The 57,671-nt window shown below is 40.1% G+C and carries 46 protein-coding genes, 6 tRNA genes and 1 pseudogene (1 of these 53 running past the window's edge); 25 read left to right on the top strand and 28 right to left on the bottom strand.

Translation table 11 applies throughout. The features are described from left to right. The 3 genes from FTU02_RS13555 to FTU02_RS13565 all read right to left on the bottom strand — a co-directional run. A partial coding sequence (locus FTU02_RS13555; RefSeq protein ID WP_180157596.1) for a phage late control D family protein occupies positions 1–1,297 on the bottom strand: 1,297 nt, incomplete at its 3' end. Positions 1,298–1,986: 689 nt separating this feature from the next. Beyond that, a complete protein-coding gene (locus tag FTU02_RS13560; RefSeq protein ID WP_180157598.1) occupies positions 1,987–2,550 on the bottom strand; it encodes a TetR/AcrR family transcriptional regulator in 564 nt (187 codons plus the stop codon). 301 nt (positions 2,551–2,851) lie between these two features. Then, positions 2,852–3,487 carry a cation transporter gene (locus tag FTU02_RS13565; protein ID WP_180157600.1) on the bottom strand — a complete coding sequence of 212 codons (636 nt, stop codon included), beginning with the start codon at positions 3,485–3,487 and terminating at the stop codon, positions 2,852–2,854. Positions 3,488–3,563: 76 nt separating this feature from the next. On the opposite strand from FTU02_RS13565, the gene FTU02_RS13570 reads away from it, so the two are divergent. The 3 genes from FTU02_RS13570 to FTU02_RS13580 all read left to right on the top strand — a co-directional run bounded on the left by FTU02_RS13570 (position 3,564) and on the right by FTU02_RS13580 (position 5,719). After that, the gene (locus FTU02_RS13570) at positions 3,564–3,980 is read left to right on the top strand and encodes a Cd(II)/Pb(II)-responsive transcriptional regulator (RefSeq protein WP_180157602.1); all 417 of its coding nucleotides are present in this window, start codon (positions 3,564–3,566) and stop codon (positions 3,978–3,980) included. A gap of 80 nt (positions 3,981–4,060) precedes the next feature. Continuing rightward, complete coding sequence (yegQ, locus tag FTU02_RS13575; RefSeq protein ID WP_180157604.1) at positions 4,061–5,455, top strand: tRNA 5-hydroxyuridine modification protein YegQ; 1,395 nt, start codon at positions 4,061–4,063, stop codon at positions 5,453–5,455. 9 nt (positions 5,456–5,464) lie between these two features. Next, a complete protein-coding gene (locus FTU02_RS13580; RefSeq protein WP_180157606.1) occupies positions 5,465–5,719 on the top strand; it encodes a YfhL family 4Fe-4S dicluster ferredoxin in 255 nt (84 codons plus the stop codon). Between the two features lie 286 nt (positions 5,720–6,005). Here FTU02_RS13580 and ahpF read toward each other — a convergent pair whose 3' ends face one another. Further along, positions 6,006–7,571 carry an alkyl hydroperoxide reductase subunit F gene (ahpF, locus tag FTU02_RS13585; protein ID WP_180147566.1) on the bottom strand — a complete coding sequence of 522 codons (1,566 nt, stop codon included), beginning with the start codon at positions 7,569–7,571 and terminating at the stop codon, positions 6,006–6,008. A 433-nt stretch (positions 7,572–8,004) separates the two neighbouring features. Between ahpF and FTU02_RS13590 the strand changes: the two genes are divergently transcribed. Further along, complete coding sequence (locus FTU02_RS13590) at positions 8,005–8,613, top strand: DsbA family protein (RefSeq protein WP_180157607.1); 609 nt, start codon at positions 8,005–8,007, stop codon at positions 8,611–8,613. 85 nt (positions 8,614–8,698) lie between these two features. On the opposite strand, the gene FTU02_RS13595 is transcribed toward FTU02_RS13590, so the two are convergent. From FTU02_RS13595 to FTU02_RS13605, 3 genes are read right to left on the bottom strand one after another with little or no spacing between them, the layout of a single operon-like run. Further along, positions 8,699–9,619 carry a hypothetical protein gene (locus tag FTU02_RS13595; protein WP_180157657.1) on the bottom strand — a complete coding sequence of 307 codons (921 nt, stop codon included), beginning with the start codon at positions 9,617–9,619 and terminating at the stop codon, positions 8,699–8,701. Positions 9,620–9,660: 41 nt separating this feature from the next. Next, positions 9,661–10,791, bottom strand: a complete 1,131-nt coding sequence (locus FTU02_RS13600; protein ID WP_180126514.1) for a toxic anion resistance protein — start codon at positions 10,789–10,791, stop codon at positions 9,661–9,663. A gap of 16 nt (positions 10,792–10,807) precedes the next feature. Beyond that, positions 10,808–11,599 carry a tellurium resistance protein gene (locus FTU02_RS13605; RefSeq protein WP_180094809.1) on the bottom strand — a complete coding sequence of 264 codons (792 nt, stop codon included), beginning with the start codon at positions 11,597–11,599 and terminating at the stop codon, positions 10,808–10,810. A 327-nt stretch (positions 11,600–11,926) separates the two neighbouring features. On the opposite strand from FTU02_RS13605, the gene FTU02_RS13610 reads away from it, so the two are divergent. Further along, complete coding sequence (locus FTU02_RS13610; protein ID WP_078189122.1) at positions 11,927–12,415, top strand: TIGR00645 family protein; 489 nt, start codon at positions 11,927–11,929, stop codon at positions 12,413–12,415. Positions 12,416–12,475: 60 nt separating this feature from the next. On the opposite strand, the gene FTU02_RS13615 is transcribed toward FTU02_RS13610, so the two are convergent. The 5 genes and pseudogenes from FTU02_RS13615 to FTU02_RS13635 form a co-directional block, all read right to left on the bottom strand. Next, positions 12,476–13,180 (bottom strand): Crp/Fnr family transcriptional regulator, encoded by a 705-nt coding sequence (locus FTU02_RS13615; protein WP_180094807.1) that lies wholly within the window; start codon positions 13,178–13,180, stop codon positions 12,476–12,478. A gap of 117 nt (positions 13,181–13,297) precedes the next feature. Then, positions 13,298–14,260, bottom strand: a complete 963-nt coding sequence (locus FTU02_RS13620; RefSeq protein ID WP_180094805.1) for a TauD/TfdA family dioxygenase — start codon at positions 14,258–14,260, stop codon at positions 13,298–13,300. Positions 14,261–14,504: 244 nt separating this feature from the next. Then, a complete protein-coding gene (gene rnk / locus FTU02_RS13625) occupies positions 14,505–14,909 on the bottom strand; it encodes a nucleoside diphosphate kinase regulator (RefSeq protein ID WP_111885760.1) in 405 nt (134 codons plus the stop codon). Positions 14,910–15,069: 160 nt separating this feature from the next. Next, positions 15,070–16,323 carry a serine hydroxymethyltransferase gene (gene glyA, locus FTU02_RS13630; RefSeq protein ID WP_111885761.1) on the bottom strand — a complete coding sequence of 418 codons (1,254 nt, stop codon included), beginning with the start codon at positions 16,321–16,323 and terminating at the stop codon, positions 15,070–15,072. Positions 16,324–16,479: 156 nt separating this feature from the next. Continuing rightward, positions 16,480–17,703: pseudogene (locus FTU02_RS13635) on the bottom strand (alpha/beta fold hydrolase). A gap of 625 nt (positions 17,704–18,328) precedes the next feature. Between FTU02_RS13635 and FTU02_RS13640 the strand changes: the two are divergent. The 4 genes from FTU02_RS13640 (at position 18,329) to FTU02_RS13655 (ending at position 20,896) form a co-directional block, all read left to right on the top strand. Continuing rightward, on the top strand, positions 18,329–19,027 hold the full coding sequence (locus FTU02_RS13640) for a 3'-5' exonuclease (RefSeq protein WP_180157608.1): 699 nt from the start codon (positions 18,329–18,331) through the stop codon (positions 19,025–19,027). An 88-nt stretch (positions 19,028–19,115) separates the two neighbouring features. After that, the gene (locus FTU02_RS13645; protein ID WP_180157609.1) at positions 19,116–19,862 is read left to right on the top strand and encodes a hypothetical protein; all 747 of its coding nucleotides are present in this window, start codon (positions 19,116–19,118) and stop codon (positions 19,860–19,862) included. A 217-nt stretch (positions 19,863–20,079) separates the two neighbouring features. Then, positions 20,080–20,436, top strand: coding sequence for a hypothetical protein (locus FTU02_RS13650; RefSeq protein ID WP_180157610.1), 357 nt, complete (start codon positions 20,080–20,082; stop codon positions 20,434–20,436). 166 nt (positions 20,437–20,602) lie between these two features. Then, the gene (locus FTU02_RS13655; RefSeq protein WP_180157611.1) at positions 20,603–20,896 is read left to right on the top strand and encodes a hypothetical protein; all 294 of its coding nucleotides are present in this window, start codon (positions 20,603–20,605) and stop codon (positions 20,894–20,896) included. 59 nt (positions 20,897–20,955) lie between these two features. On the opposite strand, the gene FTU02_RS13660 is transcribed toward FTU02_RS13655, so the two are convergent. The 7 genes from FTU02_RS13660 to lldP all read right to left on the bottom strand — a co-directional run bounded on the left by FTU02_RS13660 (position 20,956) and on the right by lldP (position 29,882). Continuing rightward, positions 20,956–21,168 carry a hypothetical protein gene (locus tag FTU02_RS13660; protein WP_111885766.1) on the bottom strand — a complete coding sequence of 71 codons (213 nt, stop codon included), beginning with the start codon at positions 21,166–21,168 and terminating at the stop codon, positions 20,956–20,958. 705 nt (positions 21,169–21,873) lie between these two features. After that, positions 21,874–21,963: transfer RNA gene (locus FTU02_RS13665), tRNA-Ser, on the bottom strand. An 87-nt stretch (positions 21,964–22,050) separates the two neighbouring features. Beyond that, entirely contained in the window at positions 22,051–24,087 is a 2,037-nt protein-coding gene (locus FTU02_RS13670; protein WP_180157612.1) for an NADPH-dependent 2,4-dienoyl-CoA reductase, read from the bottom strand. Positions 24,088–24,269: 182 nt separating this feature from the next. Continuing rightward, positions 24,270–25,961, bottom strand: coding sequence for a D-lactate dehydrogenase (dld, locus tag FTU02_RS13675; protein ID WP_180157659.1), 1,692 nt, complete (start codon positions 25,959–25,961; stop codon positions 24,270–24,272). A gap of 320 nt (positions 25,962–26,281) precedes the next feature. Continuing rightward, positions 26,282–27,436, bottom strand: a complete 1,155-nt coding sequence (gene lldD, locus FTU02_RS13680; protein WP_180157614.1) for an FMN-dependent L-lactate dehydrogenase LldD — start codon at positions 27,434–27,436, stop codon at positions 26,282–26,284. A gap of 2 nt (positions 27,437–27,438) precedes the next feature. Further along, positions 27,439–28,182, bottom strand: a complete 744-nt coding sequence (gene lldR / locus FTU02_RS13685) for a transcriptional regulator LldR (protein ID WP_180157616.1) — start codon at positions 28,180–28,182, stop codon at positions 27,439–27,441. 32 nt (positions 28,183–28,214) lie between these two features. After that, positions 28,215–29,882, bottom strand: coding sequence for an L-lactate permease (gene lldP / locus FTU02_RS13690; RefSeq protein ID WP_171263757.1), 1,668 nt, complete (start codon positions 29,880–29,882; stop codon positions 28,215–28,217). 620 nt (positions 29,883–30,502) lie between these two features. Here lldP and argG point away from each other — a divergent pair. After that, the gene (gene argG, locus FTU02_RS13695; protein ID WP_078192912.1) at positions 30,503–31,846 is read left to right on the top strand and encodes an argininosuccinate synthase; all 1,344 of its coding nucleotides are present in this window, start codon (positions 30,503–30,505) and stop codon (positions 31,844–31,846) included. Between the two features lie 83 nt (positions 31,847–31,929). Here argG and FTU02_RS13700 read toward each other — a convergent pair whose 3' ends face one another. Beyond that, complete coding sequence (locus FTU02_RS13700) at positions 31,930–33,186, bottom strand: diguanylate cyclase (RefSeq protein ID WP_180085828.1); 1,257 nt, start codon at positions 33,184–33,186, stop codon at positions 31,930–31,932. A 151-nt stretch (positions 33,187–33,337) separates the two neighbouring features. Between FTU02_RS13700 and pyrC the strand changes: the two genes are divergently transcribed. The 8 genes from pyrC (at position 33,338) to FTU02_RS13740 (ending at position 41,261) form a co-directional block, all read left to right on the top strand. Further along, on the top strand, positions 33,338–34,372 hold the full coding sequence (pyrC, locus tag FTU02_RS13705; RefSeq protein ID WP_111885770.1) for a dihydroorotase: 1,035 nt from the start codon (positions 33,338–33,340) through the stop codon (positions 34,370–34,372). Then, positions 34,357–35,016, top strand: a complete 660-nt coding sequence (rnt, locus tag FTU02_RS13710) for a ribonuclease T (protein ID WP_078192915.1) — start codon at positions 34,357–34,359, stop codon at positions 35,014–35,016. Before pyrC ends, rnt begins: the two co-directional genes overlap by 16 nt. 20 nt (positions 35,017–35,036) lie before the next feature. Beyond that, positions 35,037–35,112: transfer RNA gene (locus FTU02_RS13715), tRNA-Glu, on the top strand. Positions 35,113–35,293: 181 nt separating this feature from the next. Then, on the top strand, positions 35,294–37,831 hold the full coding sequence (locus FTU02_RS13720) for a TonB-dependent receptor plug domain-containing protein (protein ID WP_180157618.1): 2,538 nt from the start codon (positions 35,294–35,296) through the stop codon (positions 37,829–37,831). 59 nt (positions 37,832–37,890) lie between these two features. After that, complete coding sequence (locus FTU02_RS13725) at positions 37,891–38,727, top strand: hypothetical protein (protein WP_180157620.1); 837 nt, start codon at positions 37,891–37,893, stop codon at positions 38,725–38,727. Then, a complete protein-coding gene (locus FTU02_RS13730; protein WP_180157622.1) occupies positions 38,724–39,491 on the top strand; it encodes a hypothetical protein in 768 nt (255 codons plus the stop codon). Before FTU02_RS13725 ends, FTU02_RS13730 begins: the two co-directional genes overlap by 4 nt. 61 nt (positions 39,492–39,552) lie before the next feature. Next, positions 39,553–39,705: a hypothetical protein gene (locus FTU02_RS13735; protein ID WP_180094775.1), complete on the top strand. Its 153-nt coding sequence runs from the start codon at positions 39,553–39,555 to the stop codon at positions 39,703–39,705. Between the two features lie 128 nt (positions 39,706–39,833). Further along, the gene (locus tag FTU02_RS13740; protein ID WP_078192919.1) at positions 39,834–41,261 is read left to right on the top strand and encodes an amino acid permease; all 1,428 of its coding nucleotides are present in this window, start codon (positions 39,834–39,836) and stop codon (positions 41,259–41,261) included. Between the two features lie 156 nt (positions 41,262–41,417). On the opposite strand, the gene FTU02_RS13745 is transcribed toward FTU02_RS13740, so the two are convergent. Beyond that, complete coding sequence (locus FTU02_RS13745) at positions 41,418–42,110, bottom strand: hypothetical protein (RefSeq protein ID WP_180089078.1); 693 nt, start codon at positions 42,108–42,110, stop codon at positions 41,418–41,420. A 106-nt stretch (positions 42,111–42,216) separates the two neighbouring features. On the opposite strand from FTU02_RS13745, the gene FTU02_RS13750 reads away from it, so the two are divergent. The 6 genes from FTU02_RS13750 (at position 42,217) to FTU02_RS13775 (ending at position 45,291) form a co-directional block, all read left to right on the top strand. Beyond that, positions 42,217–42,292 (top strand) — tRNA-Glu (locus FTU02_RS13750). 123 nt (positions 42,293–42,415) lie between these two features. Next, positions 42,416–43,834: an amino acid permease gene (locus FTU02_RS13755; protein ID WP_180157624.1), complete on the top strand. Its 1,419-nt coding sequence runs from the start codon at positions 42,416–42,418 to the stop codon at positions 43,832–43,834. A gap of 109 nt (positions 43,835–43,943) precedes the next feature. Continuing rightward, positions 43,944–44,849 (top strand): alpha/beta hydrolase, encoded by a 906-nt coding sequence (locus FTU02_RS13760; RefSeq protein ID WP_180157626.1) that lies wholly within the window; start codon positions 43,944–43,946, stop codon positions 44,847–44,849. Positions 44,850–44,981: 132 nt separating this feature from the next. Continuing rightward, positions 44,982–45,057, top strand: a tRNA-Glu gene (locus tag FTU02_RS13765). A 24-nt stretch (positions 45,058–45,081) separates the two neighbouring features. Continuing rightward, positions 45,082–45,157, top strand: a tRNA-Glu gene (locus tag FTU02_RS13770). A 58-nt stretch (positions 45,158–45,215) separates the two neighbouring features. Further along, positions 45,216–45,291, top strand: a tRNA-Glu gene (locus tag FTU02_RS13775). 66 nt (positions 45,292–45,357) lie between these two features. Here FTU02_RS13775 and FTU02_RS13780 read toward each other — a convergent pair. From FTU02_RS13780 to FTU02_RS13810, 7 genes are all read right to left on the bottom strand, one after another. Then, positions 45,358–46,002: a YiiX family permuted papain-like enzyme gene (locus tag FTU02_RS13780; RefSeq protein ID WP_306670238.1), complete on the bottom strand. Its 645-nt coding sequence runs from the start codon at positions 46,000–46,002 to the stop codon at positions 45,358–45,360. 43 nt (positions 46,003–46,045) lie between these two features. Continuing rightward, positions 46,046–47,290, bottom strand: a complete 1,245-nt coding sequence (locus FTU02_RS13785) for an NADH:flavin oxidoreductase/NADH oxidase family protein (protein ID WP_180157630.1) — start codon at positions 47,288–47,290, stop codon at positions 46,046–46,048. 112 nt (positions 47,291–47,402) lie between these two features. Next, positions 47,403–49,004 (bottom strand): ABC transporter ATP-binding protein, encoded by a 1,602-nt coding sequence (locus FTU02_RS13790; protein WP_180157661.1) that lies wholly within the window; start codon positions 49,002–49,004, stop codon positions 47,403–47,405. Then, positions 48,979–49,992: an ABC transporter permease gene (locus FTU02_RS13795; RefSeq protein WP_180157632.1), complete on the bottom strand. Its 1,014-nt coding sequence runs from the start codon at positions 49,990–49,992 to the stop codon at positions 48,979–48,981. Before FTU02_RS13795 ends, FTU02_RS13790 begins: the two co-directional genes overlap by 26 nt. After that, positions 49,992–51,059: a microcin C ABC transporter permease YejB gene (locus tag FTU02_RS13800; protein ID WP_180157635.1), complete on the bottom strand. Its 1,068-nt coding sequence runs from the start codon at positions 51,057–51,059 to the stop codon at positions 49,992–49,994. The genes FTU02_RS13795 and FTU02_RS13800 overlap by 1 nt, the downstream gene beginning before the upstream one ends. Positions 51,060–51,092: 33 nt before the next feature. Then, entirely contained in the window at positions 51,093–52,931 is a 1,839-nt protein-coding gene (locus FTU02_RS13805; RefSeq protein WP_180157637.1) for an extracellular solute-binding protein, read from the bottom strand. 26 nt (positions 52,932–52,957) lie between these two features. Further along, positions 52,958–56,284, bottom strand: a complete 3,327-nt coding sequence (locus tag FTU02_RS13810) for a LysM peptidoglycan-binding domain-containing protein (RefSeq protein ID WP_180157639.1) — start codon at positions 56,282–56,284, stop codon at positions 52,958–52,960. A gap of 206 nt (positions 56,285–56,490) precedes the next feature. Here FTU02_RS13810 and dnaQ point away from each other — a divergent pair, with 206 nt between their 5' ends. Continuing rightward, positions 56,491–57,671, top strand: partial view of a DNA polymerase III subunit epsilon gene (dnaQ, locus tag FTU02_RS13815; protein WP_180157641.1) — the 5' portion only. It continues 322 nt past the right edge of the window; 1,181 of the gene's 1,503 nt are visible here — the first part of the coding sequence; it begins with the start codon at positions 56,491–56,493; the stop codon falls past the right edge of the window.

The raw sequence follows: 57,671 nt of genomic DNA on the forward strand, positions 1-57,671 counted from the left end.
GATTATATGCAGGAACGGTCGAAATATTGCGGCGTTGTAATGTGAGCTGATTAGCCTGACGCTCGGCCTGTTCATGGATCGGTTTAATGTTCCACTGGCTCTGCTCAATCAGTTGATTGACTTGTTCAGTGAGGTCTTTGGGTAAGTTATTTTGGTTATAGAATTTTTTTTCTGTAATTAAAAATTGTTTGTCTGCACCACTGTGTTGATCGATTTCTGGGTGTTCATTCAATTCAAACCAATAACCCACTTGGGTATCACGCACGGTCGATTGTGCATTGAATTTTTTCGATTGTAGCTCGTGATAGCGCGTGAGGTTTTGATTCAGTTTTTCAATTTGGCTATTGGATGAAGCAGTGGCTTGATCTTCACCTTTTAAGTCTTGCATCCATGCAGGGCTGACATGCCATGCTTGTTCTAGACTTAAGCTGGCATTGTCTTGGCTTTGGCTATGCTGATGTTTGCTTTGAACTGAGCCTGCGCCTTCTTCTTGGCTGAGTCCATCGGCTTGCCAGCGCTGTACATGGACCGCAGTCGGCTGAATGCTACGTTCACCGATCAAGCTGGTGATACTGTCTTGTTTTTCAGTGGCGCTAGAACGATGAAAGCGGATACTACGACGGCTGAGTGCTTGATATTGGCTATTGTCATCAATCAGGCGGAGTTTTTGTTTTTCAATTTGGGCTGAGGAATGCGGCACTTTCAACTGTGCTTCATCGATGAGCCAGTTGATACCCTCACTGCGCCAAAGTCGGGTTAAAAAGTCATAATCACTTTCATTCGACTGCATGATGAAAGGTCGAACGTCATAGTTCTGACTTAAACCGCTTAGATCTAGCGTTAGACTGGCGGCAAAGAGCGGACTTTTGCTTTGCCATTCTTTAAAGAGAGTTTCACTGACATCGCGAACAGATTTGTTCATAAACACACGGCTGTTGCGGCGTTTATGCCACAGTGAAGTTGCATCTTCTAAAGTGAGTTTATATAGGGTGAGTGAACCGTCACTCTGCCCTTGAGTCGCCTCTGTAATAATACCGGTGGTACGGAAGAGTTCGCCCTGATCGGTCACTTGATCAACGGCAACCTGTGCGCCAATAAATTGTTTTAGTGGAATAAGTGAATTAGTAGATAGGCAAATCAAAGTCGCTTGCAGGCCTTGGTTTAAGACATGCTCCCCATCAATACGTTGAATAAAAAGTTCTTCATTCAACGCAGGGTTGGAAAATTGCACATGAATGGCACGTTTTTGGGCGGATAGACCCAATTGTTCTAATACAGCAAATATTTTGCCTAACATAATAAAAATTCTAAATTGTAATCATGGAAATAATTTTGCTGCTAGTTTAGTCAAATTCATCAATAAACTTAATGCTTAAAACCATAGAAGATGTTTCGTTATGTAAAATCCACGATTCAAAAATTCACTTAAAAATAAAAAGCTGAGAACCCACGCACTAAATACTTATTGCATATAAAATATTCAAAAAATGGTCTTAGACCATGCACTTGCATCCAACACGTAGCGTCACTCACATAAATGTAAAAATAGTTTTATCATCTAATTTACATCGAGCTTAATGATCAATTTTTTAATATTATCTTTAAAAATAGTGGATTAATTTAAACTTAAGCTAGATTAAAAAACACACAAACCTTTCTTTCCTCTCTTGTAATTCACCTAAGATCCCCTATAATTCAAAAAAACAGACAAGTCTGTCTATTTTGCTGCAAAAACCGAATGAATTTAACATTCAGAGGGTAACAATATAAATGAGAGAAAACGTATAAAACGTTCGAAATTCAAATCATTGACTTAAGCTAACAAAGTGAATGATTTGAACGCACAATTGTCAGCAAAGCGCGATTACCCCAAATAATCGCGCTTTTTATTTTCTTAGAATCTTAAAGCATGTGAAAAAAATTGATGGTTAATCAATACAAATAAGTCATCGCTAGATTTAAAACCCCGATGCCTACAAGCAAATTTTAAGCAGCCAATTCCAAACGAATTAAGGTTTCAACTCGCTTCCAATAATCTGCTAAATGCACTTGGTTGGGGTCAATTTGGGCTTGGATAGTCATGCCATCCAAAATACTACTCAGAAATGCAGCGAGTTGTTCAGTTTGCTGAATGCCCAGATGTTGCAAGGCAGTACTTAGTTTTGATTTAAGCCACTCTTTATAATCGATCGCAGGTTGCAATGAAGACGGATAAACTTTAGATATTTCTTCTACTGCTTTTTGAAACATACAACCATTAAAATCGGCGGTATGAAACCAAGCACCGTACCAAGCAAAAATGGTTTTAATATGCGAAAGATGGTCTTCTGGATCACATTCTGCAATAGCAGCTTCAAGTGATTCCTGTAAATTAAGATTTCGAATCACGAGACATTCTTCAATTAATTTGGCTTTAGAGGGGAAATATTTATAAAACGTCATTTTAGCAACGCCCGATTCCCCAATAATTCGATCTATACCAATCGAGTTATAGCTATAAGAATTGAAGAGTTGGAGCGCAACGTTAATGATGTCTTGCTTTTTCGACATTTAATTTACCTGATGCACCAATGGAGCCTAAACATAAAGCTTTTAAGGTAGAAAACCTAATTTTTAAACATGATTTTCGCGCGCTATTGTAAAGCATAACTTAATTGGAGTCTGTAGATAAAACTTCAGCATCCCATTAAATACAGTCTGATTTCAGAAGATTTATCGATATAGCAGTCAGGAAAATTTCGTATAAAACTGACTGCTATTTTAATTTCAACTAGCGATTTAACGACTATTCATCTGCGTTAAAAACATGGATAAAATGAATGCCATTAACGGTGGATTTAAGAGTAAGTATTTAAGAGCAAGGGGTACTCAGAATATTTTTTTGCTTACGCTCTTGTAATGCTTTTCGAATCACCTGATAACCACCCGTTAAACCTAAGATCGCCATGATTACAGCCACAATCAAATCTGGCCATAGACTTCCTGTACCAAATACCCCGACGGCCGCCAAGATCACCGCGACATTACCAATGGCATCATTACGGCTACATAGCCAAACGGATTGCATATTGGAGTCACCTTCTCGGAAGGCATATAAGACGTATGCACAGATGACATTAGCGACTAGAGCCAAAATACCAATCACACCCATGGTGATCGGTTCAGGAGCAATCCCATTGGCATAGGCATAGAGGACTTTGGCAATTACCACGATCCCAAACGCTGCCATAACAAAACCTTTAACCAAGGCAACTGTTGCACGCCAATATAAACTGGCACCAAGCACGGCTAATGAAACCCCATAATTTACGGCATCACCAAAGAAATCTAACGAGTCCGCCCAAAGCGCAGAAGAATGTGCATAAGCCCCACCAATCAGCTCTACCAAAAACATTATGGCGTTAATGATTAAGGCAATCCAAAGTGCAATACGAAATTTACTGTTGGGTTTGCTTGGTGCTGGCTCATGACTACATGTACATGCCATAAATGTGCTCCAATTTAAAAATCAATGGATTTGTATTATTCTTATTCAAAACTATGGACTCACTCCAAGGTCAAGCATGAACGTACAAAAACATTATTTGATTAAAGAATTGTCCACCAAATCTGGGGTAAGCGTTGACAGTATTCGCTTTTATGAAAAGAAAAAACTGCTGAAACCTAGCTTCCGCGCAGACAACAATTATCGCTATTATGATGAAGAAATGTACAAACGTTTGGTTTTTATTAAGCGCTGTCGAAACCTCGATATTTCTCTCACCGAGATTCAAACCCTGCTTGAACTTGAGCAATCCCCTACGCAAAGCTGTCATGCTGTGAATGAATTAATTGATAATCACATTCGTCAAGTTTCTGAAAAAATTAAAGAATTAGAAAATTTTAAAATACAGTTAAGTAAGCTCCGTGCCAGTTGTAATGAAACCAATCAAATAAATGATTGCCAAATTTTAAAACATTTGGAAAACGGAATATCTTGAAAACCCAACTAAAATACTTGGTTGAATCCTTTTTTTAGATCACTACAATAAAGCCATAAATTTTTTATGCCTTTATTGACATGACGATTCAACACGTAACCGAACTCCTCTCACCTGCTGGCTCATTGAAAAATATGCGCTACGCTTTTGCTTATGGCGCAGATGCCGTGTATGCAGGTCAGCCGCGATATAGCTTACGTGTGCGCAATAATGCTTTTGACCATGACAATTTAAAAATTGGCATTGAAGAAGCCCATGCTTTAGGTAAAAAGTTTTATGTGGTGGTAAACATCCAACCGCATAACTCAAAACTGAAAAATTTCATCCGTGACCTTGAACCTGTGGTTGCCATGAATCCTGATGCGCTAATCATGTCTGACCCCGGTTTGATCATGATGGTGCGTGAACATTTTCCAGAAGTGTCCATTCATTTGTCTGTACAAGCCAATGCGGTGAACTGGGCAACGGTTAAATTTTGGAAAAATATGGGACTCACACGTGTCATTTTGTCACGTGAATTATCAATCGAAGAAATTGAAGAAATTAAACACAATGTACCTGATATGGAAATTGAAGTTTTCATACATGGTGCATTATGTATGGCTTACTCCGGTCGTTGCTTACTTTCTGGCTATATGAATAAACGTGATGCAAACCAAGGTGCATGTACCAATGCATGCCGTTGGGATTATAAAATTCACGATGCAGTTGAAGATGAAACTGGTGATGTTATTCCAGTCACACAAATTGAAGAATCATCATGCTGCAATAATAAAAATGCCGATGAGCAACACGCCCTAGAACAACACCAATTCGGCGAGCCGGTTTTATTACAACGCAATGAAGAAGACATGTTTGCTGCCGAAGAAGATGAACATGGCACTTATTTCATGAACTCGAAAGACTTGCGTGCTGTACAGCATGTTGACCGTTTAACCAAAATGGGCATTCATTCTTTAAAAATTGAAGGCCGTACCAAGTCTTATTTCTACTGTGCGCGTACCGCTCAAATTTATCGTAAAGCCATCGATGATGCCCTTTCTGGTAAACCATTTGACCCTGCTCTCATGTCTCAGCTTGAAGGTCTTGCGAACCGTGGTTATACCGAAGGTTTTCTACGCCGCCATGTTCATAGTGAATATCAGAACTATGAAACCGGCTCTTCACGTTTTGATCATCAACAGTTTGTAGGTGAAGTTTTAGAACGCAATGGCGACTCTCTTAAAATCGAAGTGAAAAACCGTTTTGTTGTAGGTGATTCTTTAGAACTGATGACCACTTCAGGCAACATCACCTTCGTTTTAACTGAAATGAAAGATAAAAAAGGTAATCTAATTGACGATGCCAAAGGTTCAGGTCATATCGTGGATATTCCTGTACCTGCCGATGTGGATATGCGCTATGCCTTACTGATTCGTAACTTACCCAATTCGACAGTGGATATTTCGGCTTCATCTTTAGCTTATCAGGCTTGAGTTCACTTTATGGCTTTGTTGATTACAGATAAATGCATCAATTGTGACATGTGTCTACCTGAATGTCCCAATGATGCCATTTATGAAGGCTTAAAGATTTATGAAATCGATGTCGCACGTTGTACTGAATGTGTCGGTTTCTATGCGCACCAAACTTGTGTTTCAGTTTGTCCGATTGAGTGCATTGTGCCTCATCCTGAACATGTGGAGACAGATGAGCAGTTAATGGAGAAGTTTAAAGGCTTGAATTTATTTAAATCTTAAATTCGTGATGTGATTGGTATATTAATTGCTTACTCCGCTTTATATTTTATAGAGAAACAACCTTGGGGAAAGTATAAAAATAAGGTTGTAAAACAAAAATAGCTGGGCAACGAATAGGATTCAAAATGTGTGGGGACATTTTTGAATCCTAATTTTGCAGACAAAAAAAGGAACTCCGGTGTTAGCGTCCAAAGTTCCTGTAAAACGAGAATATTAAGAAAAATAATATTCAAATGACAACATTCAGCGCGGCCAGTGTGTTTCTCGAAACACACTGGCCTTTCTTTTATTGACCAGAGCGGATGATGTAATCAAAAGCAGACAATGAAGCTTTCGCGCCTTCACCTGTCGCAATGATGATTTGTTTGTACGGTACTGTTGTACAGTCACCGGCAGCAAATACACCTTTCACATTGGTTTCGTTGCGCTCGTTAATTACGATCTCACCACGGTTTGAAAGTTCAACTGCTGTTTCTTTTAAGAAATCAGTGTTTGGTAACAAACCGATTTGTACAAAGATACCAGCCAATTCAATCGTTTTGATTTCATCTGTTGCACGGTCTTTGTAGTTCAATGCAGTCACTTGTGAACCATCACCAACCACTTCTGTAGATAATGCATTCATGATCACAGTCGTATTCGGTAAGCTGTTTAACTTGTCTTGAAGGACTTGGTCAGCACGAAGCTTAGTATCAAACTCAACAAGTGTTACATGTTCCACAATACCTGCAAGGTCAATCGCCGCTTCTACACCTGAGTTACCACCACCAATCACTGCAACACGTTTACCTTTAAACAATGGACCGTCACAGTGTGGGCAGTATGCAACACCACGAGTACGATATTCTTGTTCACCCGGAACGTTCATTTCTCTCCAACGTGCACCTGTTGAAAGAATCACTGTTTTAGATTCAAGTTTTGCACCATTCTCTAAAGTTACTTCAACTAGACCATTGGCAGTTTGATCTGCACCTTTGATGTCAGATACACGTTGCAAGTTCATGATGTCCACACCGTACTCACGTACATGTGCTTCCATTTCAGCAGCAAACTTAGGACCTTGAGTCTTTTGAATCGACGTGAAGTTTTCGATGTCCATGGTATCCATAACCTGACCGCCCATGCGTTCAGCTACGATACCGGTTTTGATACCTTTACGTGCTGCATAGATTGCAGAAGTATTACCTGCAGGGCCACCACCAATCACAAGGACATCAAATGCTTCTTTGGCATTTAGCTTTTCAGCATCTTTTGCAGCAGAGTTGGTGTCTAATTTAGCAATGATTTCTTCCAAAGTCATACGACCTTGACCGATGTGGTTGCCGTCTTGGAATACCATTGGTACAGCCATGATTTTGCGTTCTTCCACTTCGTCTTGGAAGAATGCACCATCAATCATGGTTGCAGTTGTGCCTGGGTTATAGATCGCAATCAGGTTCAAGGCTTGAACTACGTCAGGACAGTTATGGCAGCTTAGAGAAACAAACACATCAAAGTCAGTTTTAAGACCTAGACCTTTGATGGTGTTCAGTACTTCGTCAGAAACTTTCGGTGCATAACCAGAGGTTTGTAGCAAAGCTAGAATCAAAGATGTGAACTCGTGGCCCATTGGTAGACCTGCGAAGAATACACGTGGATTTTCACCTGCTTTTGCAATACCAAAGCTTGGCGCACGGCTGTTGTTACCGTCAAAACGTGCTGTCACTAAATCAGATAAAGCAGCAACTTCAGTTACCAATTCTTTAATTTTGTCTGATTTGTCAGTGCCGTTTAAAGTCGCGACGATTTCAATCGGGCCTTCAAGGCGTTCAAGTAAGGTTTTTAATTGAGCAGAAGTATTTTGATCTAACATTGCTAACGTCTCCAGAGGAGTAAATTTATTTGATGAGAGAATGATAGAACAAACCATTAAATAGGTGAAACGGTTTGTTTTTATAAAATTAATCGGTTTTACAAATCAAATGATTAAATTTCTTTCTAAATCATAAATATATGGGCGTATATTAACATTAAAATGATTTATTTCGCACACATATATCGTGATAAATCCCTCATTTTTTTCTTTTTTATTGAAATTACACCAAGTCTATGCAAGACATACGCACGACCTGATCAATTACAAAATCTTTATAAAGCTTTAAGTTTCATTTCAGCAAGTCGGCTTTAAATCAAAGGAAATATCAGATGATTTGACTGCTTTTGAGTTCCATCAATAAAGCCACAATCAATCCCTTGCATCAATCAGCCATCGATCTACAAGTATAAAATCAACAGTGAGCAGAATAATGAAAATTGAATTTGTCTTTGATATTGTTTATCCCATGAGTTATGTCGCATTTCAAAAGTTAAAACAAAACTGGAATGAACATACAGCAACCCGTGTAGAGCTATTACCGATTCAACGCGCTCCAGAAATTCCTGAACAAGGCTTAGATGTGCTGCAGTATTTAACCAATAAGTATGGCGCGAGTGCAGCAAATCGAAAACTCGAAATGACAAAATTTGCCGCTTATAGCGAAGATGTGATTGTCAATATTGAGTACATGAAACGTATGCCAAACAGTCAACTGGCTTATCAAGCTATTTTGGCCTTGGACAATATTCTGGATCAATATGCCCTGACTCAAGCCCTATTCCATGCATTATTTGCACATGGTCAAAATATTGCTGATATTCACGTTTTAAAAAGCATCATTGAAGGCATTGGTTTAGATGGCTCGAAAGTACTGCGCTCAATTCAACATAAAGATATTGCAGACCGCCAGCATGAAATTACACAGTATGTAAAATCAAAGGGACAACACCCCATTCCTTTTTACCTTGTGGATGGCGAAGTAAATGATCAGACTTTTTCTACACAGGAACTTCGACAACTTTTTCATCGCGCAAGTTAATCTACCCAAGATCAAAAATCCCCATACAATGTGATGGGGATTTTTATTCTGAGCAATGCAATTATCTAAAAAGAAAATAGGCCTATTAATGAAGTCCCTGCTCAATTCGATTAATCCGTGATTTGAACTGCTGAGAAAGCAGATACAAAATTAAGCTCAAAACCAGCGTGAGTACTATCACGGTGATCAACACCCAACGTACAACAACTTCTACTACATTGGCTTGCTGAACTTGTTTTTCCACGCTTTGCGCCATCGGTGTCATGGTTTTATCAAATAGCTGATTTTGCATCGCCCAGAGCTGTTCAGGCTGAAAACCGTATTCACGGAATTTTGCTGGATTTTGTTGCTCGGTATTGATTAAGGATTGCACCAAAGGAATTGCTGTCGCACGATCTACAGGCTTATGCATCAAAGCAGCTTGTGCAAGTAAATAGTCTTGCACAGGTTTTGCCAATTGTGCATCTTCCATCTCGAAAGCCAGCTGGCTTTCCTGAATATTTTTTTCATAATGTACCAATTTTTGATCTGCTGCACGATCATCATGATTAAGGTCATATTGCACATAGGTTAAGCCTGACCAAAGCACGATAAACGATAAAATCCAGCCAACAAATTTCAATACAAAAGATTGGAATCGAATTCTAAAAAATTGAAATTTTTTTAGAAAACCAACCAAGAAAAATGCGCCAATAAATGAAACGATGAGTTTTAGAAATAACCAGCCAATAAAGGATAAAAAGTTTAAAAAATAGTCGGAAGACTCACCGAGTTGATATGTCAAATCACCTGCACTAACGGGAATATGCAGTTGCTGTACGCTAGAACTTAGGCCAAAAAAGCTATAAACCATATCATGCTGAATAAACAACATCACAGCCGAAACGATCAGTACAGAAACACTGGTTAAGGTCAATAACGTCAAATTGCGTTGACGCTTCTTAATGGTTTGAAGCCCTGTTTCCAGTTGCTGCGGATTTAGCGCATATTCATCAATGGGAGGCAAAGACATACTCCTTCAGATTATATTTTCACCTCCCTCACAGTTTATGAAGAAGGGTTTGAACCACTCGATTCAATTACTAAATGATTCAAATTGTTTTGTAAGGCACGAATACGTGTCGTCGCTTCTTCACGCTTTTGTACACCTTCTTTCTGAATTTGAATCACATCATTAACGGTTTTAATGAGGGTATTTTGCACATGTTCAAGTGTTTCGATATCAATCACTGAACGCTGATTGGCTTTCGCTGTATCGACAGAGTTTTGATGCAACAAATCTGCATTGCGTTTTAATAGGTCATTGGTCGCATCATCAATGCTATTTGCCAATTGCACGCTGTTCTTTTGTTCTTGCAATGAAATCGCCAAGCTAATTTGGTTTTTCCAAGCCGGTAAGGTGATATTTTTAATAGCATAAAATTTATCAACCAACATCAAATTGTTGGATTGAATAATGCGAATCATCGGCAAGGTCTGCATCGCAGACTGTTGCAAGATCTGTAAATCACTCACACGTTTTTCAAGATTATTTGCCAAATGATTGAGGTCATAAATTTTTTGCGTAGTGGTTTGATCTTGAACTTGAGTGGTTAAGCTTGCAATTTCCTGTTGAATTTCCTGCTCTTTCAACTTTCCTGCGGCGATATACACCCCTAATTGTTTATATTCGTCTTGTACGCCTTCAAACATTTTATCCAAGGTATTTACACGGGCTTTTAAGCCATTTTGCGAAGTTTCAATTTCTTTGACCAACGCATCAATTTGCTCTTTGGTGGTATTAAAGTGCTGATCAAAACTTTGCTTAGCACCTTTAAATTTATTCAGCAAACCACCAAAAAATCCTGAGCTTTTAGATTTATTTAAAATGCTCGTGGTATTTAGCTGCTGTGCGACTTGTACCACCTGATTGAGCTTTTGACCTGTCGCATCTAGATCTTTATTTTGCACCAAATTTAATAATTCATCGGTATAGGTCGACGTCTTGGTGGCAATGTTTTTACCATATTCAGCAACACTATTATGACTTAAATCTGCCAATTCCTTACGTGCAGCTTCGACTTCGTGAAAATCGGAAGTTTGTAAGCCAATTTCCTGCAAATTGAGTTGCTGAAACTTTTCTTCAGTCAACTCTTTGCTTACTTCAACGGGTAAATTTTTGGCATCTAAATCGGTCATAACTCACCTTATATTTCTAAGACTTAGAGGAATTCTCTAATGATTTTTTTAAAGTTTTAATCAAATTTTCACGGCTATTATCAAGCTTTTCCAATGAACTTGTCGAGTTACTTTGACGACTTTGTTTCACATGATATTGCCATGCTGGAATCAACACCTGCTGAGCTTCCTTATATCGATCTAATAATTCAAAAGAAAGCTGCTGAGAAAGCTGCATTTGCGTAATTGCAATATCATTACTGGCTTGTAAGGTTTGCAACGTATTCACCTTTTTCGATAAACGTTCTGCAAAGTTGTCAAGCGGATGCTGTTTTTTTACAAACTGTGGGTATTCCACCAAGAACTCTTCAGCCGCGACGATATAGCGCGCCATTTGCTCACGTAAGCCTTGTAGTTGATTAAAACGTGCTTGGGACTTTTGAATTTCTAACTGTAATTTTTGGCTCAGATGATTTGCCCGATCAAGTAATTGATCTAGATTTTTATAATATTCAACTTGTCCTGAACCATATTCCAAATCTATGCCTAACCATTTTTGCAGGGCATTAAATTTGCGTGTTTTTAAATATTTTTTTGAATTGGCTAAGGCTTGAATCAACTGCTCAATGGTTTGACTAAGTTGTTTCGTCAACTGAGGGTCAACACCGTCTAGCAGCACCGACTGTGCTTGAATTAATTGATCTGCATAATGATTTAGACGATATTGATCGGTCAGTAATGGCACAAGGTCATTCCGCTTAATCGAAAGCACTTCCGCCCGATCTACCGTAATATCCTTTAACGGCACCAATACATCAATTTGTGACATAGCCAATTAAACTCAATAAAATCATTTTTATACTACAAGTTCTGCCATAAAAGTCTTGTAGTATTTTGCAAAAAATACATCTATTTCATCGGTCAAATTTCGTTATTAAATTCAACCGTTGCATATAGAACCGCCTAAGCAGCCATACGGCATCATTTCAATGGATATGATGACCTACACAGATGAATTCAAGCTTAAGATACCCAAAGATTCAATCTAGATTTAAATTAAACAACTGACTCTACATGAATTATTATCAAAATTATCGTAAAATTTAATCCATATACTTTAGAACCAAATATTAGATCAATAAATTTAGAGGCTTAAATGGAACGTTTTTTCCATAACACAATGTATGCAGCACGTTGGATTCTGGCTCCCGTGTACTTTGGTTTATCCTTTGCACTGCTACTGCTCGCGATTAAATTTTTCCAAGAAGTCATTCATGTCCTTCCGCATATTTTAGAATATTCAGAAGCTGACCTGATTTTAGTCATTCTCTCTTTGGTCGATATGACTATGGTGGGCGGACTGATTGTGATGGTGATGTTTTCAGGCTATGAAAACTTTGTTTCGCAATTAAAAATTAATGAATCGACCAATCGCTTGAATTGGCTCGGCACCATGGATGCCAACTCATTAAAACTCAAAGTTGCAGCATCAATCGTGGCAATTTCTTCGATTCATTTATTACGCATTTTTATGGATGCGAAAAACATCCCCAATGACAAAATCATGTGGTACATCATCATGCATTTAACCTTTGTTTTTTCTGCTTTTATGATGGGTTACTTGGATAAAATCAGTAAGCACTAATCTATGTAAGATCAATGAAGCCATTTGCGATTATGGCTTCTCGTCAAATTTTAAATCCAGTTATTCATCAAGTTCACTCATTCGCCTTAAACGATCAAGATCCAAGATCACGATTTGTCCATAATTCCACGCGATCACTTGTGTTTGGACAAATTGCTGCAGATGTTTATTCAACGTTTGGCGTGAAATATTAAAAGACTCTGCAAATTCCTGCTGACTGAGTTTCAGGGGAATTTCCTGCCGACATCCATATTGCTCATAGAGTCGTATCAAATGTCTAGCAATACGCTGCTCTAGCGTTGCCGTTCGCAAATAACGATTATGCTCAAACATCAAATACATGCGTCGACTGAGAGATTGCACGACATTCCAAAGCGCCTTCGGATCACGCTGTAAAACTGCTAAAAACCTTGTTCCAGAAATGATTGCCACCTCGACGTGTGTCGCAGCAAAATAATCATAATTCAAAGGCTTTTGTTGTAAGAGTGCGACAAAATTAAATACCGACTGGCGACGGATATAGTCATTTACAATCAATTCACCATTATTTTGCAACCAACCAATTTGTAGCGTACCTGAAAGCAAAATATAAATATCTTGCACGATTTGTTGTTGTTTTAAGATGTGCTGCTGCGAATGAAACCGTGAATATTTCACCTGTTGCACAAGCTGTTCTAAAGTCTGATCGCTAAAGCCCTGAAAGATGTCTTCATTACGCAAAATTTGCAACAAATGCTGTTGGGCTGTGTTCTTTTGATCGCTCACGTCTATAAAAAAATGCCTAAGATCTCATTGATCTTAGGCAAGTGCTGAAAAATGTAAAACCATTGTTTTTCGCATTATTTATCTGTTTTTATGCTGTTTTAAATGACGCTCTAATACTTAAGATGCTTTCTCATAAATACGGCCTGCTTCAGAACGGAAGTTTGAAATGTCGGTGTTTTGAATATTTTTCAGTACAGTACTCGGCTGACCATTTACATCGACAGGCACATCGCCCTCGATAGTGACACGTGAGGCGATACGTAGCTCATCACCATAGTCATTGATGGCACGGTGCTGCGTCGCACGATTATCCCAAATTGCAACATCACCAACCGCCCAGCGCCAACGCACAATATTTTCCCATTGCACGATTTGCTCTTGAAAGAGTTCAAATAATCGTCGTGACTGTGCCGGACTGTATCCACTGAAGCGTTTAAAGAAGTGACCCAACACCAAACTTTTTTCACCTGTTTCAGGATGTACACGCACCAAAGGATGCTCGGTTTCTACTTCTACCGCTGTACGGAATAAGTGGCGACCTTCTTCATTGTACTGACCTTTCGGCGCCGCATAGTCATAACTGTTGCTATGCACCGCGCGTAATTGTTCCGCCAACTTTTGCAGCTCAGGACTTAAATCTTCATAAGCGGTCACGGTATTGGCCCAAACCGTATCGCCACCATGTTCAGGTGCAACTACATTTCTTAAAATTGTGGCTTTAGGATAATTGGGCAAAAACGTAATATCGGTATGCCACGAGTCTGCACGCCCACCACGTGAGTCAATTGACAAAGTATGTGCTGTACCATCTTTGAGTGGCACACTTGGGTGATTCAACGGATTACCTAAAAGTCGTGCAAAGGCTTCTTGTTCTAAATCGGTGAGATCTTGCTGCCCACGCACAAATACAACTTTATATTTTAATAATGCATGATTAAATTCATCGACCACGCTTTTGTCTAAATTTCCAGACAACTGAATGCCAGAAATTTCGGCACCAATACGACCGGTCACAGGTTTTACTTCAATATGCTGATATTGATAGTCTGGATTGTAATGATTCGATTCTAATTGTGTCATAGGGCTCTACCTTATTCTTCAAATTATTAAGCAACGATGGTGTTGTTGAAATAAAGTGTGCCGACTTCGTGCCCATGACTCTGTCAATTCTTTGACAGTTTTCCCAAGTTAAACTGCAATGGTTGTAATAAAATCTGCTTAACAACTTTTGCCGATTTCATATCTAAAAATGCGATATCGAAAAATAAAAAAGCCATCAGTATCGATGGCTTTGTGTGCAGAATTTATCTGTATAGCAGTGGAATTATAAATAGTCCCCTTCACGCTCAGGTTGATAGAGCACTTTAATGATTTTGACTTTCATAGTGTGACCATCAGGCTGCGGCCATTCTATTTCCTGCCCTTCAGCCAAACCTAATATGGCAGCACCCACTGGAGCCAAAACATTGACTTGACCTTTATCGCCACGAAAATCATGTGGATAGACCAGTGTAATTTCGGTTGCTTCTGTCGCAGGTGCAATGTTAATGAGAACTTTGGCATTCATACTCACCACATTGGCAGGGACATCTTGTGGAGCAACCACTTCAGCGCGCGCCATCTCATCTTCCAAATGCTCCATCGTCGGCGTCAGCTTAGACTGATGCTCCAACATGGTTTCTAAACGATGTAAATCTTGTTCTGAAAGAATAATATTGGGTTTTTTCATATAAAGTTCCTTTGCGACCTTGCCAACAGATCTATAGCGATGGGCAAATTTTTTGTTATCTCTTATTCCGTTATAACAGAAATATAAATGTTTAGATAACTTTTGAATTTTTCTGATGACATAAAAAAAGCCCCCTTGAGGGGGCTTTCTCAAGTCAGACTTATTTTGCGTAAACTGGGAATTTAGCGCAAACAGCAGCAACTTTTTCTTTCACTGCAGCAATCACAGCTTCGTCACCTTTGCTGTCTAGAACGTCAGCGATCCAGCCTGCAAGGTCACGTACTTCAGCTTCGCCAAAACCACGTGTTGTTACAGCAGGAGTACCGATACGGATACCCGAAGTCACGAATGGAGAACGTGGGTCGTTTGGTACTGAGTTTTTGTTCACAGTAATGTGAGCAGCACCTAACCAAGCATCGGCATCTTTACCAGTAATGTCTTGTTTAATTAAAGATAATAAGAACAAATGGTTCTTAGTACCGCCAGAAACAACATCATAACCACGTTCGATTAAAACTTCAGCCATTGCTTGCGCATTCTTAACAACTTGTTGTTGGTAAGCTTTATATTCAGGCGCCATTGCTTCTTTGAAGCAGATCGCTTTAGCCGCTACAGCGTGAACTAAAGGACCACCTTGGTTACCTGGGAATACAGCTGATTGTAATTTTTTCTCGATTTCTTCGTTTGCTTTCGCAAGGATTAAACCAGAACGTGGACCACGAAGTGTTTTATGTGTAGTCGTTGTAGTTACGTCAGCAATTTGTACTGGGCTTGGGTAAACACCAGCAGCAACAAGACCAGCTACGTGAGCCATATCTACGAATAAGTAAGCGCCAACTTTGTCCGCGATATCACGGAAACGCTGCCAATCAACAACTTGGCTATACGCAGAGAAACCAGCCACGATCATTTTTGGCTTGTGTTCTTCAGCTAAACGTTCAACTTCTTCATAGTCGATTTCGCCAGTTTCTGGGTTCAAACCGTATTGAATTGCGTTGTAAGTTTTACCAGAGAAACTAACTTTAGCACCGTGAGTCAAGTGACCACCGTGAGCCAGGCTCATACCTAAAACTGTATCGCCTGGGTTAAGTAGCGCAAGGTAAACTGCAGAGTTTGCTTGTGAACCAGCGTGTGGTTGAACGTTTGCATAATCAGCACCAAACAATTCTTTAGCACGGTCAATGGCCAATTGTTCGATCACGTCTACATACTCGCAACCGCCGTAGTAGCGTTTACCAGGGTAGCCTTCTGCATATTTGTTAGTAAGTTTTGAACCTTGAGCTTCCATTACTGCAGGTGAACAGTAGTTTTCTGAAGCGATTAACTCAATGTGCGCTTCTTGGCGAGCATCTTCATTCGAGATCGCTTGAGCTAATTCAGGGTCAAATTGAGCAATAGAGGTGTTGGCAAACATTAGCGAGGTCCTATTAAATTAGGGCTTTTAAGCCGTGCTAAGATTGGCGCGTATTGTAGCATGAAGTTTTAGAAATGAGAGAGGGAAGTTTGTGCTGTTTTTAAATAAATAATGCCCGTGTTGAATCTGCACGAGCACTATTTAAGTCAAATCAACTTATTGATTTGGCATGAGAGTCTCTACATCTTGCACAAAATTTGCCAGATTATCGGTATAAATACTAATATGATCTGCTGTCGCTTGCTCACGATAGTCAATCGATGTTCCCGGCTTAGCAAGGCTAATCATAAATTTAGTCGCATCTGCTGGAATGGTTTGATCGGCTTTACCTTGATAAATGATGATCGGCGTTTTCACCGCTGTCGTTAAAGGCTATGAACCTTCACTCATAAAGTTTTGGATTGGCTTTAAAGTTAAGAAATCAGACTGCGTGCGGCCATAGTTATCCAAAGTCGTGTTCTGACTCGCATAACTGAGCATGTCATCTTGAATTAACTTGGTTAACTCGCCTGAACACACTGTTTCAGCCTGAGGTGCAATCGCAGCCAGATGTCCACTAAATACTTTTGAATAATCCACACTGTTTTTATGCCCTTGCATACCCGCAATGATCTGCGCAGTAAAACTGTCTAAAGGTGCATAAATCATACTTTGCACGGTTGCAGGTTTACCTACAGCTAACTTCTCGCCTGCGTCAAGAATGAGCGCAAGATTATTTGCAGGTGCTATGGCAATCGTTCCCTTATAATTTAAGTCAGCACGTGATGCATATTCAGCCGCACCTAACACGGCCTGACCACCTTGAGAATGTCCGATCGAAAGCCAATCCTTCGACACCGTTTTACCTTGACTGGTTAAGTAACTTCGAGCTGCAACAACGGCATCGGTAATCGAAAAGGCTTCACTTTTTAGATTCAGATAAGGATGGTTTTCACGTCCACTAGGTTCCCCTAATCCTTCATAATCGGGTGCCACAACGACATAACCCTTTGCCAATAACATTTGCAATAAATATTCAGTGCCTTGCAAACCTTGTCGGCTCGGAGCGCATTTATCAGCCACACCGGTCGTTCCATGTGCCCAAGCCACAATTTTCCAACCACCTGCCGGAGCAACTGTTTTTGGGGTAAAGACTAAGGCTGTGGCTTGAACAACTTTGCCATCTACTCCTAGCATTTTATAGGTCATCAATCGGCTGTCTGCACTCACAGCAGGCATATTGTCTTGACTATAGGCTGTTGTAGTTACCACCGGATTTTTGATCTGATTGAGATCAGCATTTGTTTCAGGATTACTAAATTGTTGGTCATTACTATCATTACCGCAGGCTGCTAAAAATAGCATACTGCTGACTAAAACCGTTAAACGCAGCATTTTCATTCCATGATCCTTTTTTTTGTTGTTTTAAAGTCAATTTTTCATTGAATATGAATCATTAAATACATGGAACAAACTTTTGTTCAAGCCTAATTTTTAAGCAACTACTCTTATTTTAATTTATCAAATTAATATAGAACTAAAACTTTGTTTTAGCTCGATATGGATTAACAGCATTCAAATAAATCAACCACCCCGATCTCAGAAAAATGGCTGAACTTATATTTCTGATCATTGGATACAGATTGGGCTATTTTTCGGAGGTTAAAGCAAAATGTAAAATCAACAAAAATGCTGTACCCCCTGCCAACTACACAAACATATGCACAAAAGTAAAGCCGAAAAACCACCATGCCATTGATCGTGAACATACTCTAGTGCTTAATCCACTTAGCGACATTTTTGGATATCACGATGGACAAAAGCCTTTAAAATAAGTCGATTTAGAAGATGGTTTAGCTTTATCCCGCTGTAAAGGTTTTATTTCAGCAGATGCGATAAAAGCAGATTATTTAAACACTGCGCAGCCATCTTCATAATATTCCTACAAATAATCACAGCATGGGTTTGTCAGTGTGGATGTGATCATGTACATTCATAAACATTATTCAACATGCTGGAACTGGACATGCAAGCCATCATTCTCGACACAGAAACCCATACACTAAATGGACAACCCATCGAGATTGCCTATGCTCCAATTCAGGTGGCAGATGCCAAAATTACCCTAGATAAATCTAAAATTTTTGATCAACTTTATCGTTGTGATGAAGCAATTTCTTTTGCAGCAATGGCTGTACATCATATTTTAGAATCAGATCTTGAAGGTCAGCCCCACTACAGCAGTTTTGAACTCCCATCAGAGACGACATATATCATTGGGCATAATATCGACTACGATATTCGAGCGCTCGAAAAATGCGGTGTAGATGGTTCAAAAATTAAAGCCATTTGTACCCTTGCCCTTGCTCGTCGAGTTTGGCCTGATGCAGAAGCGCATAATATTTCTGCCTTGATATATATGATCACCAAAGGCAGTGAAAAAGCACGTGAAATGATCCGTAAAGCTCACCGCGCAGATATGGATATTATTTTAACTGCTAATATTTTGATGCATATCGTCCATCACTTAAAAATCAACAGCATCGAAGAATTATACGAAGCTTCGGAAGATGCTCGCATTCCACGCAGTATTAATTTTGGTAAACACCGTGGTACCGCAATTGCAGAATTACCTGCGGACTATGTGCAATGGCTATTACGTCAAGATGACTTAGACCCTTATTTGCGTAAAGCTTTAGAAAACTCTTCTGTCATTACTCTATAAATCATTGATTGTTTAATATTTTCTTAATATTACTGTCATTATCACTGCATAGGATTGCCTTAATTCTTTTGAGCTATGGAATTAAGGCATGTTCAACTATCAAAAAACTGAGCTGGGTTTTCAAACTTTAAAAGACCGACAGCTCGCATTAAATGCAAGACAACGTCGTCTGCTACTCTTAATTGGTAGTGATGACTTTAACCAAATGCCAGTGCATTATCAGCAGCGGATTGCTGAAGTGTCCTTGCTCGAGCAACTGATGGAACTTGGGCTGATTCAGCCAATTACAGCACATGATCATCAACGCCTTCAAAACTCCGATTTTTCTGCTTTTAATACTCCTAAAATAGCGCCTAGCAAAACGCCCGATCTCAATATCTTTAGCCCTGCATCCGAGCTCACAGCGCAAGTACATGTGACTTTTAATGAACTTTCAATGCCTACAATGGAAGTTCCTCAGACTCAGTCACAGCACGAAATAACTAACTCCCTGCCAATGGATGCAATGGGCTTTATATCCCGTCAATTTAATCAAGCTATACCTGAAAACATAACATCAAACAACCCTGTATTAGCAGAACAAATCATTGATTTCATCGAGCACGATTTTGATGAGTTACAGAATTTTATGTGCAGTTACTTACAGCGTTATTGTGGGCTGATGGCAAAAAAATTAATGCTTAATATTCAACAGGCCACGGACATTGCAGAATTAAAAGCCTGTCAGATGCAATGGATAACCTGTCTAAATGAATCCAATATTCAACCTAAACTCTTACAACATGCATTACAGCAAATTAATTACAGTATAAAAAATCTGCAACAACTGGTTTGACTTAGAGACTTTTCCTCACTTCTCATTCAAAAAACAACTTAATGAGGTGAGTTATTCTTCACACATATCAATATAAAGAATTGAATTTTATTAACTTTATCTATTCACTTATTTCTTTTATGGTTTTAACTACTGTTTTATACGACCTTCCCCTAATGTCAATCAACAGTAAAAAATCGCAAGAATAAAACCGATCTCCTAGCGTTTGAGCATGTCAATGTCACAACAGTTTTGTTTAGAATTTGATTCTTTCGATAATCCTATGCAACTCAGCAAAATTGGCAATTGGGTATTTACCTTCTTAACCTCACCAGACGAATTGCCTAATGTTCAATTGGCCATTACCTATGTCATGCCACGAAAAATTAGTGATGAATTACAGCCTAGACGTGTGGTCATTCAAAATACAGCCATTGAAACAATTTGGCGTATAGAACAAGTTGAATGCTTCAACAGCCAAACGAACCAAGAACTCACCTTTACAGCAGCGGAACCTCAAGCTCAATTGGTTTTAAACAGTATCATTGAAGAATTTGCCCGTTATGATGTCCCATTGGTATTCAAGCCGCTTTAATTTAAAGCGAATTCCAACTTATTTTTCATAAAGATTTAAGCTGTCTCAATGATTTAACCAAAGTTAGCTAGATAGACATTAAATGAAAAATAATCCATACAGATTATTGTTGCTCAATTCATATACACTATTCCTGCTCAATAATTTTTGACCATGGATAATAAAAATGAATTTAGCCAATTATTCTAATGATCAGGCACTCATCCTTTTCAACCTATATAGCAGCCTTGAACAATGTCTAGATGCGATTGGACATCTGCACCTTGGACCCAAACTAGTGCTGACCGACCATGATGTATCGAAAGATCATATGATCGTGCAACGTTTTCAAGCTGGGGTTTTAACTCAAGAAATCCAAGTGCGTAAACATGACGTTGAATTGTCTTCTAGCAATCCGATGACGCGCTATCAGTTACTCTCTTATATTTTGAATCAATTTAAAGCAGATCAAACAGCTTAAATTTCAATCTCTAAAAATAAAAAACTCACCATAAGGTGAGTTTTTTTTATTCATTCAATTTAAGCTTCTAAAAGCTTGTAAATACTGTCCGATTTTTGACTTTCAAAAAGTAATTCGATACTGGGTAGGATGATTTCACCTGCAATAATGATATGTTCAATGCGATGAAACAGCCCTCTTGAATCTTCTTCTGAAGGATTACGCACCAAAGCTTGTGCTTCATAAACCTGACTAAATTGGTCCTTTACCTTTATGTCAATCATCTGTGTCATGGTAACGTCTCTACTTGTTTTAATAATTGCATTTTTTATATCACACCTTTACACATTAACTTACTTTGTAAATGTTAGATTTCATGGCAATGTAAACTTATTTTACTTTATTAATTATATATCAACAACATAGGTTGACTATTTAATTATTGTTTGACAAAAACACTATATTTTCACATTTTGAAAGACATTAAAAAGCCCGCATTGCTGCGGGCTCTATGTTGGAAGGCTAGTGCTGATTTCTTGTCTGTAATATTCAAAAACATCTTAAATATTACTAAACTCAACGAGCTGTCATTGATCCGTCCAACCTATTAGTAGCGTCTTGGTTATGACCTACTGTGATTTCAATATAGCACTTTCAATTCTCTTGCCAAGCCTTGCTAATACTTCAAAACAATTGATCAAATAAAATACAATTGATATTTTTTCAAAATAAGCGATCATAGCTCTGCCCAATGCTTGTGAAAGATTTAAATAAATAGGCCATTAAAAATAAATTCAACACTATCAATCTATAAACATTCTTTTCTCTTACTTTTAATTCAAGCTTTGACAACCGTTGCATTAATATCTGACCTGAATTTTAAGTCTGATATTCATTTTTAACAGTCCTTAAAAATACTAGTAAGTAAGGTTGCCGTCTCAAATTAAAATCTAAAACAAAAAAAAGCCTCTGTATCACTACAGAGGCTTTTTTGAATTTGGCGGAAGCGGTGAGATTCGAACTCACGGAGGACTCGCGCCCTCGTCGGTTTTCAAGACCGGTGCATTAAACCGCTCTGCCACGCTTCCATGTGCGCCATAATACGGAGGTTTTATTCATCTGACAAGTAAAAATTACAACTAAACCATTCAAATGAATATTGTTTCGCCAAATCCTTAAAGTTTAGCCGCAAGCTCCGCACCTTCACGTATTGCGCGTTTCGCATCTAACTCTGCTGCTAGTTTTGCACCACCAATAATATGGTAATTGGCAAGGGTTTTCTCACCCTGTTCTGGCATCAAATGCTTTACCGATTCCTGACCTGCACAAACGACAATCGTATCTACACGTAATAATTGATCATGCCCTTCATATTCAACCCAAAGACCTTCATCAGTAATGGCTTTGTATTGAACACCACGCAGCATACGAACCGCATTTTTCTTTAATTGTGCACGATGTACCCAGCCTGATGTTTTACCTAACCCAGCACCAATTGCAGTTGTTTTACGTTGTAATAAGTAGATTTCACGAACAGGAGGTTCGAGCTCAGCAGCCTGCATACCACCTTCTGTTATGTAGTTTGGATTTGGATCAACACCCCACTCCCGCTGCCAATCCGCTAAAGGCATTGGTTGTGGCTGATGTGGTGGTTTGAGTAAAAATTCAGATACATCAAAGCCAATGCCGCCTGCACCAATCACAGCAACTTTATTGCCCACAGCTGCGCCTTTCAGCACTTCTGCATAAGACAAGACATTCGGTGCATCACCACCTTCAATTTTTAAGCTGCGAGGAACCACACCTGTTGCAATAACAACTTCCTCAAACCCTTCACGTTCAAGTTGTTCACGGTTTACACGCGTGTTTAAACGCAGATCGACACCCGTTTTTTCGATTTGAACTTTAAAGTAGCGAATCGTTTCATGAAATTCTTCTTTGCCGGGAACGACTTTTGCCAAATTAAATTGACCACCCACTTCTGTACCCGCTTCAAATAGTGTCACCGCATGGCCTCGGCTTGCCGCTACCGTTGCAGCAGACATACCTGCCACGCCACCACCGACGACTGCAATGCGCTTCGGTTTTTTGGTCTTTAAATAAACCAATTCAGTTTCATATGCCGCTCGTGGGTTGACCAAACACGTCGCACGCTGATTTTTAAAAGTATGATCTAAACAGGCTTGGTTACAGGCAATACAGGTATTAATTTCATCGACACGATTGGTCGCCGTTTTATTTACCCAAAACGGATCTGCCAAGAATGGACGCGCCATTTGCACCATATCTGCCTTGCCTGAAGCCAAAATTTCTTCAGCAGTATCTGGCATATTGATACGGTTGGACGCAATGACAGGGATCGCAACATGTTTTTTGACTTCAGCGGTATAGTCCACAAACGCTGCGCGAGGCACTGAGGTCACAATTGTCGGAATACGTGCTTCATGCCAACCAATCCCCGTGTTCAATAACGTCACACCTGCTGCTTCCAATGCTTTAGCAACAGTAATGACTTCTGCCATGGTGTTCCCATCATGAACCAAATCAAGCAATGACAAACGGAAGCAGATAATAAATTTCTCACCCACTTCAGCACGTATTGATTTCACAATATCAACCGCAAGGCGCATACGATTTTCAATTTCACCGCCCCAACGGTCTGTCCGTTGGTTGACATGACGGCTTAAAAACTGATTCAGCAAGTAGCCTTCTGAACCCATGATTTCAACACCATCATAGCCGGCCTTATGTGCAAGGCTTGCCGTTTTGACATAATCATCAATGGTTGAAAGAATTTGTTTGTCCGTTAATTGACGTGGTTTAAAAGGTGAAATCGGAGATTTAATCGGACTTGCTGACACTGCAAAAGGCTGATAGCCATAACGCCCAGCATGCAAGATTTGCATTAAAATTTTGGCACCATGTTTATGTACTGCATGGGTCACCAAGCGATGCGGAGCAATATCACCTAAAGTATTCATGGTTCCGCCAGCAGGTAACAGCCAACCTTGACGGTTTGGCGAAATACCGCCTGTAATAATCAGGCCGACACCACCTTTCGCACGCTCACCAAAATAAGCCGCAAGCTTAGGATAATTATAAAAACGATCTTCCAGCCCACTATGCATGGACCCCATCACGACACGGTTTTTAATCGTGGTAAAACCTAAATGTAAAGGCTTTAAAATATTTGCATAGCTAGTCGTTGTCATGCTGAATCCTTATTTTGGCTTTGCAACTTGTTGCATAACACTTTAGCGGTTTTTTTATATTTTGGGATGACAATTTAGAAAATATTCTTCGCCTTTATGGTCAATACCTCCGGATATATTAATCCTTTAACCATAAAAAAAGCCGTGATATATCACATCACGGCGTGTTGTTTTATAAAGCATTATTTCCAATGTTTCAGCTTACTGGTTTGTCCAATCCCGACATTAAAGCTATTGGTTGGATCCAGTTTTTGATAATGATTTTTTAATGCAGGCTTAGCAACATATAAATGCCCAACATTGTGTTCTGCAGGATATTCAGCGCCACGATCATCGAGTAAATGCCACATTGCATGTTCCATTGCCAAAGGGTCTACGCCTTTTTTCACAATATAATCTTGATGAAAAACATGACAGAGAAAATGTCCATAATAGAGTTTATGGATAATTTGCTCATTCATGGCTTTCGGCAAAGTTTCGACCCATTCACGATCATTGCGACGTAATGCAATATCTAAAGCCACTATATCTTCAACTTCTGAACGATGCGTATCACGATAACGAATTGCAGCACCTGCCACCGCAAAGCGATGTAAAAATGCCTTACGACCTTCTTCATCCGTACATTTAAAATAATTGCCTGAGGTTTTATCTAAAAAATACGTTTTCAAATACGCATCAACTTGATCAACATCCTGATTTTCAATACGAATCATCAAATGATGTTCATATAAATCACGAAACTCATTCATACGTTTTGGCAGATGATTCGGCATAAATTTAGTGACGAGTTGTAAAACTTTATCCGATAAACCTTGCAAACCCAGTTTTTCTAAATAGCCATCGACTTTATCTTTCATGGCAAAAGCAGCAGGAACTTTTGCGGTGCCGAATTTTTCAATAAATACAAAAGAATCTTTACCGTATTCAGCCCCAATATCGTATGCCACGCGATGAATGTACTCACCTGCAATCGGGAGGCGTGCAAGATCTTTTAATAGAAAACGACGAATTTCGGTTAAATCATCTTGTGAATTGGTCCCTACATAAAACACCTGACTAGGGATTTTTTCAAAGGTATCTAAACGTACTGCAAAGACGCAGACCTTACCTGCTGAACCCGATGCTTCAAATAGTCGACTCGGATCTGCATTAAAACGTGCAGGTGTATTTTCATCGACTTGTTTAACGTCATGTGAGTAGCGTTGATCTGATGCACAGCAACTTGAATTATTCACAATGTCATTGATTTGATATTTTTTATTTTCTAGCGCTGTGAGGATTTCTTCAGGCGTATTGCCAAGATTGACACCTAGATGATTGACCAACTCTAACTCACCTGACTCATTCACTTGTGCATACAGTGCAAGCTCTGTATAGGCAGGACCGCGGCGCACCAAAGCACCCCCTGAGTTATTGCACACGCCGCCCAAAACCGATGCCCCAATACATGAAGAACCAATCACCGAATGTGGTTCACGATTATATGGCAGCAAATCTTTTTCAAGTTTGTCTAATGTGGCACCCGGTAGACAAATCACTTGCTTGCCTTCATTAATCACTTGGATGCCAACCAAACGACGTGTACTTATCAGCACCACAGGACGGTCATAGTCATCACCAAACGGCGTTGAACCACCTGTCAGACCTGTATTGGCGGCTTGCATAATCACAATACAATTTGCATCCACAGCCGCTTGCAGCACTTGCCATTGCTCAAGCAAAGAGCCCGGTGTAACCACAGCCAATACTTTTCCTGCACCGTAACGGCGACCTTGGCGGTATAAACGTGTGTCTTTATCTTCAGTTAAAACGTGTTGCTTACCGACGATGTTGATGAGGTTTTGAATGGTTTGTAATGATTGAGTTTGCATGCTCGTAGAATTTTCCATTTTCATTATTTTCTCTCCTCGCTAAAGAGGAATTGCATTGTTATGCAATAAAAAAATATTGATTTACATATTTTAAACAACGTAGGTTTATTTGCACATATCAAAAGTTTTTAGTCATTGTTATTAAAATCTATAATGAATATCCCTTCTCCCCTTGGGATGAGTAGCAATGCTACACAAGAGGGTTAGGAGAATTAATCAATAAATACCTCTCCCTAACCCTCTCCTACAAGGAGAGGGAACTTTCATTTTTTAATTTTTTTTGATAACGAATAACTTTCCCAAGAGATCTATTCAAAAAATCACCCAGCCAACTCTTTCTCTAACTTCACCAAACAATCAGATGTAATATCCGCAATGGTTTTTGCACCTGTTAACGTCATCGCAACACGCATTTCTTTATCAATCAGTTCTAAAAGATTGGAAACACCTTCACCACCTGCTGCACCGAGCGCATAAACAAAGGCACGACCGAGCATACAGGTTTCCGCACCCAAAGCCAGCATACGCACCACATCTAAACCATTTCGAATACCAGAGTCCGCAAGGATTTTAATATCGCCTTTTACTGCATCTGCAATTGGCGGTAATGCACGCGCTGATGATAAAACACCATCGAGCTGACGGCCACCATGGTTTGACACCACAATGCCATCTGCACCAAAACGCACTGCATCTTTGGCATCTTCAGGGTCAAGGATGCCTTTAATGACCATCGGGCCATCCCAAAATTCACGAATCCACTCAAGGTCTTTCCATGAAATTGATGGGTCAAAGTTATTGCCCAACCAGCCGATATAATCTTCCAAACCTGTTGGTTTGCCCAAGTATTTAGAAATATTCCCTAAGTCATGCGGACGACCTAATAAACCCACATTCCACGCCCAGTGTGGGTGGAAACACGACTGCATATAACGGCGCATGGCAGCATTTGGGCCACTCATCCCTGAGTGTGCATCACGGTAACGCGCGCCCGGAACAGGCATATCCACGGTAAACACCAGAGTTGAACAGCCTGCTGCTTTGGCACGTTCTAAGGCATTTTTCATAAAGCCACGGTCACGTAGCACATATAACTGAAACCACATGGGACGCTGAATCGCTGGCGCCACTTCTTCAATTGGACAAACTGAAACGGTAGACAGCGTAAATGGAATGCCCTTTTTATCTGCGGCAACGGCTGCTTGAACTTCACCACGACGTGCATACATCCCTGTTAAACCCACAGGTGATAAAGCCACAGGCATCGATAAGGTTTCATTAAACAGTTGGGTTTCTAGACTCAGCTGTGACATGTCATTCAGCACACGTTGACGCAACGCTATTTTTGATAAATCTTCTACATTACGCTTTAAGGTATATTCGGCATACGCCCCGCCATCGATGTAATGAAATAAAAATGGCGGTAAACGACGACGTGCCGCTTCACGGTAGTCATTGGCAGAAGAAATAATCATGCTTATATCCTGTTTAATCGACTGGCACGCTGACGTCGAGCTTCTTCTTCATCAATCATACGCACCTGTTGTACTACAAACTCAATGTGTCCACAGACTGCTTTACGTGCAGCTTCAGGATCACGACGTTCAATTGCATTCATGACTTGAAAGTGCTGATCATGCAATTGATCAAATCGGTGTGCTTCGCTATAAACTTTTCGACGACCTAAAACGACATTAAATTGCAACAGATCAAATAGACCACGCATCATCTGAATCAACACTAAATTATGTGATGCTTCAGCAATTGCTAAATGAAATTTGGCATCTGCACGCGCTGCTTCATCGTCATTGCCTAAAGCCTGAAAATGATTGATCTGATCATAATAATGTCGGATATGTGCCAAGTCCTCTGCTGTAGCACGTTGTGCCGCATACCATGCGGTACCACCTTCTAAAATAATGCGCGCCTCTTGCACATCAAAACGGTAGGCAGGGTCTTCACTAATCAAACTGCTGATGGGCTGCACAATTTGATAACTCGACCAAGTCGCAGGTAATTGCTTTAAAAAAGTCCCCGCACCGACTTTACTGACCAACACGCCCATGCTGGTCAATTGAGAAATCGCTTCGCGTAAAGAGGTGCGTGAGACGCCAAGTTGTTCACACAGTTTCCGTTCAGCAGGCAGACGATCTCCAACTTGCATATTGCTTTCTTCAATGAATACACGAAGACTTTGAACAGTTTTATCAGAGACTTTCATCTGCTTTCCTTAACGTTGTTACACAATGCGTGTTATGGAATCATCCAAGGGAACACATAAGCTTGTAGGGTGATTAAAATCCCCATCATGATTGTGAACGTTATACTGTGTTTTACGGTAAAACGGAATAAATCAGACTCTTTACCTACCAATCCAACTGCCGCACATGCAATTGCAATTGACTGCGGAGAAATCATTTTTCCAGTCACACCACCACTGGTATTGGCAGCAACGAGTAATACTTCTGGCACACCAATTTGCTGTGCAGTAGTTGCCTGTAATGCAGCAAATAGTGCATTGGCTGACGTATCTGAACCCGTAAGGAAGACACCAAGCCATCCTAAAAATGGCGAGAAGAAGGTAAAGGCTTGGCCTGTATGCGCAAGTGCCAATGCCAATGTTGCCGACATCCCTGAATAGTTGGCGATAAATGCAAAAGCCAAGACCATTCCAATCGAATAAATTGGAATTTTTAATTCATTAATAGTTTCACCAAAGGTCACAATTGCTTCTTTAGGCTTCATTTTTAAGAAAATAATGGTAATGATCGCAGCAATGACAATTGCCGTACCTGTTGCCGAAAACCAATCAAATTTATAGATGGCATCGTAGTCCTTCATTTCAGGTACGACTGGCGGCATCTTTTGAACCAATTGATGTAAAAATGGCACTTTGATCGAAATAACCATGTCATGCAGCGCGCCATCTTTGGTAAATAAATCCTTAAACGGTTTAATACTCCAGATCGTGACCATCACCGTTAAGATCGCAAATGGCGACCACGCTTTTGCAATTTGCCCCAAGCTATATTTTTGCTGTTTTTGTGCAGCAACATCTTCACTCATCGTCGCATCTTGATCTGCAAAGCGGAAAATATGTTTAGGCTGCCAATATTTAAATAAAATCGTTAATGACACTAAAGAGGCAATCGCCGCGGTAATATCTGGTAATTCAGGACCGACAAAGTTCGAGGTTAGGTACTGTGCAATCGCAAAGCTACTCGCGCCAACAACAACTGCAGGCCAAGTTTCCTTCACACCGCGCCAGCCATCCATAATCGCCATAATCCAAAACAGTACAATCGGCACCATAAATGGCAGCTGTCGACCAACCATCTGACTGATTTCCATCGTATCAACACCAGACACTTGCCCAGCAACGATAATTGGAATACCCATCGCACCAAAAGCCACTGGCGCAGTATTGACGATCAGACAAAGACCTGCCGCATATAAAGGCTTAAAGCCTAAACCTACCAATAGTGCTGCAGTAATCGCCACAGGGGCACCAAAGCCCGCCGCACCTTCGAGGAAAGTACCGAAAGCAAAGCCAACTAACAGCATCTGTAATCGTTGATCTTCAGTAATGGAAAGAATCGAAGAACGGATGATGTCAAACTGCCCTGTTTTGACTGAAATTTTATACAGGAACACCGCACCAATAATGATCCATGCAATCGGCCATAAACCATAGAAGAAACCGTAGACCATCGAAGCCAATGCCATAAGCGCAGGCATGTCATAGGCAAATAAAGACACCAAAAGTGCCAGTACAACGGTGATCGTACCTGCCACACTGCCTTTTAAACGAAATACAGCAAGCGCCAAGAAAAAAAAGATAATCGGAATGAGCGCAATTAAACTTGATATCCATATATTCCCCATTGGGTCATATATTTGCTGCCATTGAAGCATTGTCATCTCCTTGAAATGCTTACTAAGATTTAATTATTGAGCAATATCAGCATGTGGTCTTTTTGTATTGGTATGACCAATATAAAAATCAAAGACATAAAAACTCATACTATTTTGCTGAAATACTCCGCAATTTTTAAATATTTCAACTCAATCATTCAAGCTTTTCTTGTTTTTGGTATGACCAATATAAAATACAAAAACATTATTTGTCCGTTTAAAAACATCTATATAAACTTTTAAATAATTGTTTTGTAGTTATTATTTATGAATAGATTTTATAAAATATACTTTAGTCTAATAACCAAGCTTTGTTTGACCTCAGTCTCATTTCAATGGGAAGTATAAAAACCAAATCAACACCATATTGGTATGACCATTTATTAAAATCAAATAGATTTCTTTATATTTGCATCCTATTTCTTTCAGAAAATGCATTTTCCGCCTGCAAAAACTAGATGAAGTATTCAACAATAGATTTCAACGATCATTTTTTTCCACCTCATCGCTTGTATCTCATGATTTTTTAGAAAAACCCTGCAGAAAAGTGCTACAATCGCACACATATATGTATTCTTTCAGGCCACCCATTCTCGGTGCCTATATTTATATCGTTAGGATTAACAATGACTGATAATGCAACTATCTTGCAGAATGTCCCAGTTGGCAAAAAAGTTGGTATTGCCTTCTCTGGTGGTCTAGATACTTCAGCTGCGCTTTTGTGGATGAAACAAAAAGGTGCGGAACCTTATGCTTACACAGCAAACTTAGGTCAACCTGATGAAGACGACTACGATGCGATTCCCAAAAAAGCGGAAGCGTATGGCGCAGTTAAAGCTCGCTTAGTTGATTGTCGTTTACAACTTGCTTTAGAAGGTATTGCGGCTATTCAATGTGGCGCTTTCCACATTTCAACTGGTGGTATGCCTTATTTCAACACGACTCCTCTTGGTCGTGCAGTTACAGGTACGATGCTTGTAACCGCGATGAAAGAAGATGACGTAAACATCTGGGGTGACGGTTCGACTTATAAAGGTAACGACATTGAACGTTTCTATCGTTATGGTCTATTGACTAACCCAGCACTTAAAATTTACAAACCGTGGTTAGACCAAACCTTTATTGACGAATTAGGTGGCCGTGCAGAAATGTCACAGTTCCTAATCGACAACGGTTTTGACTACAAAATGTCAAAAGAGAAAGCGTACTCAACTGACTCAAACATGTTAGGTGCGACTCACGAAGCAAAAGATCTTGAATACCTTAATGCGGGTATCAAAATCGTAGACCCAATCATGGGCGTTGCGTTCTGGAAAGATGACGTAGAAGTAAAAGCTGAAGAAGTTTCTGTAACTTTCGAAGAAGGCTTCCCTGTTGCATTAAATGGCAAACGTATCGAAAACCCAGTTGAGTTCATTCTTGAAGCTAACCGTATCGGTGGTCGTCATGGTCTAGGTATGTCTGACCAAATCGAAAACCGTATCATTGAAGCAAAATCTCGTGGTATCTACGAAGCTCCGGGTATGGCACTTCTTCATATTGCTTATGAACGTTTAGTGACTGGTATTCATAACGAAGACACCATCGAACAATACCGTATTAACGGTCTGCGTTTAGGTCGTCTTCTTTACCAAGGTCGTTGGTTCGATTCTCAATCATTAATGCTTCGTGAAACTGCGCAGCGTTGGGTTGCTAAAGCAATCACTGGTACTGTGACTTTAGAACTTCGTCGTGGTAATGACTACACTATTCTAAACACTGAATCTCCTAACCTCACTTATGAAGCTGAGCGTTTAACTATGGAGAAAGGTGACTCTATGTTTAGTCCTGCTGACCGTATCGGTCAATTGACTATGCGTAACCTAGATATCACAGATACTCGCGCTAAATTAGGCATCTATACAAACTCTGGCTTACTTGCAGTAGGTACAGGTTCAGCAGTGCCTCAATTAAAAGACAAAAACAAATAAGATTTGTTGAGTCATAAAAAAACCGCGCATTTTGCGCGGTTTTTTATTGCCGATTTCAGAGAATTTCTCAATGTTATTAAACATTAAGCCACATGCGCTGAACGAATCGATTGATAGTAAATTTGATTCCGTCCGAGTTGTTTTGCACGATATAAAGCCTGATCAGCGATCGTTAATAACTCTTCCTTGGTCAGCATCTCCGCACGATATACGGTTATCCCCAAACTGATGGTGACATGGTTGGATACCAAAGATTTTGCATGTGGAATCTCTAAACGATCAATTGCTTTATAAATATTCGAGGCAACCGCATAAGCGCCATGTGCATCGGTTTCAGGTAGTAAAACCACAAACTCTTCACCACCATATCGCGCTACAAAATCCATATGTCGAATGGCATTTTTAATGGTTTTGGCAATGGTTGAAATTACATCATCGCCTTTTTGATGACCGTAGAAATCGTTATAGTTTTTAAAATGATCGACATCGATAAACAGCACAGCAAGCGAGGTGTTATTACGTCGAGATTGCTCATAAAAGGTATCGAGCATTTCATCAAAAGTACGTCGGTTTGAAATCTTGGTTAATTCATCATGCTGACTTAGATGCAAAAGCTCTGTGGTATGAATACGATGGATTTTTTCACTAATATCCGCGCGCAGCATATTCAAAAAAATCATCCGTTCACGTGCACAGAGCATCTTACTGATTGCAAAACCCAATACACAGCTTCCAATCAGTACACGCCCCAACACCATTACATCAAATTTCACTTCTAATGAAAAAAGCATCAACATGGTGACCACAGCAGCCAACAAGCCAGACATTAACATTTGGACCGGTTTCACCCCCGTCAAAATATAGCTCAAGATATAAATCATACAAAGGATCATCATGGCCTGATGTTTAAGTGCTTCGGTATACACAGTCATGGTGAGCCAAGACATTGAAATAACAGCCCAAAACACTACAAACATACTGGCATGTGAAAAATAAGGCTTCAGCCGGTCATAACGGGCAAAGGTATATAAAGCCAAAAGACACAGCGCACCATTGAGCTGACCAACCAAACAACGAATAAAATCATGCACAAAATGCTGTTGATTAATTATCCAGTAATCTCCGGGAATGATCAGCATCGTGAGCACAAAGTAGATCAACACTCCCATCCAAAAAAAATGACGTATGTTGGTTTGCGCACGATCGAGGCTTAAAGTCCAAAATTGAGTTTCCAGTTTTTTAGGAAACATTTCCCCTACACGACGAGTTTGCCGTGTAATCAGTTCCTCTATTTTTTCTTTATCGTATTGCAACTTTGCAAGGTTATACTTGTATTCCATTTCCAAGCATTTATCTAATTCTTTTAGTCATTTAAAAATACCACAGTTTTATTCTTTATTTATATCTGTTCAGTCATTTGTACAGAAATGTCGTTACCATTTTCACATTATTTGCATTATCATTTGTTTTATTTCCAAGCTTGGAATCGCTGTGAATACGATTACTCTTCTTCAGCCAGATGATTGGCATGCACATTTACGTGACGGTCTAGCCCTAAAGCGTACAGTTCCTGATTTAGCACAACAATTCTCTCGCGCGATTTGTATGCCAAACACCGTACCACCGGTAAAAACCGTTGAAGAAGCAAATGCATACCGTGAACGTATCATGGCACATGTTCCTGAAGGCGTTCACTTTGACCCGCGTATGGTGCTCTATTTCACAGACAACACCCCTGCAAGTGAAGTTAAAAAAATTAAAGAGTCTGAGCATGTTAATGCCATTAAGCTCTATCCAGCGGGTGCAACCACGAACTCAGACAGCGGTGTCAGTGATATTAGTAAAGTCTATGGTGTGATTGAGCAACTCGAAGAACACCAAGTGCCGTTACTGTTACATGGTGAAGTGACCCATAACCATGTCGATATTTTTGACCGTGAAAAACGTTTCCTTGATGAAGTACTTTCTCCACTGTTAAAACAGTTCCCTAAATTAAAATTGGTGCTAGAACACATCACCACAAGTGAAGCTGCGCATTTTGTATTAGAACAAGACCGTAATGTGGCTGCGACAATCACACCGCAACATTTATTGTTTAACCGTAATGACATGTTGGTGGGTGGCATTAAACCGCATTTCTATTGCCTACCGATATTAAAACGTCAAACCCATCAGCAAACTTTGCTCGAAGTTGCGACCAGTGCGAACCCTAAATTTTTCTTAGGTACAGACAGTGCGCCGCACTCAAAAAACGCTAAAGAAAATGCATGTGGCTGTGCAGGATGTTATAGTGCACCAACAGCAATTGAGCTATACGCTCAAGCATTTGATCAAGTCGGTAAAATCGACCGTTTAGAAGGTTTTGCAAGCCACTTTGGTGCAGACTTCTACGGACTCCCTCGAAATACCAATACCATTACTTTGGTAAAAGAAGATCAAGTGATCCCTGAAAGTTTAGACTACTTGGATGGCGAAAAAATTATTCCGTTGTATGCGGGTAAGACCATCCAATGGAGAAAAGTGTGACAGATGAAACTCGACCAGTCATTGGTCAACGTTTCCGTGGATTCCTACCTGTTGTTGTCGATGTCGAAACAGCAGGTTTTAATTCACAGACCGATGCCTTACTGGAAATTGCAGCGATTCCTATTGTGTATGATGCAGAAGGTAATTTTGTACCGGGTGAAGCCCACCATGCACATATCAATCCATTTGAAGGTGCCAACCTTGACCGTCGTTCACTGGATTTTATTGGTGTAGATCCATTTAATCCGATGCGTATGGCCATGGCTGAAGATGAGAAATCAGCATTAAAACGTATTTTTAAGTCAGTGAATGAAGTACGTCGTCAACAAAACTGCACTCATGCTGTTTTAGTTGGTCACAATGCCCATTTTGATTTAGGGTTTGTACAGGCAGCTATTGCACGTACAGGAACAAAAAATCAAAATCCTTTCCATAGTTTTTCCGTATTCGATACAGTGACTTTGAGCGCTGTAATGTTTGGACAAACTGTGCTGGCAAAATCATGTATTCAAGCTGGTATTGAGTTTGATGGTAAAGAAGCACACTCTGCACTTTACGATACTCAGAAGACCGCTGAACTGTTCTGCTATATTTTGAACAAACTCGGCCCTCACCTACTTGACACTATGATGGCGGATCAATAAGATACCGCCATCTTCTAAACGTCCCTATCGTCTAGAGGCCTAGGACATCGCCCTTTCACGGCGGTAACCGGGGTTCGAATCCCCGTAGGGACGCCAATTCTTAAATATTCAAGTCTATTGAATACACATCACCATCTCTCCTGATTATTCAAAATTTTCATTGAATTTGTTGTGTATTAAAAAATCACTTATTGCAAATAATTCTCATTTCTATTGATTATTCTTGTAAAGTTAATGATAATCGCTATCGTTTTTATCTGCATAATTGTTGACAGCCATGCGCTTTGCCTATTCTCCCCTTAATATCGCAATTTTGACTGCTTTAGCATCTCAAACGTATGCAAATGAAAGCCAGATCTCCGAAGAAATCAAAACCAATACGGTGTCGATGACACCTATTGAGGTTGAAGTCAAAGCCAAGCAAGAAGTAGGTAAAACCGTCTACACCAAAGAAGATTTAGAAAAAACGCCGAATAGCTCAAAAAATATCACAGACTTTTTAAAAGTTAATCCAAATGTGCAGTTTAGCCGTGAACAACGTTCTGCAGATTCACAGGCTGAGCTACGACCATCCGAGATATCTATTAATGGCGCGCAAACTTACCGAAATAAATTTGTAATTAACGGCGTCAATACCACCAATAACCTTGACCCTCTGGCAAGCGGCAACTCCTATTCAGGCAAGCTTGATGGTGGCTCACAAGGGATTGCCCTAAATACCGATTTAATTTGTAAATTAGAATTGATCGATAGTAATGTTTCTGCAGCATACGGCGAATTTACAGGTGGTGTAGTTAATGCTGAAACTTGTGCCCCAAATACTGAAATTGGCAAAATCCACGGCTCCCTTACTTACGACTACACGGAAAGTGATTGGTCACGTTATCATTTTACCGATGAAGAAGAAGCTGCAGAGTTTGAAGATCCAACATCATCAAATAATAAAGAATATAAAAAACACGGCCTAAGCCTGAATCTATACAGCAAACTCTCTGAACAATGGGGCATCAATAGTTATGCCTCTAAACGTGAATCCATCGTTCCAGTAATGAGTGGTTTAGAAGATCGCAGTAAAGTCAAAAGCGAGCGTAATAATATCAACTTAGGGACTACCCTTTTTTATACACCTTCGGACACAACCAAAGCGAAGTTTGGCTTTGATTTAGGGGATTTGGACAGTCTAAATTTCGTTGATAAGCGAATAAATTCAAAAAGTATTAGCAATACAGAAACGCTGACATTTTTTGGTGAATTAGAAAGTAAACTCAATAATTCAACATTAAAACAAAATATTAGCTATCAAACGCTAAGCCAAGCACGTGAAAATGATTCAACTACCGGCATTCTTTGGAAGCAAACACCAACTAAAAACTGGAGTTCCAATCCTGGTGAAGGTGCCACAAGTAGTGATATTGAATTACACCAAGATACATTTTCGTATAGTCTAAAAAATGCGTTTGATACCATTCAGATTGGCAACAGCATGCAACAATTAAGCTTTGGTATGGGCTATGACTATTCTAAAGTTGCATGGGAACGGCCTAACGATGCCTATATGTATAATCAGCCTAAGACTTTTACATCTAGTTCAGGCATTAGCTGTACGGCAGGTGATATTCTTTGTGATGAAGCAACGGATGAAAATAACTATCAAGGCCAATATCAAACAAATGGCAAGTATTATCAAAAAGGTAAAGTTAATATTGACCAACAACGTGTGCATACCTTCATTGAAAACACATCGACTTGGGATAATTTTTCAGCGCGTTTAGGTTTACGTGCAGATTATGATAGCTTATCGAAAAATTTAAATATTGCACCTCGTACTGCCTTTAACTATAAACCGCTAAAAAATGATCTTCTGTCCTTCACTACGGGATGGAATCGATATTATGCAAACTATACCTTAGCCACTGAACTGCAAGATCAACTTGCATTTTTGGAATACAATTTAAAACGCACAAAAAATCAAACTGAAGACTATTGGACTCAAACTGGGTTATCAGATTTAATATTAGCTAATTCCAATATTCAACGTGCCAATTTAAAGCCCCCTTATGCTGACGAAATTGTGTTTGCCATTAATAGCCAAGTTAAAAACTGGAACCTTGGTCTGAAATGGGTGAATCGCGATATCAAAGATGAAATTACAAAAAATCGTTTTATTGATCCAACAACCAGCAATACCATCGATCATTTTGAATATAGTAATAGTGGTAAAGCAAAAGCTGACATTTACACACTCACACTCAGAAATACGCTGCCAGTCGTATATAAAAACTCTCTGCACAGGTTTAACTTTGGCTTTGATTACACTGAATCAGAAAAAAATTATTTAGACTATTCTGAGTCATATAACGTTAACAGTAATACGGCTGCTGAAGATCGCGATATTATCTTTAACGGCAGCCTCATCCAATTTAATGAACGTCCTGTTGAAAATTTCAATCAGCCTTGGACTGCTCGTTTTGGTTGGGACATTGAGTTTTCAAATTTACCATTAAAGATTAATAACTTCTTAAGCTACAAATCTGAATATAAAGATACGTATAAACTAAAAAACAAAGTTGAGCATGATGGTGTCCTGTTGGAAGCCTATGCTACAGATACGATTAGACCTCGATTTAGTTGGGATATGCGTACCACTTATGATTTCAATTTCGCTAAAGACTACAAAGCAATATTCGGTTTAACCATTAACAATATTACCAATCGACATAATATCTATACCACCCCAGGTATTAGTGAGTCGACCAACAGACTTAGATCTGAAATTGGGCGACAGTTCATTGCTGATGTCACATTTAAATTTTAAACTTCCCCTATCAAGAGCGCCTAAAAACGCTCTTGATTCATTTTCAAATAGAATAAAACATGAAAAAAATAATCTTACTCTTTGGCCTGTGCATAGTATGTCTCGGTATCTTCATCTACATTTTTAGACCCGAAGCCAGCCTACCGACAAATCCTTCAAATACTGTTGAGCACGATGCCAATCAGACAAATCAAACAGCATTGAATGATGACCAAGAATCTTTTATTCCCAAAACCAACGATCGTGACACTCAAATACAAGCGAAAAAACCCAAAAAATTGAGCGAAGAAGCAATACAGTATTACCGAACAGCAACCAAATACGGTTGGGAGTCAATCGTTCGTGATTTCGAAAATGGAACCATTCTAAAAAGTAAAATGCCTAATGGGGAAAAAGAAAAACTTTGCGAAATTGCATTGAGTCTAAGTACTGCCGATCAAACCAAACGCTTATTTAAAGCAAATTGCAAACCACTCAATGGCCGTTCATCCTCTATGATTATTAATGGCGCATTAACCAATGCAGAAGGCAAAATAGATCAAAACGAAATCATTGAAAAATTAAAATTCTACAAATCGGAAAATGTTTTACAAACTCACGTTACGTATAAATTTGGCCCGTATGAAGAAAAAAGCTCTTTGCAATCTAACGCAATTGGTTGGGGACTAAAAGACGTTTCTGATTATTTGCTGAGTATTGGTGTCGATTACACGGGCGTGGATGGTAATTTAATTTTAGACAATATCAAAGGCCGTAACCCTTCTGTGAGTTTGGTTCAAAAACTACTGAATGCAGGAATCGAGCCCAATAGTAACGTTTATAAACAAATAAAACAGAATGACTTTTCAACCAAATATCCTAACGTTTACAATTTATTAAAAGCACACAAACCATGAAAAACATCGTTATTACCAGCTGCCTGCTAATGAGTATGCATTGCTTTGCAAATGCTCCAGTGCCACAAAATCACGCTACCAATGCACCATCAGTGAAAAACATTCAAGACTTTAAAAAGATCAAAGGGATGACAAATGATGCATCTCGTTATTATAAATTTATAAACATATATGGTTGGTCAGCCATAGTGCAGGAATTTGAAAATAAAAATATTCAAAGCAGTAAAATGAAAAATAAAGAAATTAAAAAAATGTGTGACACAGCACATCTTATACTTCCACTTCAAGATATCAAGCGACTGATTGCTGCTGATTGCAAACCCAGCTCACACGATGTGACTTTTAACACCATCAATAGGATTTTAAAAAATGGCGATGGTTCTATTAATGAACAAGAAATTATGGCTAAATTAGAATTTTATAATGCATTAGGATTATTAAAAACACATCAAACATACGGCCGTGGCTATCGTGCAGAAACATATAATTTACTCTACAAAGCTGCCGGTTTTGGTTTGCCTGATGTTTTTGATCATCTCCAGAATATCGGACTCACAGTAAAATATACCGATGGTAACTTACTAAATACACATTTTGATGGTCGCTCCCCTCAACTCGCTTTAACCCAAAAAATTTTAAAACTGGGTGTCAAGCCAAATACCTCAACCATCACGATCATGCAACAACGGAACTTTAAACAACACTACTCTGACATTTACCAAGTCATCCTGTCTAATCTAGAACAGAATAATCGTAAACATTAATTACAGCCTGACTGGTTTTGTTTATACTTCAGCTTGATCTATTTTGATGTAAGAACACCCTATGTTTAAAAAGTTGCTCTTGGTTTTAGCCATCTTATTTCCATCTGCACTCTATCTGTATATTGTGAGCCGCGATGACAACGAAGCCCCTGTAGCTGAACAAACTCAAGTACCTGCAACTTCTGAAGCTGAGTATCAAACTCCTGACCATTAATCCAATGGTCAGTGCTAAAGATTTAAATTTTAGATCAGTATTATCACATTATAAGAAAAATTCGATTTATCAATCATTTCACTGCATTCAATCATAAAATATACCTTTCATTCAATTTTCTTTTCACTATGCAATCTCCCTCTGAACCTTCGCAACACTCGTCTGCTGAAGGTAAAAGTCCATCGCTTAAACGTGCGATGACGACTCGACACCTTGTGATGCTCTCACTTGGTGGTGCAATTGGTACTGGTTTGTTTATGGGTTCAGGTGAAGTTATTTCACAAGCTGGGCCTTTGGGCGCTGTACTTGCCTACATTATTGGCGGTCTAATCGCCTACATGGTTATGCTCTGTTTGGGTGAGCTTGCCGTACATTTACCTGTTTCTGGCTCTTTTGGTGCTTTTGCGACAAATTATATTGGCCCGGGTACCGGTTATATGGTGTCTTGGATGTACTGGTTGGGCTGGTCTGCCACCTTAGGTACAGAATTTACTGCGGCGGCTATTTTGATGCAGGAATGGTTTCCACAAACCTCTATTTGGTTATGGACACTGATCTTTGCTGCTGGTGTACTGATTTCTAATCTAAGTTCTACACGCGCATTCGCAGAGTCAGAATTTTGGTTATCCATGGTGAAAGTTGCAACAGTGTTGATTTTCATCATCCTTGGTTTTGCCTGCATCTTTGGTTTCGTGCCTTTCCAAGGCTATGAATCAGCTCCAATGTTCCACAATCTGACTGAACATGGTTGGCTGCCAAATGGTTTGTTCCCTCTGTTTGCCACGCTATTGATCGTGAACTTTGCCTTTAATGGTACGGAGATGATTGGTATCGCTGCAGGTGAAACTGAAAACCCTGAAAAGAATGTGCCTAAAGCCATTCATGCTGCGGTATGGCGCTTAATCATATTCTTTGTCGGCACTATTATCGTCATCAGTTCCCTGTTGACCTATACCGATGCAGGTTTAAATGTTGGTGGACATGGCGGCTTAAGTAGCAGTCCATTCGTTTCCGTATTTAACCTGATGGGCATTCCCTATGCAGAAGACTTGATTCGTTTCGTCATTATTACGGCCTTACTGTCTACAGCTAACTCTGGTTTATATGCTGCATCGCGTATGATGTGGGCACTGTCCGCACAAAAGCAATTGCCACGTGCTTTCGGCAAATTAAGCAAAACTGGTGTGCCTTATATTGCTGTATTGGTCACTATGATCGGTGGTTTACCGGGTCTATTATCAGAACAATTTGGCGCAGATGTCATCTTCAAAAACTTGATGGGGGTTGCTGCCTTCACCATGGTGATCGTGTGGATGAGTATTTGTTGGAGTCAATTTAACTTCCGTCGCCAATGGCTGAAACAAGGTCATAGCGTGTCAGAACTTAAATTCCGTACACCATGGTTCCCATTGGTTCCAATCCTTGGCTTTGTCTGCTGTACCGCAACAGGTTTAAGTATGGCTGCAGATCCTGAAATGCTTTCAGGCTTTATTGGCTGTCTGATCTTTATGGCAGCATGTTATGCAGGTTATTATTGGTTATATCACGATAAATAAAATAGTTAAGGTGGCTCATTAGCCACCTTTTTTTATGAAACTATTTCTCTTCCCTATGAGAGAAAAATTAGGGTTTCCATATAAAGTCAAAAATGATTTGTGGGAGCAGTTTAATCCACAAAAACCACTGTACAAATTATAATTTAGGGAAATAGTTCAACTGCTTTTCGTCAATGAGTTTTTATCCTCGCTCAACACCAAGATATAATCCCATACTTTCAACTCTAATGAGTCCTTTTCGGATTTTGCCCCCTTAGAAACATTAGCTAAAAGACACGCAGCTACTATTGCTAGAAATATTTGGATAGATACTCTCAAACTTGTATTAGATATTAATTCAACAAAAGTAAAGTTAAAAACTATTAATGAAAGTGGCAAAAGCACCCGACTTGAATTCATCTGTTTTTTAAATTCAGGAAAATCACGATTAATAACCAATAAATCTTGTTTGTCTTTACTCCACAACATTGGCTCAAAACATACATCCAATTTTTTTTCTAATTTTTCAAGTTCTACATCATCACTAGACAACTGATATCTTCGAACCTTTAAGATTAAATATAATTTAAAAAAGCTCTGGATATCTAAAAAATAATGAGAATCATCTAAAGATTTGAGGTGATTATACGTAATTCTACTTTCCCCATCTAAATCCCTAAATAAAAGTTCATCAATAATTCTTTCAAACTCTGATTTACTAATATACGAAGAAAAATTATTTGTATAAATTTCAAACCAATGCAAATAATTCAATAAAACTATATAGAATCTTTCATGGACTTTGCCCACATTAAATTGATTGATTTCAAATAAAATTCCAGAAATAAACTCATTAAAATTATTTTTCATTAAAAAAATTCTGTTTTTGTTTCATTTATATACATTTAGAATATAACAATGAAACTCTATTTTGACAAATATAGATGGGCTATGTACTATACACCCACCTCAAAACGTCCCTATCGTCTAGAGGCCTAGGACATCGCCCTTTCACGGCGGTAACCGGGGTTCGAATCCCCGTAGGGACGCCAATTCTTCTGTCAGCTTTGACAAACTTAAAGTTTATTTATCTATAATTTATATTAATTGATTGCATCATCATTGCATTCTTCTCTACAATTACTCGCTTCATTATTTGATTCTCCTTTTTCTCTATGCAGTCATCACATTCTCCGAATGATGCTTCGCATCAGGGCAATTCTGCGCCGTTAAAACGCGCTATGAGTACTCGACATCTGGTGATGATTTCGCTTGGCGGCGCAATCGGTACTGGTTTATTTCTTGGTTCGGGTGAAGTCATTGCACAAACGGGGCCTGTAGGTGCCATTATTTCGTATTTTTTAGGCGGTATTATCGCCTATATGGTGATGCTTTGCTTAGGCGAGCTCGCTGTACATATGCCTGAATCTGGTTCATTTGGCGCTTATGCTAAACGCTATATCGGACCGGGTACGGGTTATACCATCACTTGGCTGTATTGGCTGACATGGTCAGTAACGCTAGGAACTGAATTTACCGCTGCTGCACTTTTAATGCAGGAATGGTTCCCAGACAGCTCTATGTGGATGTGGACCTTAATCTTTGGTGCTTTTGTATTCTGCTTGAATATGATTTCAACCAAATGGTTTGCTGAATCTGAATTTTGGCTAGCCTTAGTCAAAGTGATTACCGTTGTAGCCTTTATTATTTTGGGTCTATTGGCCATTTTTGGTGTTTTAGGCTATCAAGGCTATGAAGCTTCACCGCTGTTTAGCAACCTCACTGCACAAGGCTGGTTCCCTGAAGGTTTGTTCCCAATCTTCGCTACAATGTTGATTGTTAACTTTGCATTCTCAGGTACTGAACTGATTGGTGTTGCTGCGGGTGAAACCAAAGATCCAGCTAAAAATGTACCTAAAGCCATTAACACGGCGATTTTCCGCTTGTTGATTTTCTTTGTAGGTACCATTGTTGTTATTACTGCATTATTGCCACACCAAGAAGCCGGCTTATCTGCCGAAGGTGTAAGTAGTTCACCTTTCGTAACGGTATTCCAGCACATTGGTATTCCTTATGCAGAAGACATCATCCGCTTTGTGATTATCACAGCCCTACTTTCTGCTGCAAACTCAGGTTTATTTGCTGCATCTCGAATGATGTGGTCATTGTCCTATAGTAAGCAATTACCTGCAGTGTTCTCTAAAGTGAACTCGCGCGGTATTCCTTATGTTGCAGTAATTGTGACCATGATCGGTGGTATGCCGGGCTTACTTTCTGAGCAATTTGCACCAGAAACCATCTTCAAAAACTTGTTAGGTGTTGCGGCATTTACCATGGTGGTGGTGTGGATGAGTATTTGTTTAAGCCAATTCAACTTCCGCCGTCAGTGGTATAAAGAAGGCAAAACTGCAAAAGATTTAGCTTTTGCTGCACCACTCTTCCCAATCGTGCCGATACTCGGTTTTGTATTCTGTCTGATTACCTGTATTAGTATGGTATTTGACCCAGAAATGTTGACTGGCTTTATCTGCTGTATGATCTTCATTGTGGCGTGTTATATCAGCTACTACACCTTGTATCACAACAAAGATTGATCTGTGTTGTCATGCCAAACACGATAAAAGAGTAACTTCGGTTGCTCTTTTTTTATGGCTATATTTTAATAAAAGTAGAATAAAAACTGATCCGTCGATGAGGTGCAATATGCAGATCATCTTTATCCATGGCATGAATCAACAGCAACAAACAGCACGTTCGCTCGAACAGCATTGGCTTGCACTGTTGTCTCAAGGCTTAAAGCAAAGCCATCAAGAGACTTTTTTATCATATATACAGCACCATATGCGCATGCCTTTTTATGGAGATTTACTCACGCGTTATCATTTGCAGAATATGCTTCAAGCCAGCACCTTGACGCCTCAAACGTGGCCACATTTTCCGTTTATCCATCGTACTGAACTCCCAGAAAAATCACCAAAAGTACTTGAGCATCATGCCGTACAAAACAATCTACCTGACATCACCCTCAATGATGCTATTGGATTGAGCCAGTCATTCAAATCGATCACCGCACTCGGCAAAGATCTTGCCCTACGCGATTTTGCAGTTTTAATGAATTATTTCCCAAAATTACATGCCACACTTTTGCATAAATTTTTGGTCGAAACTTATCTCTATTTATCCAATCCACACTTTATTCAGGCAGTTCACACTCGTCTGCATGAGCAATTACATCAAACGAAACCCACCCTGTTGATTGCACATTCATTAGGTAGCGTGATTGCGTATCATTTTTTACTGTTACATCCTGAACTCAACATACAGCGCTTTATCACCTTGGGCTCACCTTTGGCTTTTCGTGTCATCCAAGCCCACTTACCTCAGCCTTTACAGCGACCTGATGCAATTTCAGGCGATTGGTTAAACTTTTATTCACATGATGATTTTCTCAGCGCTTTTCCGCTGAGTCAGGCATCATTTGATTTTCAACCCGCCATTATTAACCAGCAAATTCAGACATCGATTGAACACCCACACGATATTGCTGGATATTTAACGCATCCAGAAGTTATTGCTACAATCTTACAAGTGTTGAAAAAATCGACATAAATAATGTATTTTTCAAACATTTTTAGCAAATTGTTTTAATTTTATGCACTCAACAACAAAAACTGAATTTATTTATAGAAAAGCGTTTGACACCCCCCAATTTTCACCCTAATATACGCCCACCTCTGAAACGTCCCTATCGTCTAGAGGCCTAGGACATCGCCCTTTCACGGCGGTAACCGGGGTTCGAATCCCCGTAGGGACGCCAATTTTCAGAAGTACATTTTATTAAGTCCCTATCGTCTAGAGGCCTAGGACATCGCCCTTTCACGGCGGTAACCGGGGTTCGAATCCCCGTAGGGACGCCATTATTTAGTCTAAAAACTTAGACTAGAATAAACGGTTTTAAAATTTGCTTTCTGTACTGTCCCTATCGTCTAGAGGCCTAGGACATCGCCCTTTCACGGCGGTAACCGGGGTTCGAATCCCCGTAGGGACGCCATATTCGAGATGGTTTCAACCACTCATTAAAAAGCTCAAGCATTGCGACTTGGGCTTTTTTATTGCCTTAATTTCTAAATATTTCTTTTAAAAGTTTTGAATCATAAATGGCCTTAGGGGCAATCACCTGCTCATTTAGCGGAATATTTTGACCATAGCGCTGCCGCATTAGACGCTGCACTTCATTTTGTTTTAAATCAAATTGTTTAAGTTGTTGTAACGGCGAAAGTTCGATTCCTAAAGCATGCTGATAAGCTTTCCAAACAATTTCAGAACAGTAAATTGCACGGTCATCCCATTCAAAATAAATATCATAGGGTTTGCCCAAGTACTTTTCTGCATTTTGTACTAGCTTCGTTTTCTGCGGCACATTTAAGGGTTGTTTGAGCCTTTTCACCACATAGTGAGCATTCTCCCCACGCGCGATCCATTGATTTAAAGCGGTATATTGCACAGGTTGAATAGCTTCAAGCACCCAAGTTTGGTTATTTTTATTTACGATCATGCCCATGTGACTATAAGGCGAATGTGTCGCCTTTTGAATGCTTAAACTTTGTTGTGACTTTGAGATATGAAAAATAATATCTCCCGTCTGAAATGTAGACTGGGCATAGAGAGCAGAACTGAGCCCCGAAAGAATGACTATTAATATTAAAATTTTAGACATTTTTATTGTAAGCAATATTGATATGAATAAAGGCAACCATAACATGAATATATGTCGATTGCCCTGATTCTAAAAATTCAATGATTGATTAAGCTGACTTACGTGAATTGACTTGCCCTTTAATGACCGCAGTTAAATTGCCTTTGAGATATTTAAAAAACACTTTTAAGGGTGAAAGATTAGGATTTGGCTGTTTTCCTTCACCAATCGATTTAAACTGAGCGGCGTACCAAATAATTTCCATAATCGCCATTTTATCAATCATCGGTATGCCAGTTTTAATTTTGTCCACACCGTAACGAACATCCTGCCCCGCCAATAAACGATCAGCCAAATCGACTTCTACAGCGAAAGGACGTGCAATACCAATAAAATCACAAGCTCCACTGTCTAGTGCAGCATTCATGCCTTGCACGGTTCTAAACCCACCGGTAACCATTAATGCGCATTTCACTTCTTTACGGATATTGTCCGCAAAATCGAGGAAATAAGCTTCACGAGCAATGGTACTGGCTTTACGTTTTTCTTCTTTAGCACCCGCCATCGCTGGCGCTTCATAGGAACCGCCCGAGATTTCAATCATATCAATCCCTGCGGAATCGATTGCCTTAAAGACCTCAATCACATCCGTTTCGCTAATTCCGCCGCGTTGGAAATCAGCAGAGTTGAGTTTGACCGAAATGATAAAATCATCTGTCGTCGCTGCACGAACTGCCTTGTAGATTTCAAGCAAAAAGCGCATGCGATTTTCATTTGAGCCGCCCCACTGATCTTGACGTTTATTGGTCAATGGCGACAAAAACTGACTAATTAAATAACCATGCGCACCATGCAATTGCACGCCTTCAAAGCCTGCCTTTTCACAAATGTGTGCGGCACGTGCAAAACGCTGAATGATATCCAAAATTTCATCTTCACGAAGTTCGCGCGGTGTTCCAAACGTTGTGGCTAGCATCGGACTAAATGGCACAGCAGACGGTGCAACCGTTTCTTTATTTAAACCTTTTGGACATTGACGGCCCGGATGTGAAAGTTGAACCAATTGCACCATGCCGTGCTTTTTGCCTAACTCAGCCCACTGTGTTAACTGCGCCAAATCTCGCTCTGTTTCAGCGACAACAACCCCCGGCTCATTTTTAGCACGAAAATCCACCATGACATTACCCGTAATGGCACAGCCTAAGCCACCCTTCGCCCAAGCTTCATATAATCCAAAATGTAAGTGATTTGGCTGGCCTGCGGTATTGGCCAATGCTTCACTCATTGCACCTTTAATGATGCGATTTTTAAATGTGGTATTACGAATTTTAAAGCTTTCAGCTAAATGGCTCATGGCAATATCCAAAATGAAATAATAAGTCCTGAGTATTTACTCTAAGTATTATTTTCTAAAGGTCAAGGATATTTTGACAATGACACTTGTCAAAATATCCATAAGTTTGATTTTAGTATTGGCTGGCTTCAATTAATTTACGGGTATACTCCGTTTGTGGTCGCGCAAATAAATCTGCGGTGTCTTGAAATTCCATGACTTTGGCATGTCGTAGTACCAAAACTTTTTGACAGAGGGCTTTGACCACGTGTAAATCGTGACTGATAAATATATAACTCATATTAAATTCTTGCTGCAAACGCCTTAGTAGCTTCACGATAGCTTTTTGTGTCGTCCGATCAAGTGCCGATGTAGGTTCATCGAGTATCAGCAATTTAGGGCGTAAAACCAATGCACGTGCCAAGGCAACTCGCTGTCGTTGCCCACCGGACAACTCATGCGGATAACGCTGCTTAAACGAACTGGCTAATTCGACTTTCTGCAATGCTTCATCTATACGCTGTGCAATTTCATTTGCAGATAAATGCTGTAAGGCCAGACCTTCCCCAATGGTTTGCTCTACATTGAGCCGTGGATTTAAACTACTGAATGGATCTTGAAAGACGATTTGAAATTCACGACGTAAAGGTCTGAGCTGTTTTTCTGAAAGTTGATTGATGGCGTGTTGATTTAACATAATTTCACCATCACTTTCTATGAGCCGAGCAATAGCCAGTGCTAAAGAGCTTTTCCCTGAACCACTCTCACCAACAATACCGATCGACTCACCTTCAGCCACTGTTAAATCCAAAGCTTCTACAGCAACGACATAATTTTTGATGCGGTTCAATAAGCCTTGTTTGACTGGGAATTTCACTCCTAACTGGCGTAATTCTAAAAGTTTTTGAGTTTGCGAAACCTGTATTGCTTTACCAAAATCATGGTCTAATAAATTTTGGGTATACGCCTGCTTCGGTTGCTCAAAAATTTCCTGAACATTACCTTGCTCCACCACTTGACCACGATTCATCACAATCACATGTTCGGCATAGCGCTTGACCAAATTCAGGTCATGGCTAATTAATATCATCGCCATATTACGCTGCTGTTGTAGCGACTTTAATAAATTTAAGATTTGCGCTTGTAAGGTGACATCTAAAGCCGTAGTTGGCTCATCAGCGATTAAAATATCAGGATCTAAGGCCAATGCCATGGCAATCATGACACGTTGTCGCTGCCCGCCTGATAACTCATGTGGATAGCGTCTTAATTTATCTTCAGCATCTGGAATACCCACATCATTTAATAATTCTATAACCCGCTGTCGAGTTTTTGCCTTCGACCATCCCTGTAACAACAGTGACTCACCAACAATCTTTTCCACCCGATGTAAGGGATTTAAGGCCGTCATCGGCTCTTGAAAAATCATGGCAATTTTCTGCCCACGAATGTTTCGATGCTGCTCAGGACTCAGTCCAAGTATTGCTTGTCCGTTAAGGCTGACGCTCCCTGTGACCTGCAGATCACTTGGCAACAAACCGAGTATAGCTAGGCTGCTAATCGATTTACCAGAACCGCTTTCACCAACAATGGCTATCGTTTCACCTGCATGCAAATTAAATTTCAGGTCTTCAACCAAGACCTGTGCTGCATGGGAAATATGTAAATGTTCCACTTCTAACACGATGGGAGGTACATTAACTTGATGATTATTGACGTCTAGGATCGAATGCATCACGTGTCGCCTCCCCAATGTAAATCAGTAAAGACAGCACAATCGCTAAGGTAAAAAACCCCGATAAAGCAAGCCATGGTGCATTCAGATTGTTTTTCCCTTGAAGCAATAACTCACCTAATGACGCGGCATCAGGCGGTAAGCCATACCCTAAGAAATCTAAGGCTGTCAGTGCTGTAATATTTGCCGTAAGCATGAAAGGTAGCTGTGAAAGACTGGAACTCATCGCATTTGGTAAGATATGCCGAAAAATAATGGTGCTATCTGTAACACCAAGACTCCGTGCTGCACGTACATAGTCAAAATTACGCGCCCGTAAAAACTCTGCACGAACCAAGCCAACTAAGGTGGGCCAACCAAACAACAGCATAATGACAAAGAGCCAATACACACTCGGCGTAAACATGCTGACCAAAATCATCACCATGAATAGCATCGGGAGTCCACCCCAGACTTCCAAAATTCGTTGACCAATGAGGTCTACCCAGCCACCATAATAGCCCTGTATCGCCCCAACGATGATGCCCAATATGGCTGAAGCGAAGGTTAATGCAAAGCCAAACAGGAGCGACACACGTAGTCCATATAAAATACGCGCCAGCACATCACGTCCTTGGTCATCGGTACCGAGCCAATTTTGTGCAGTCGGTGCAGATGGCACAGGCACAGCCAACTCTAAATTCGGTGTTTGATAGGAAAATTGAATCAGTGGCCATACAGCCCAACCTTTATCTTCAATCAGTTGCTGCACCACAGGATCTTTATAATCTGCCTCAGTTTCAAATACCCCACCGAAAGCGGTTTCTGGATAACTTTTTAGTACCGGCACATATAAAGAATCATCGTATTTAACCAAGAGCGGTTTATCATTGGCAATAAACTCAACAGCTAGGGACAACATAAAAATCAAGGCAAAGCTGATAAAGCATGTAAAGCCTAATTTATTTTCTTTAAAACGTTGAAAACGTGCTTGCATGATCGGAGACATTATTTTGCCCCCTGCGAATCAAAATTAATTCGTGGATCAATCATTTGATACATGACATCACTGATTAATCTTAATATCAGCCCCATCAAGGTAAAAATAAACAAGGTGCCAAAAATGACTGGATAATCACGCTGTACGATGGCTTCAAACCCCAACAATCCCAGACCATCTAAATTGAAAATAATTTCAATAAATAGATTTCCCACAAAGAAGATCCCAATCAATGCTTCTGGTAGACCCGCAATGACTATGAGCATTGCATTACGAAATACATGCCCATACAGCACACGTGATTCGGTCAAACCTTTAGAACGAGCAGCAAGAACATATTGCTTATTTAATTCTTCCATAAAAGAGTATTTGGTCAGATAAGTTAAGCCAGCAAAACCACCAATTACCATAGCAAACAAAGGCAACACCATATGCCAAAAATAATCTGCTATTCTGCCAAATACACTTAACTCAGCAAAATTCTCTGAAACTAAACCTTGTTGAGGAAACCACTGAAAATATGAACCACCTGCAAAAAAGACAATGAGTAAAATGGCAAAGGCAAAAGCAGGAATGGCGTAGCCGATAGCCAATAAAATAGACGTACTTTTATCAAATAACAGACCATGTTGACGGGCTTTTTTAATGCCTAATGGAATAGACACCATATAGATCAGCAAGGTACTCCATAAGCCAAGGGATAAGGATACAGGCAGCTTTTCCCAAAGCAGCTGAGTCACAGGCTTATCTTTAAAGAAACTTGTACCAAAATCTAGCGTTACATAGCCCTTTAACATGAGCCAAAAACGTTCGAATAATGGTTTATCGAAACCATATTGCGCTTCGATTTTTGCCACCATTTCTTCACTGAGGCCTTTAGCACCTTGGTATTTACTGCCTGTCGTCGCAGTTTCACCACCACCTGTGTTTCCCATACCTTGAAAGGACTCAGCTTGCTGAATTGCTTGCTCAACTGGCCCACCCGGAGCAAGCTGAATTACCACAAAGTTAATCAATAAAATGAAAAACAACGTCGGAATAATCAGGAGCAAACGCTTTAATATATATGTGCCCATGTTGCTTTCACATTCCTTGTCCTTCAGGTGTATTCATTGCTGCCGTAAATATTGTGTTATGTGCTTGGTTTGAGCTGCATCACTCCACCAATAGTCAATCCCAACAGAAAGTTTAGGTTTGACATAAGGCTGCTTATACATATGCCAATAGGCAAACCAGTTTTCACTTTGCCCAAACATTGGGATTTGATAATAACCCGCTCTGAGCAGGCGGTCTAAAACACGCGTACGAATAATCAATTCTTCCCGATTTGGAGCATTGATCACCTGTTGAATGAGCTGATCTATTACAGGATTTTTAATCCCTGCGTAATTATAATTACCCACTTGGTCAGCTGCTTGACTGCCCCAAAGTTGAGCTTGCTCACCCGCTGGAGTGAGCGATTGAGGCATTTCATCCACGATCATATCAAAGTCAATATTTCGCATCCGCTCGGTGTATTGCGGTCCATCGACTTGTCGCAATAGCACCTGAATACCTAAACGTTTCAAATTTCGTATAAATGGCATTAAGGTTCGCTGCAAATCTTGTTGCTGAATCAAGATTTCGAATTTCACAGGCCGAGATTTTGCATCCACCAATCGGCCGTCTTGATAAAGATAACCCGCATTCAATAACAGTTGGCGTGCATGCAGCAGATTTTTTCGATTAAATCCACTGCCATCAGAAACGGGATATTGCCAATTGGATAAGACCCCCTGTCTTTGAATAGGATCAAGTTGCGATAACATCGGTTTTAAAATATCCAACTCTTGGATAGAGGGTTTCCCCTTCGCTTCTAGCACACTATTACTAAAATAACTCTGCAAACGCTGATACTGCCCATAAAATAATGCTTTATTTTGCCATTCAAAATCATAAGCATAGGTTAACGCTTGTCGAAAACGAATATCACTAAATGGCGCACGACGGGTATTAAATACGAGACTTTTTGTCGGAATCGGTCGTTCATGTTTAAAGCGATATTTGACAATTTTACCGTCTTTAAAAGCAGGAAAATTGTACGCTCCCACCCAATTACGTGCGGTCTTTTCCTCATATAACGTAAATTGACCTGCTTTAAAGCCTTCAAAGGCTATGTCTGGGCTGCGATAATATACATATTTCAGATGGTTAAAATTATAGCGACCACGATTGACGGCTAAGTTCTGCCCCCAATACTCAGGATTGCGCTTGTAGCGAATACTCCTACCTGCATCGATCGTCTCAATCGTGTAAGGGCCTGAGCCTAATATGGGCTGCAATGTAATTTGAGTAAAATCTTTTTTTGCCCAATCTTTTTTGGAATAAATCGGCATTTGCGCCAAAATCATGGGCATATCAGTATTATGACCAGATTTAAAACTCATCCTCACCTGATATTTAGATAAAACATCTGTTTTGTCCAAATCCGCTAAGTACATTTGTAGACCGGGATTTGATTTAGTTTGAAAGGTATCAAAACTAAATTTAACGTCTTCAGCAGTGAGTTCAGAACCATCACTAAACCGTGCTTTTGGGTTTAAATGAAAAATAACAAAATTAGTTTTTTTCGGGTCAAATGTCACCTTTTCGGCAAGCAATGGATACATCACACCCGGTTCATCTAAAGATGAACTCATCAAGCTATCAAAAAGATAATTGATACCTTCAACAGAACGCCCTTTTCCATTCATGCTGTTTAAATTATCAAAACTCCCAATACTCGAGGTCGTGATATATCCCCCTTTATTGGCAAGAGGATTGGCATAGGGCATTGCCTGTAATTGATGATATTGAGGGCTACTATGTATGGCAAGAAAAGGCGTGGTCTGCAACGCAGCCCACGCCCCTGTTGAAAGTATGCTCAAAGTCATACCAAACACGTAACGCGAAGTTGAAGCAGAATACATTCAACTTAACTCCTTAATGTTTGGACTCAGTTTGGTACTTTAATCACGTCACCAATACGTAACTGAGCAGACGGTTGCATATCATTCATTTCAGCGAGTTTTGATGTGTCTAGTCCATAGCGACTTGCCAAACCAATCAGCGTATCGCCGCGTTTAATACGGTATTCACTGATAGTTTTAGGGACTTGTAAATTTTGACCGACACGCAGTCCTGCACGGGGGTTCAAGTTATTTAATTCAGCCAATGCTGCCACAGTTAAACCTGTCCGACTAGCAATCGAATTTAAAGACTCGCCTGATTTCACAGTATAGCTTTCAGTATTTGTTGGTTTCACATTGCTCGTAGAGGATTTAGCTTCCGTTTTTTTGGTTTCAGTTGCTTTACTAGCTACATCAGCAGGTAGTTCACCATCTACTTTTAAACGCTGCCCTACACGAATCGCACTATTGGTATTTAGGCCATTTAATTCAGCTAAATAACGTAATTGAAGATGATATTTCTTCGCAATCACACCCAATGTTTCACCTGATTTCACCACATGAATATCGGTCGCATCAACGGAATTCGTTCGTGTATTGGTTTTGCTTTCAATTTTGGTCGCCTCAGCTTTGGTTTCTACTTTAACCGGTGCGACATCACCTGTTAATTTTAATTTCTGCCCAACGCGTAGACCAGAACTACGCTCTATACCATTTAAATTTGCGACATAGTCCATGCCTAAATCATAGCGACTAGCAATGCCTGTCAGTGTATCGCCAGACTGCACCACATAAGTATCTGGAACAGTTGAACTTGCAGGTACTTTTATACTTTGCCCAGCCATCAGCCCACTGTTTGCCGACATATCATTTAGACTCGCCAATTCTGACAAACTGATTTTTGACCGCGTCGCAATACTGTAAAGCGTATCACCACGCTGCACTTTATAGCTTTCAACTTTATACGCAGGATCAACTTTGACATTTTCAATGCGATTCACGACTTTGCTTTCGAGCTTCTCAACTTCTGCTACAGCTTGTAATGGCACATTAATTTTTTGCCCCACCATCAAGCTACTGCCAGCCGTTAAACCAGTTGTTAAATCTGCCAACTCTTGATTTGACAGCGCATAACGATCTGCTATGAGTTTTAGATATTCACCACGTTTTACCGTGTAGGATTTGGTTTGAACTTTTGCAGGTTTTTCGACAACTTGAGCTGCTTTCTTGTCAGCTTCCAATTTTGCTTTAGATGCTGGCGTTTCTTTTAAGGATAATTTCTGCCCAACATATAAACCACTCGTGGTGGTTAAACCATTGTAGTCGGCGAGTTGCTTCGTACTTAAACCAAATTGACTCGCAACAGCTGTAAGACTGTCATTTGCTTTCACCACATAGCTATCTGCGATAGGCTTAGCTTTCGATTCTTCATTATTTTGCACAATCGGTTTCGCATCATATAAATAGATGGTCGTACCGACATACAAGGTCGAATCTGGCGAAATTTGGTTCCAAGCTGCAATATCACGCCAATTCACGCCATTTTTCATCGCGATCAACGCTAATGTGTCGCCCGCCAAAACTGTATAAGTACTGCGTTTACCTTTAGGTGGTACAACTACAATTTCAGAATCTGTACGAATGACATTTTTACCTTGGTTGCGTTTGGCTTCTTCGGAATCTGCACCTGTATTTTCAGCCACGCTTTTCGGGTAAGAGAACCCTTTCGTCAGTTCTTTACCTTGTTGGTCTGCAATTGACTGACTGGTCTGAATCGCAGTCAACTTAATCTTGCCATCATAAGGATCGACAATTTCAGTGCCTTTCGGCGCAATAGCTTTAATTTCCTGAACGACTTCTTCTTGTTCTGCTTTAGTCGCTACTGGTTTTAATACCTCATCGACTGTTTTGGTCTCACCTTCAGCTTTAATAGCCGCCATGATTTGCTCACGCTCATTTGCGCTGAGTGGTGGCTCGACAGACACAGCTTTCACAGGCGTCGAAGGTGTTACAGCGACTGGAATACGCGGCGCACTTGGAATATCACTATTCGATGCAAATGCAGCTAAAGCAGATGATCCCATTGGTGTTTTGCCTTTCGTTCCTGACGGAATACTTGGCGTTACCGTTGCAGCGACTACAGGTGGTTTGGCAGAAGCTGTCACAGTCGGCTGTGCTGTCAGCGTAGGTGGCGTCACTTTTGCAGGCTGAATAGTTTTACTATTTAATTCCGGCGGAGTAACACGTGACGGTGTTATTTCAACATTATTTTTTGGTAAGTTATAAGTTGAATTACTTGCCCAATAACCTGATGAACCACCTGATTGTAATTTCTTCAAACGTGCATCGACTGATGGACTCACATCCGCAGGAATTAAAATCCGCATTGGGCTACTGCTGTCAATCACATCGCCACGATGCCCGGGATTTAGTGCATAGAGTTCTGCACGGCTTAAACCGGTAATAGATGCAATTTCATTTAAATTTGCAGGCCCTACAGCCACTTCACGAAAGTGTGGACGGTTGGCAATTGGCGGTAAACTTACGCCATAGGCACTTGGATTTTTAATAATTTGAGCAACTGCCAAGAAACGTGGGACATAGTTCATGGTTTCTTGGGGCAGTTTTAGCGACCAATAATCCGTTGGCAAACCTGCCGCACGGTTACGGTTAATCGCCTGTTGAATGCGGCCCGGCCCTGCATTATATGCAGCCAAAGCCAATTCCCACGAACCGAACTGGTTATGTAGCGCACCTAAAAACTCATAAGCTGCACGCGTTGATTCCACTACGTCACGACGACCATCATACATTGAGGTTTGTTTTAAGCCGTAAATACGTCCAGTACTTGGAATAAATTGCCATAAGCCCGCTGCGGCTGCACTTGAGGTTGCTGCTGGGTCATAAGAACTTTCAATCACTGGTAATAACGCCAACTCAGTCGGCAAACCACGACGTTCTGCTTCTTTAACCGTGTGATATAAATAACGGGACGCACGCGCACTTAAACGATCAATATATGGTTGACGTGAAATAAACCAACCACGCTGCGCTTCAATTCGCGTATCCCAGTGGTTCAAATCCATTTTGAAACCCACAGTCATACGCTTCCAGACATCACCATGCTTCAGTACTAAAAGGCGATCGCCTTCTACGGCACGCATGTCTGTTGCAGAAAGTAAATCTTCGAGTGAATCTAAACTATTGGCATCGAGAAAGTTTGAGCCAACTTGTTTACTTGCTGAGTTCTGCTTAGTCGTTTGCGATGAAGAACAGCCCGTCAGACCAAGAGCTGCGAGCGCAGAACCCAAGACTGTAAATTTAAAAATTTGTGGTAACGTAGGCTGCCAGACAGTCGCAGTTGATTTATACATAAAAAAATCCAGACAACTCATATAAAATTTATTTTTTAGATATGCCATTGTAGTGAAGCAGAACACAGACACAAGGCGTTAATTTAACGCTATTTCAGTATAAATGTTACAAGAAATTAAAAAAATCGCCAGAAATGGATTTCTCTCTGTCATTTGCGTTATACAATATACGGTTCTGAATGCTCGTTTTTCTCCGGATTTGATTTATGTCTCAAACAATCACGCTTTATGTTGATGGTGCATGTAAAGGCAACCCTGGCTTAGGGGGTTGGGGGGCCTATATCATCCGTGAAACTGGAGAAGAAAAACTCTGCGGCGGCGAAGCTGAAACCACCAATAACCGTATGGAATTGACTGCTGCTATTGAAGGCATTCAACATTGTCCGTCCGATGCAAAACTGATTATTTGGACAGACTCCAACTATGTCAAACAAGGCATAACCGAGTGGATTCATGGTTGGAAAAAGAAAAACTGGAAAGATGTTAAAAATCCAGATTTGTGGAAATTACTGGATGCAACTTGTCAGGGTCGGGAAATTGAATGGAACTGGATTAAAGGGCATGCAGGCCATCCGGGAAATGAAATGGCTGATCAATTGGCCAATCTAGGCGCTGAAAAAACCCTCGAACACATCAAACAAGCGGCATCATCTACAGCTGAAGCACCTAAAAAAAAAGCTGAACCTGACTGGCTATTAAATGATCCATTTGGACTTGAATTTGCTGATAGCGAGGATGAAGCAGAAGAAATCTCTGAAGAAGCTATGATTGCAAATGACAGCATTGTTGAAGCTTCAAGTCAGGAAACTTCAATTGCTCAGCCGCTAGAAATTGCTCCGTCACGTGAAATGACTACTTACACAGCGATCAATGCAGAGCAGATTGATGACATTACGATAGAACAACAAGCAACAAACACGGCATCAACGTTGAATGAAGCTGCCCCTATACAGTCTAAGCAAGCTGCTGAAATCCATCCAATGATTGTCATTACACCAGCAACCGTCGATGTATCTGGCCCACGACAATTAATTTTGGATACGGAAACCACAGGTTTCTATTTCCAAGATGGCGACCGTATTATTGAAGTCGGTGCAGTGGAAATGATTAACCGCAAACTGACCGGTAGCTCAATTCATATTTATATCAACCCGCAAAAACCTGTCGGTGAATCTGAAAATATTCACGGAATCAGTGATGACTTTCTAAAAGACAAACCACTGTATGCTGAAATTGCTGATGTCTTATTTGACTATCTAAAAGGCGCAGAAATCATTGCGCATAACGCAACCTTCGATATGAACTTCCTAGATATGGAGTTTAAACGTGCAGGTTTTGTTGCCTTATCGGAGGTATGTGAAGTCACCGATACCTTGGCTATGGCCAA

It is taken from the genome of Acinetobacter sp. YH12045, from assembly GCF_013419925.1.
Classification (GTDB): domain Bacteria; phylum Pseudomonadota; class Gammaproteobacteria; order Pseudomonadales; family Moraxellaceae; genus Acinetobacter; species Acinetobacter amyesii.

Bases quoted from the DNA above. Each gene is read 5' to 3' on its own strand.
- FTU02_RS13560 (WP_180157598.1), bottom strand. From the start codon at position 2,550: ATGTCGAAAAAGCAAGACATCATTAACGTTGCGCTCCAACTCTTCAAT.
- FTU02_RS13565 (WP_180157600.1), bottom strand. From the start codon at position 3,487: ATGGCATGTACATGTAGTCATGAGCCAGCACCAAGCAAACCCAACAGT.
- FTU02_RS13570 (WP_180157602.1), top strand. From the start codon at position 3,564: ATGAACGTACAAAAACATTATTTGATTAAAGAATTGTCCACCAAATCT.
- yegQ (WP_180157604.1), top strand. From the start codon at position 4,061: ATGACGATTCAACACGTAACCGAACTCCTCTCACCTGCTGGCTCATTG.
- FTU02_RS13580 (WP_180157606.1), top strand. From the start codon at position 5,465: ATGGCTTTGTTGATTACAGATAAATGCATCAATTGTGACATGTGTCTA.
- ahpF (WP_180147566.1), bottom strand. From the start codon at position 7,571: ATGTTAGATCAAAATACTTCTGCTCAATTAAAAACCTTACTTGAACGC.
- FTU02_RS13590 (WP_180157607.1), top strand. From the start codon at position 8,005: ATGAAAATTGAATTTGTCTTTGATATTGTTTATCCCATGAGTTATGTC.
- FTU02_RS13600 (WP_180126514.1), bottom strand. From the start codon at position 10,791: ATGACCGATTTAGATGCCAAAAATTTACCCGTTGAAGTAAGCAAAGAG.
- FTU02_RS13605 (WP_180094809.1), bottom strand. From the start codon at position 11,599: ATGTCACAAATTGATGTATTGGTGCCGTTAAAGGATATTACGGTAGAT.
- FTU02_RS13610 (WP_078189122.1), top strand. From the start codon at position 11,927: ATGGAACGTTTTTTCCATAACACAATGTATGCAGCACGTTGGATTCTG.
- FTU02_RS13620 (WP_180094805.1), bottom strand. From the start codon at position 14,260: ATGACACAATTAGAATCGAATCATTACAATCCAGACTATCAATATCAG.
- rnk (WP_111885760.1), bottom strand. From the start codon at position 14,909: ATGAAAAAACCCAATATTATTCTTTCAGAACAAGATTTACATCGTTTA.
- glyA (WP_111885761.1), bottom strand. From the start codon at position 16,323: ATGTTTGCCAACACCTCTATTGCTCAATTTGACCCTGAATTAGCTCAA.
- FTU02_RS13640 (WP_180157608.1), top strand. From the start codon at position 18,329: ATGCAAGCCATCATTCTCGACACAGAAACCCATACACTAAATGGACAA.
- FTU02_RS13645 (WP_180157609.1), top strand. From the start codon at position 19,116: ATGTTCAACTATCAAAAAACTGAGCTGGGTTTTCAAACTTTAAAAGAC.
- FTU02_RS13650 (WP_180157610.1), top strand. From the start codon at position 20,080: ATGTCACAACAGTTTTGTTTAGAATTTGATTCTTTCGATAATCCTATG.
- FTU02_RS13655 (WP_180157611.1), top strand. From the start codon at position 20,603: ATGAATTTAGCCAATTATTCTAATGATCAGGCACTCATCCTTTTCAAC.
- FTU02_RS13660 (WP_111885766.1), bottom strand. From the start codon at position 21,168: ATGACACAGATGATTGACATAAAGGTAAAGGACCAATTTAGTCAGGTT.
- FTU02_RS13670 (WP_180157612.1), bottom strand. From the start codon at position 24,087: ATGACAACGACTAGCTATGCAAATATTTTAAAGCCTTTACATTTAGGT.
- dld (WP_180157659.1), bottom strand. From the start codon at position 25,961: ATGCAAACTCAATCATTACAAACCATTCAAAACCTCATCAACATCGTC.
- lldD (WP_180157614.1), bottom strand. From the start codon at position 27,436: ATGATTATTTCTTCTGCCAATGACTACCGTGAAGCGGCACGTCGTCGT.
- lldR (WP_180157616.1), bottom strand. From the start codon at position 28,182: ATGAAAGTCTCTGATAAAACTGTTCAAAGTCTTCGTGTATTCATTGAA.
- lldP (WP_171263757.1), bottom strand. From the start codon at position 29,882: ATGACAATGCTTCAATGGCAGCAAATATATGACCCAATGGGGAATATA.
- argG (WP_078192912.1), top strand. From the start codon at position 30,503: ATGACTGATAATGCAACTATCTTGCAGAATGTCCCAGTTGGCAAAAAA.
- FTU02_RS13700 (WP_180085828.1), bottom strand. From the start codon at position 33,186: ATGGAATACAAGTATAACCTTGCAAAGTTGCAATACGATAAAGAAAAA.
- rnt (WP_078192915.1), top strand. From the start codon at position 34,357: ATGGAGAAAAGTGTGACAGATGAAACTCGACCAGTCATTGGTCAACGT.
- FTU02_RS13720 (WP_180157618.1), top strand. From the start codon at position 35,294: ATGCGCTTTGCCTATTCTCCCCTTAATATCGCAATTTTGACTGCTTTA.
- FTU02_RS13725 (WP_180157620.1), top strand. From the start codon at position 37,891: ATGAAAAAAATAATCTTACTCTTTGGCCTGTGCATAGTATGTCTCGGT.
- FTU02_RS13730 (WP_180157622.1), top strand. From the start codon at position 38,724: ATGAAAAACATCGTTATTACCAGCTGCCTGCTAATGAGTATGCATTGC.
- FTU02_RS13735 (WP_180094775.1), top strand. From the start codon at position 39,553: ATGTTTAAAAAGTTGCTCTTGGTTTTAGCCATCTTATTTCCATCTGCA.
- FTU02_RS13740 (WP_078192919.1), top strand. From the start codon at position 39,834: ATGCAATCTCCCTCTGAACCTTCGCAACACTCGTCTGCTGAAGGTAAA.
- FTU02_RS13745 (WP_180089078.1), bottom strand. From the start codon at position 42,110: ATGAAAAATAATTTTAATGAGTTTATTTCTGGAATTTTATTTGAAATC.
- FTU02_RS13755 (WP_180157624.1), top strand. From the start codon at position 42,416: ATGCAGTCATCACATTCTCCGAATGATGCTTCGCATCAGGGCAATTCT.
- FTU02_RS13760 (WP_180157626.1), top strand. From the start codon at position 43,944: ATGCAGATCATCTTTATCCATGGCATGAATCAACAGCAACAAACAGCA.
- FTU02_RS13780 (WP_306670238.1), bottom strand. From the start codon at position 46,002: ATGTTATGGTTGCCTTTATTCATATCAATATTGCTTACAATAAAAATG.
- FTU02_RS13785 (WP_180157630.1), bottom strand. From the start codon at position 47,290: ATGAGCCATTTAGCTGAAAGCTTTAAAATTCGTAATACCACATTTAAA.
- FTU02_RS13790 (WP_180157661.1), bottom strand. From the start codon at position 49,004: ATGCATTCGATCCTAGACGTCAATAATCATCAAGTTAATGTACCTCCC.
- FTU02_RS13795 (WP_180157632.1), bottom strand. From the start codon at position 49,992: ATGTCTCCGATCATGCAAGCACGTTTTCAACGTTTTAAAGAAAATAAA.
- FTU02_RS13800 (WP_180157635.1), bottom strand. From the start codon at position 51,059: ATGGGCACATATATATTAAAGCGTTTGCTCCTGATTATTCCGACGTTG.
- FTU02_RS13805 (WP_180157637.1), bottom strand. From the start codon at position 52,931: ATGTATTCTGCTTCAACTTCGCGTTACGTGTTTGGTATGACTTTGAGC.
- FTU02_RS13810 (WP_180157639.1), bottom strand. From the start codon at position 56,284: ATGTATAAATCAACTGCGACTGTCTGGCAGCCTACGTTACCACAAATT.